The organism is Bradyrhizobium sp. S69 (assembly GCF_009766005.1).
Taxonomy (GTDB): Bacteria; Pseudomonadota; Alphaproteobacteria; order Rhizobiales; family Xanthobacteraceae; genus Bradyrhizobium.
Genome location: NZ_LMUK01000046.1, coordinates 1 through 57,033 on the forward strand (window position 1 = coordinate 1; position 57,033 = coordinate 57,033).

The 57,033-nt window shown below is 61.6% G+C and carries 52 protein-coding genes and 1 tRNA gene (1 of these 53 only partly in view); 19 read left to right on the forward strand and 34 right to left on the reverse strand.

The genetic code is table 11. The features are described 5' to 3' along the window. Positions 1 to 426: 426 nt before the first annotated feature. The 5 genes from GSQ88_RS24785 to ctrA all read right to left on the reverse strand — a co-directional run bounded on the left by GSQ88_RS24785 (position 427) and on the right by ctrA (position 3,673). On the reverse strand, positions 427 to 1,584 hold the full coding sequence (locus GSQ88_RS24785; RefSeq protein WP_159010410.1) for a glutathionylspermidine synthase family protein: 1,158 nt from the start codon (positions 1,582 to 1,584) through the stop codon (positions 427 to 429). Between the two features lie 9 nt (positions 1,585 to 1,593). Further along, positions 1,594 to 1,824 carry a hypothetical protein gene (locus GSQ88_RS24790; RefSeq protein WP_159010411.1) on the reverse strand — a complete coding sequence of 77 codons (231 nt, stop codon included), beginning with the start codon at positions 1,822 to 1,824 and terminating at the stop codon, positions 1,594 to 1,596. Positions 1,825 to 1,968: 144 nt separating this feature from the next. Beyond that, positions 1,969 to 2,370 carry a hypothetical protein gene (locus tag GSQ88_RS24795; RefSeq protein ID WP_159010412.1) on the reverse strand — a complete coding sequence of 134 codons (402 nt, stop codon included), beginning with the start codon at positions 2,368 to 2,370 and terminating at the stop codon, positions 1,969 to 1,971. Between the two features lie 16 nt (positions 2,371 to 2,386). After that, positions 2,387 to 2,791, reverse strand: a complete 405-nt coding sequence (locus tag GSQ88_RS24800; protein ID WP_159010413.1) for a DUF350 domain-containing protein — start codon at positions 2,789 to 2,791, stop codon at positions 2,387 to 2,389. 180 nt (positions 2,792 to 2,971) lie between these two features. Continuing rightward, the gene (gene ctrA / locus GSQ88_RS24805; protein ID WP_007600544.1) at positions 2,972 to 3,673 is read right to left on the reverse strand and encodes a response regulator transcription factor CtrA; all 702 of its coding nucleotides are present in this window, start codon (positions 3,671 to 3,673) and stop codon (positions 2,972 to 2,974) included. A 366-nt stretch (positions 3,674 to 4,039) separates the two neighbouring features. On the opposite strand from ctrA, the gene fliI reads away from it, so the two are divergent. The 5 genes from fliI to GSQ88_RS24830 all read left to right on the forward strand — a co-directional run bounded on the left by fliI (position 4,040) and on the right by GSQ88_RS24830 (position 8,985). Beyond that, complete coding sequence (fliI, locus tag GSQ88_RS24810; protein ID WP_159010414.1) at positions 4,040 to 5,365, forward strand: flagellar protein export ATPase FliI; 1,326 nt, start codon at positions 4,040 to 4,042, stop codon at positions 5,363 to 5,365. Between the two features lie 112 nt (positions 5,366 to 5,477). Further along, positions 5,478 to 5,897: a flagellar export protein FliJ gene (gene fliJ, locus GSQ88_RS24815; protein ID WP_159010415.1), complete on the forward strand. Its 420-nt coding sequence runs from the start codon at positions 5,478 to 5,480 to the stop codon at positions 5,895 to 5,897. Between the two features lie 137 nt (positions 5,898 to 6,034). Next, entirely contained in the window at positions 6,035 to 7,363 is a 1,329-nt protein-coding gene (locus GSQ88_RS24820) for an aspartate aminotransferase type Ic (RefSeq protein WP_159010416.1), read from the forward strand. A 139-nt stretch (positions 7,364 to 7,502) separates the two neighbouring features. Continuing rightward, a complete protein-coding gene (locus GSQ88_RS24825; protein WP_159010417.1) occupies positions 7,503 to 8,048 on the forward strand; it encodes a sigma-70 family RNA polymerase sigma factor in 546 nt (181 codons plus the stop codon). A gap of 49 nt (positions 8,049 to 8,097) precedes the next feature. Next, positions 8,098 to 8,985, forward strand: coding sequence for an anti-sigma factor (locus GSQ88_RS24830; RefSeq protein ID WP_159010418.1), 888 nt, complete (start codon positions 8,098 to 8,100; stop codon positions 8,983 to 8,985). Positions 8,986 to 9,145: 160 nt separating this feature from the next. Here the strand turns inward: GSQ88_RS24830 and GSQ88_RS24835 are convergent, their stop codons facing one another. Continuing rightward, on the reverse strand, positions 9,146 to 9,343 hold the full coding sequence (locus tag GSQ88_RS24835) for a hypothetical protein (protein WP_159010419.1): 198 nt from the start codon (positions 9,341 to 9,343) through the stop codon (positions 9,146 to 9,148). 448 nt (positions 9,344 to 9,791) lie between these two features. Between GSQ88_RS24835 and GSQ88_RS24840 the strand changes: the two genes are divergently transcribed. Next, a complete protein-coding gene (locus tag GSQ88_RS24840) occupies positions 9,792 to 11,546 on the forward strand; it encodes a hypothetical protein (RefSeq protein ID WP_159010420.1) in 1,755 nt (584 codons plus the stop codon). Here GSQ88_RS24840 and flhA read toward each other — a convergent pair whose 3' ends face one another. The 7 genes from flhA to GSQ88_RS24875 form a co-directional block, all read right to left on the reverse strand. Beyond that, complete coding sequence (gene flhA, locus GSQ88_RS24845; RefSeq protein WP_174248104.1) at positions 11,547 to 13,682, reverse strand: flagellar biosynthesis protein FlhA; 2,136 nt, start codon at positions 13,680 to 13,682, stop codon at positions 11,547 to 11,549. A 768-nt stretch (positions 13,683 to 14,450) separates the two neighbouring features. Beyond that, positions 14,451 to 15,572 (reverse strand): transporter substrate-binding domain-containing protein, encoded by a 1,122-nt coding sequence (locus GSQ88_RS24850; protein WP_246784997.1) that lies wholly within the window; start codon positions 15,570 to 15,572, stop codon positions 14,451 to 14,453. 27 nt (positions 15,573 to 15,599) lie between these two features. Further along, a complete protein-coding gene (locus tag GSQ88_RS24855) occupies positions 15,600 to 16,541 on the reverse strand; it encodes an HlyD family secretion protein (protein WP_159010422.1) in 942 nt (313 codons plus the stop codon). Next, complete coding sequence (locus GSQ88_RS24860; RefSeq protein ID WP_159010423.1) at positions 16,538 to 16,783, reverse strand: DUF3302 domain-containing protein; 246 nt, start codon at positions 16,781 to 16,783, stop codon at positions 16,538 to 16,540. Before GSQ88_RS24860 ends, GSQ88_RS24855 begins: the two co-directional genes overlap by 4 nt. 7 nt (positions 16,784 to 16,790) lie before the next feature. Continuing rightward, positions 16,791 to 17,813: an HAD family hydrolase gene (locus GSQ88_RS24865; RefSeq protein WP_159010424.1), complete on the reverse strand. Its 1,023-nt coding sequence runs from the start codon at positions 17,811 to 17,813 to the stop codon at positions 16,791 to 16,793. A 79-nt stretch (positions 17,814 to 17,892) separates the two neighbouring features. Then, positions 17,893 to 19,716 (reverse strand): arylsulfatase, encoded by a 1,824-nt coding sequence (locus tag GSQ88_RS24870; RefSeq protein ID WP_210253887.1) that lies wholly within the window; start codon positions 19,714 to 19,716, stop codon positions 17,893 to 17,895. A gap of 33 nt (positions 19,717 to 19,749) precedes the next feature. Next, a complete protein-coding gene (locus GSQ88_RS24875; protein WP_159010425.1) occupies positions 19,750 to 20,739 on the reverse strand; it encodes a formylglycine-generating enzyme family protein in 990 nt (329 codons plus the stop codon). A 106-nt stretch (positions 20,740 to 20,845) separates the two neighbouring features. Here GSQ88_RS24875 and GSQ88_RS24880 point away from each other — a divergent pair, with 106 nt between their 5' ends. The 3 genes from GSQ88_RS24880 (at position 20,846) to GSQ88_RS24890 (ending at position 23,346) form a co-directional block, all read left to right on the forward strand. After that, complete coding sequence (locus tag GSQ88_RS24880; RefSeq protein WP_159010426.1) at positions 20,846 to 21,187, forward strand: hypothetical protein; 342 nt, start codon at positions 20,846 to 20,848, stop codon at positions 21,185 to 21,187. A gap of 95 nt (positions 21,188 to 21,282) precedes the next feature. Then, entirely contained in the window at positions 21,283 to 22,293 is a 1,011-nt protein-coding gene (locus tag GSQ88_RS24885; RefSeq protein WP_159010427.1) for a SphA family protein, read from the forward strand. A 171-nt stretch (positions 22,294 to 22,464) separates the two neighbouring features. Further along, positions 22,465 to 23,346, forward strand: coding sequence for an aldo/keto reductase family oxidoreductase (locus GSQ88_RS24890; RefSeq protein ID WP_159010428.1), 882 nt, complete (start codon positions 22,465 to 22,467; stop codon positions 23,344 to 23,346). 264 nt (positions 23,347 to 23,610) lie between these two features. On the opposite strand, the gene GSQ88_RS24895 is transcribed toward GSQ88_RS24890, so the two are convergent. Further along, complete coding sequence (locus tag GSQ88_RS24895; protein ID WP_159010429.1) at positions 23,611 to 24,225, reverse strand: glutathione binding-like protein; 615 nt, start codon at positions 24,223 to 24,225, stop codon at positions 23,611 to 23,613. Between the two features lie 244 nt (positions 24,226 to 24,469). On the opposite strand from GSQ88_RS24895, the gene GSQ88_RS24900 reads away from it, so the two are divergent. Next, positions 24,470 to 25,639: an MFS transporter gene (locus GSQ88_RS24900; RefSeq protein ID WP_246785046.1), complete on the forward strand. Its 1,170-nt coding sequence runs from the start codon at positions 24,470 to 24,472 to the stop codon at positions 25,637 to 25,639. A gap of 184 nt (positions 25,640 to 25,823) precedes the next feature. On the opposite strand, the gene GSQ88_RS24905 is transcribed toward GSQ88_RS24900, so the two are convergent. The 4 genes from GSQ88_RS24905 to GSQ88_RS24920 form a co-directional block, all read right to left on the reverse strand. Further along, complete coding sequence (locus GSQ88_RS24905) at positions 25,824 to 26,231, reverse strand: DUF4864 domain-containing protein (RefSeq protein WP_159010431.1); 408 nt, start codon at positions 26,229 to 26,231, stop codon at positions 25,824 to 25,826. Between the two features lie 141 nt (positions 26,232 to 26,372). Then, entirely contained in the window at positions 26,373 to 27,980 is a 1,608-nt protein-coding gene (locus GSQ88_RS24910; protein ID WP_159010432.1) for a caspase family protein, read from the reverse strand. Positions 27,981 to 28,135: 155 nt separating this feature from the next. Then, positions 28,136 to 28,534, reverse strand: coding sequence for a putative quinol monooxygenase (locus tag GSQ88_RS24915; RefSeq protein ID WP_159010433.1), 399 nt, complete (start codon positions 28,532 to 28,534; stop codon positions 28,136 to 28,138). Between the two features lie 91 nt (positions 28,535 to 28,625). Continuing rightward, positions 28,626 to 29,174: a cupin domain-containing protein gene (locus GSQ88_RS24920; protein WP_159010434.1), complete on the reverse strand. Its 549-nt coding sequence runs from the start codon at positions 29,172 to 29,174 to the stop codon at positions 28,626 to 28,628. A 159-nt stretch (positions 29,175 to 29,333) separates the two neighbouring features. Between GSQ88_RS24920 and aptA the strand changes: the two genes are divergently transcribed. The 3 genes from aptA (at position 29,334) to GSQ88_RS24935 (ending at position 32,570) form a co-directional block, all read left to right on the forward strand. After that, positions 29,334 to 30,662, forward strand: a complete 1,329-nt coding sequence (gene aptA, locus GSQ88_RS24925; protein ID WP_246784998.1) for an omega-aminotransferase AptA — start codon at positions 29,334 to 29,336, stop codon at positions 30,660 to 30,662. A gap of 163 nt (positions 30,663 to 30,825) precedes the next feature. Next, the gene (locus GSQ88_RS24930) at positions 30,826 to 32,091 is read left to right on the forward strand and encodes a D-amino acid dehydrogenase (protein ID WP_159010435.1); all 1,266 of its coding nucleotides are present in this window, start codon (positions 30,826 to 30,828) and stop codon (positions 32,089 to 32,091) included. A 26-nt stretch (positions 32,092 to 32,117) separates the two neighbouring features. Then, positions 32,118 to 32,570 (forward strand): GNAT family N-acetyltransferase, encoded by a 453-nt coding sequence (locus GSQ88_RS24935; RefSeq protein ID WP_159010436.1) that lies wholly within the window; start codon positions 32,118 to 32,120, stop codon positions 32,568 to 32,570. Here the strand turns inward: GSQ88_RS24935 and GSQ88_RS24940 are convergent. Then, positions 32,567 to 34,162, reverse strand: a complete 1,596-nt coding sequence (locus GSQ88_RS24940) for a gamma-glutamyltransferase family protein (RefSeq protein WP_159010437.1) — start codon at positions 34,160 to 34,162, stop codon at positions 32,567 to 32,569. The two genes, GSQ88_RS24935 and GSQ88_RS24940, sit on opposite strands and share 4 nt — an antisense overlap. 177 nt (positions 34,163 to 34,339) lie before the next feature. Here GSQ88_RS24940 and GSQ88_RS24945 point away from each other — a divergent pair, with 177 nt between their 5' ends. Then, positions 34,340 to 34,828, forward strand: coding sequence for a deoxycytidylate deaminase (locus GSQ88_RS24945; RefSeq protein ID WP_283810704.1), 489 nt, complete (start codon positions 34,340 to 34,342; stop codon positions 34,826 to 34,828). Between the two features lie 110 nt (positions 34,829 to 34,938). On the opposite strand, the gene GSQ88_RS24950 is transcribed toward GSQ88_RS24945, so the two are convergent. Continuing rightward, positions 34,939 to 35,175: a response regulator gene (locus GSQ88_RS24950; protein ID WP_246785000.1), complete on the reverse strand. Its 237-nt coding sequence runs from the start codon at positions 35,173 to 35,175 to the stop codon at positions 34,939 to 34,941. A 123-nt stretch (positions 35,176 to 35,298) separates the two neighbouring features. Between GSQ88_RS24950 and GSQ88_RS24955 the strand changes: the two genes are divergently transcribed. Continuing rightward, complete coding sequence (locus GSQ88_RS24955; RefSeq protein ID WP_246785001.1) at positions 35,299 to 35,997, forward strand: YkgB family protein; 699 nt, start codon at positions 35,299 to 35,301, stop codon at positions 35,995 to 35,997. Between the two features lie 67 nt (positions 35,998 to 36,064). Here GSQ88_RS24955 and GSQ88_RS24960 read toward each other — a convergent pair whose 3' ends face one another. Next, complete coding sequence (locus GSQ88_RS24960; protein ID WP_159010439.1) at positions 36,065 to 36,628, reverse strand: TetR/AcrR family transcriptional regulator; 564 nt, start codon at positions 36,626 to 36,628, stop codon at positions 36,065 to 36,067. 158 nt (positions 36,629 to 36,786) lie between these two features. On the opposite strand from GSQ88_RS24960, the gene GSQ88_RS24965 reads away from it, so the two are divergent. Beyond that, the gene (locus tag GSQ88_RS24965) at positions 36,787 to 37,446 is read left to right on the forward strand and encodes a glutathione S-transferase (protein ID WP_159010950.1); all 660 of its coding nucleotides are present in this window, start codon (positions 36,787 to 36,789) and stop codon (positions 37,444 to 37,446) included. Positions 37,447 to 37,559: 113 nt separating this feature from the next. On the opposite strand, the gene cysN is transcribed toward GSQ88_RS24965, so the two are convergent. The 8 genes from cysN to GSQ88_RS25005 all read right to left on the reverse strand — a co-directional run bounded on the left by cysN (position 37,560) and on the right by GSQ88_RS25005 (position 46,990). Next, entirely contained in the window at positions 37,560 to 39,434 is a 1,875-nt protein-coding gene (gene cysN, locus GSQ88_RS24970) for a sulfate adenylyltransferase subunit CysN (RefSeq protein ID WP_159010440.1), read from the reverse strand. Beyond that, positions 39,434 to 40,372, reverse strand: a complete 939-nt coding sequence (gene cysD, locus GSQ88_RS24975; RefSeq protein ID WP_159010441.1) for a sulfate adenylyltransferase subunit CysD — start codon at positions 40,370 to 40,372, stop codon at positions 39,434 to 39,436. Before cysD ends, cysN begins: the two co-directional genes overlap by 1 nt. Before the next feature lie 270 nt (positions 40,373 to 40,642). Next, complete coding sequence (locus GSQ88_RS24980; RefSeq protein ID WP_159010442.1) at positions 40,643 to 41,110, reverse strand: MarR family winged helix-turn-helix transcriptional regulator; 468 nt, start codon at positions 41,108 to 41,110, stop codon at positions 40,643 to 40,645. Further along, on the reverse strand, positions 41,091 to 41,855 hold the full coding sequence (locus GSQ88_RS24985) for a nitroreductase family protein (protein WP_210253888.1): 765 nt from the start codon (positions 41,853 to 41,855) through the stop codon (positions 41,091 to 41,093). Before GSQ88_RS24985 ends, GSQ88_RS24980 begins: the two co-directional genes overlap by 20 nt. Positions 41,856 to 42,150: 295 nt before the next feature. After that, positions 42,151 to 44,142, reverse strand: coding sequence for a hypothetical protein (locus GSQ88_RS24990; protein ID WP_159010444.1), 1,992 nt, complete (start codon positions 44,140 to 44,142; stop codon positions 42,151 to 42,153). Between the two features lie 729 nt (positions 44,143 to 44,871). Further along, positions 44,872 to 44,947, reverse strand: a tRNA-Ile gene (locus tag GSQ88_RS24995). An 80-nt stretch (positions 44,948 to 45,027) separates the two neighbouring features. After that, on the reverse strand, positions 45,028 to 46,008 hold the full coding sequence (locus GSQ88_RS25000; RefSeq protein WP_159010445.1) for a Bug family tripartite tricarboxylate transporter substrate binding protein: 981 nt from the start codon (positions 46,006 to 46,008) through the stop codon (positions 45,028 to 45,030). A gap of 4 nt (positions 46,009 to 46,012) precedes the next feature. Then, a complete protein-coding gene (locus tag GSQ88_RS25005; RefSeq protein WP_159010446.1) occupies positions 46,013 to 46,990 on the reverse strand; it encodes a tripartite tricarboxylate transporter substrate binding protein in 978 nt (325 codons plus the stop codon). Between the two features lie 124 nt (positions 46,991 to 47,114). Here GSQ88_RS25005 and GSQ88_RS25010 point away from each other — a divergent pair, with 124 nt between their 5' ends. After that, complete coding sequence (locus tag GSQ88_RS25010) at positions 47,115 to 48,113, forward strand: TAXI family TRAP transporter solute-binding subunit (protein ID WP_159010447.1); 999 nt, start codon at positions 47,115 to 47,117, stop codon at positions 48,111 to 48,113. Positions 48,114 to 49,210: 1,097 nt separating this feature from the next. On the opposite strand, the gene GSQ88_RS25015 is transcribed toward GSQ88_RS25010, so the two are convergent. Together GSQ88_RS25015 and GSQ88_RS25020 are read right to left on the reverse strand one after the other, a co-directional pair. Then, the gene (locus GSQ88_RS25015; RefSeq protein WP_159010448.1) at positions 49,211 to 49,534 is read right to left on the reverse strand and encodes an RDD family protein; all 324 of its coding nucleotides are present in this window, start codon (positions 49,532 to 49,534) and stop codon (positions 49,211 to 49,213) included. Beyond that, positions 49,534 to 49,869, reverse strand: a complete 336-nt coding sequence (locus GSQ88_RS25020; protein WP_159010449.1) for a hypothetical protein — start codon at positions 49,867 to 49,869, stop codon at positions 49,534 to 49,536. Before GSQ88_RS25020 ends, GSQ88_RS25015 begins: the two co-directional genes overlap by 1 nt. Before the next feature lie 237 nt (positions 49,870 to 50,106). Between GSQ88_RS25020 and GSQ88_RS25025 the strand changes: the two genes are divergently transcribed. Then, positions 50,107 to 50,301 (forward strand): hypothetical protein, encoded by a 195-nt coding sequence (locus GSQ88_RS25025; protein ID WP_159010450.1) that lies wholly within the window; start codon positions 50,107 to 50,109, stop codon positions 50,299 to 50,301. Between the two features lie 235 nt (positions 50,302 to 50,536). Further along, on the forward strand, positions 50,537 to 50,965 hold the full coding sequence (locus tag GSQ88_RS25030) for a DoxX family protein (RefSeq protein ID WP_159010451.1): 429 nt from the start codon (positions 50,537 to 50,539) through the stop codon (positions 50,963 to 50,965). 437 nt (positions 50,966 to 51,402) lie between these two features. Here the strand turns inward: GSQ88_RS25030 and GSQ88_RS25035 are convergent, their stop codons facing one another. The 3 genes from GSQ88_RS25035 to GSQ88_RS25045 form a co-directional block, all read right to left on the reverse strand. Further along, positions 51,403 to 52,782: a carbohydrate porin gene (locus tag GSQ88_RS25035; RefSeq protein ID WP_210253889.1), complete on the reverse strand. Its 1,380-nt coding sequence runs from the start codon at positions 52,780 to 52,782 to the stop codon at positions 51,403 to 51,405. Between the two features lie 45 nt (positions 52,783 to 52,827). Continuing rightward, positions 52,828 to 55,203 carry a glucose/quinate/shikimate family membrane-bound PQQ-dependent dehydrogenase gene (locus GSQ88_RS25040; protein WP_159010452.1) on the reverse strand — a complete coding sequence of 792 codons (2,376 nt, stop codon included), beginning with the start codon at positions 55,201 to 55,203 and terminating at the stop codon, positions 52,828 to 52,830. A 1,361-nt stretch (positions 55,204 to 56,564) separates the two neighbouring features. Continuing rightward, positions 56,565 to 57,033, reverse strand: partial view of an NAD-dependent epimerase/dehydratase family protein gene (locus GSQ88_RS25045; protein WP_159010453.1) — the 3' portion only. The gene runs 431 nt beyond the window's last position; only the last 469 of its 900 coding nucleotides appear in the window; the start codon falls outside the window, past its right edge; it ends in the stop codon at positions 56,565 to 56,567.

The following is a 57,033-nucleotide window of genomic DNA, read 5'->3' on the forward strand; positions in this document are numbered from 1 at the left end:
CGCTGAACCTGTATGCTCGTGTGCGCTTTTTGCTACGTGCATCTTGGCACATGAGACCGCGGGTGCAGCGCGCACCCGGTCTTCCCTGCGCCCTCTTTATTCGGGGGGCGAATGATTTTTGCAAAACTCGGGCAGATGCCGTCGCGAGATCGCGGAGTTGTGTCTCGAACCATCAACGTCATTGCGAGGAGCGCTTGCGACGAAGCAATCCAGCTCTTCCTTGTTGCCTGGATTGCTTCGCTTCGCTCGCAATGACGATGCTCGCGTTCCGGCTGTTTGAAATGTGAATACGAGTCGTTCGTTGAGGATGAAGCGCCTCCCTACAACGTTGTCGTCCCTGCGGACGCAGAACACGGATATGGACACCATCCGGAACGTTGACGGTACGGCGTATGGGTCCCTGCGCGCGCAGGGACGACAGGCGTTTCACAAAATCGCGTGCGGCAAAAACCGCGAGGTATTACCGGTGATCGGATTTTCGTCCTCGCGGATCGACAGGCCGCAAGGCGCGTGGTCGACCAGCCAGCTTCCGATCACGGGATATTGGCCGGAAAACTCCGGCAGCGGCGCCAGCGCCTGGCGGATAAATCCTTCCGCGCCATACGGCCCCTCTTGCTCCACCAGGGTTACGCCGGCGCTGACCAGCGCGACGTTGGCGCCCTCGCGCGAATACAGCGGCTTGCGCACAAAGGATGTGCCGAGCCCTGCGGCGTTCGGGTCGTCCTCGAAATAGGCCGGCAGCAGATTGGGGTGACCGGGAAACATCTCCCACAACAGCGGCAGCATGCCCTTGTTGGACAAAAGGCTCTTCCACGGCGGCTCGATCCAACGGGTCGGCGTCTTGGCAAGCTCTGCGCCGAACGCATCGTGAAACATCCATTCCCAGGGATAGAGCTTGAACGACAGCTCGATCGGACGGTTGTCGAGATCGACGAAGTGGCCGTCATCGGTGAGCCCGATATCCTCGATATCGATCAATGTCGTCGGCAGGCCGGCTTGCCGGGCGGTGTCTTCGAGATAGGCCAGCGTGCCGGCATCCTCGAGATTTCCCGTCATGCCTGCGAGATGGAGGTGGCGGCCGCCGCCGAGTTTCTTCCACGCCTCGATCAGGCGCTCATGGATCGAATTGAACTGGTCGGCGCGGCCCGGAATGATGTGCCGCTCGATCGCCTGCTCGAGCCAGGTCCATTGGAATACCGCGGCCTCGAAGATCGATGTCGGCGTATCGGCGTTGTATTCCAGAAGCTTTGCCGGACCGCGTCCGCTGAAACTGAAGTCGAGCCGGCCATACAGGCTTGGATCGTCGCGGTGCCAGCTTGCCGAGATCAGCGGCCAGAAGGCTTCCGGTATCTTCAACCGCCGCAGATATTTTTCGTCGTCGATGGCGCGGCCGACGAGTTCGAGGCACATCGCGTCGATGTCGCCGGTGGGCGTTTCGATCTGTTGTTCGATCTCATCCAGCGTGAACGCATAATACGCGCGTTCGTCCCAATAGCGCTCGCCGTCGAATGTATGAAAATCAAATCCGCAGGCGTCGGCGGTGACGCGCCAATCGTCTCGCTCAGGGCAAACGATGCGCCGCATCGGCAGCTTCTAGCCGCCGCCATGGGCGTGGCCGCCACCGCCGCCATGGCCATGGCCGTGCAGGCGATACGGCGTGCCTCCGAAGCCGCGGGATATCGGCCGGCAATACGGTCTGCCGTCCGGTCCAGGCTCTACAGTCAAGCCGGGACCGCAGCCGGTTCGCGGCACAAACCCCGCCGATACCGCGCCGACCACCGCGGACCCCATCATCGTCAGAACAACACGGCGCGAGCGTTTCATGGTGCGGCCCAAAGCTGTAAGGGAGAAATTGGCGGGCGCCATTCACGCATGCGCGCCGCGATCAGGCAAGTCCTCGAATTAAAGTCTCGGAGCCACGTTCTGAAACATATGCGGGACCACGTAGCTTCAGACCGAGGACTGTCACTAGCCGCCGCGGGAAAAATGCGCCGACATCGCGTGGGCGAACGAACCGAAGCCACCGCGCGTCACGCCGCCCGAACCGGCATCGGAAGAAGCGCCCGACGATGAATGGCTCGAGGTGGAATCGCTGCCGAAGAAGTAGCTGTGTGACGAATATCCGTGGGTGCTACCCGATGAAGTTACGTGCTGCGAGCAGTCGGTGCCGGGTTGCGACACCGCCGGCGCCGCCAGTCCCGGCGAGGAAGGCTGGCAGTTCTGGCGCGGCATCAGCGCATAGGCGCTGCCGCCGACCGCGAAGGTGCCCATCAGCAGCAACGCCACATGGCTGGAGCGCTTCGGCGGCACCGCCGGTTGCGGCGCGATCGGGCCACGCTTGCCAAATTCCTTGTTTGGCGGACGTTCCATGATCAGCGTTCCATGGTCAGGTGATCATCGCGGCCGCGTTGAGCGCGCCGGCCGCCAGCGACGACAGCCCGAGCCAGATCGCCGACGCCATTTCGCCGGCCGCGATCCGCGCCGACAGGTTCGGCACCGGGATCTTGACGATGAAATAGACCGCGATCTGGACGATCAGCGCGATCGCGCTCCAGATCAGGCAATCCAGCACATTGGCGGAATGGGCGATGGCGCTGACCACCGGCAGCACGAAGCCGACAAGGCTCAGGCCCAACGCAATGGCGGCTGCCGGATCGTTGTCGCGGATCAGCTGGAACTCGTTGTGCGGCGTGACGCGGGTATAGATGAACAAATAGGCCAGCACGGCAACGATGCCGGTGCAGAAATAAACCAGAAACGCCGGCAGTCCGGCCAGGGATTGCAGGATCATCTGAAGGCGCCCCACTCCATTTTCAGCCGCACGGTGGCACATTCCATCTGTCGGTGCACCGGTCCCGGCCGTTCAATCCCCAAAACAAAACAAAAACGCTGCCCCAAAACAAAAACCCCGCCATTCACGGCGGGGTTCAGTCGGGAGGAGCGAGCGTTTCGGCTCGCTGGTGATTTGCGATCAGGCGGGAATGCGCTCTTCGACCTCGTGCGGCTCGCGCAGCACATAGCCGCGGCCCCAGACGGTTTCGATGAAATTGCGGCCTTCGGAGGCGTTGGCGAGCTTCTTGCGCAGCTTGCAGATGAAGACGTCGATGATCTTCAGCTCGGGCTCGTCCATGCCGCCATAGAGATGGTTGAGGAACATTTCCTTGGTCAGCGTGGTGCCCTTGCGCAGCGAGAGCAGCTCCAGCATCTGGTATTCCTTGCCCGTCAGATGCACGCGCTGGCCGCCGACCTCGACCGTCTTGGTGTCGAGATTGACCACGAGGTCGCCGGTCTGGATCACCGACTGGGCGTGTCCCTTGGAGCGGCGCACGATCGCATGGATGCGGGCGACCAGTTCGTCCTTGTGGAACGGCTTGGTCATGTAGTCGTCGGCGCCGACGCCGAGACCCTTGACCTTGTCCTCGATGCCGGCGAGGCCGGAGAGGATCAGAATAGGTGTTTTGATCTTCGACACCCGAAGCTGCTTGAGCACGTCGTACCCCGACATGTCAGGCAAATTGAGGTCGAGCAGAATAATGTCGTAGTCGTAAAGTTTACCGAGATCGACGCCTTCTTCCCCGAGGTCCGTCGTATAGACGTTAAAACTCTCGGATTTGAGCATCAGCTCGATCGACTGCGCGACGGCGCTATCATCTTCTATCAGCAATACGCGCATGCCAGTCCCCTATAGTCGCCGCCCCGGGCGTCAGGTCGGCCGCACTTGCGGCACTCAAAACGCCTTTGAACAACTGATTCGGATCCTGACGACATATGGTTAACAAAATCTGATTCGTATGTGCAAGCTCTTACCGTGCAATTTTTTTCGAATCGCCCTAAGATATTGCTTCGAAGCAGTTTTTTGTATCCGTTCTCGTTCAAGTTCCACATTAAGAGACGGGCCTAACCGACTCCCGCGACTCAACCTTCGTTCTGACGGTCGAGCGCTCTCAGTCACCAAAGACAGTGACGCAATGATTAACGATGCGGGTAAACACGAGGTTAAGGGCCGGGCTTCAAAGCGTGGAAACTTAAGGTTTTCGCAATGAAGGCGCTCGCCCAGCAGATCGACGAGATCGACGGCGTCAATATTTATGGCCGCGTGGTCGGCGTTCGCGGCTTGATGGTCGAGATCGCCGGGCCGATCCACGCCATGTCGGTGGGCGCCCGTATCGTGATCGAGACCGGGGGCAACCGGTTTATCCCGTGCGAGGTGATCGGCTTCACCGGCGACAACGCCGTGGTGATGCCGTTCGCAGGCCTCGACGGCGTCCGGCGCGGTTGCCGTGCCGTCATCGCCAATGCCGCAAGCCAGGTGCGGCCGTCGCCGTCGTGGCTCGGCCGCGTCATCAACGCGATGGGCGAACCGATCGACGGCAAAGGGCCGTTGCCGCAGGGCGCCTCGCCTATGCCGTTCCGGAATTCGCCGCCGCCGGCGCATTCGCGCAAGCGCGTCGGCGAGCCGCTCGATCTCGGCGTGCGGGCGCTCAATACGTTTCTGACCTGCTGCCGCGGCCAGCGCATGGGTATCTTCGCCGGCTCCGGCGTCGGCAAGTCGGTGTTGCTGTCGATGTTGGCGCGCAACGTCGATGCGGACATCACGGTCATTGGCCTGGTCGGCGAACGCGGCCGCGAGGTGCAGGAATTCCTGCAGGACGACCTCGGCGACGCCGGGCTGGCGCGCTCCGTGGTGGTGGTGGCGACTTCGGACGAGCCCGCTTTGATGCGGCGGCAGGCGGCCTATCTGACCCTCGCGATTGCCGAATATTTTCGCGACGAAGGCAAATCCGTGCTGTGCCTGATGGATTCGGTCACGCGTTTTGCGATGGCGCAGCGCGAAATCGGGCTCTCGGCGGGCGAGCCGCCGACCGCCAAGGGCTATACGCCGACCGTGTTCACCGAATTGCCGAAGCTGCTTGAGCGCGCCGGTCCCGGCATTGACGCCGGGAGCATCACCGCGATCTTCACGGTGCTGGTGGACGGCGATGACCACAACGAGCCGATCGCGGACGCGGTCCGCGGCATCCTGGACGGCCACATTGTGATGGAGCGGGCGATCGCCGAGCGCGGACGTTTTCCGGCGATCAACATTCTCAGATCGGTGTCCCGCACCATGCCGAAAGCGGCCGATCCGGCCTATCTCCCGACCATCATGCGCGGGCGCCAGGTGATGGCGACCTATGCGGATATGGAGGAACTGATCCGGCTCGGGGCCTACCGGGCGGGTTCCAGTCCCGAGGTGGACGAGGCGATCCGGCTGCATGACCCGCTCGAAGGGTTCCTGCGCCAGGGCAAGGACGAGGTGGCGAACCTTAACGATGGTTACCGGAAACTAGAGAAAATCCTCGGAAGTTTGGAAACGGAACGCTAACTTTGTCAGGCCATCATCATCTCCACTGCACAATCGAGATGCCGGTGGGGCCCCTTGAGGGATGCCGGTTCTGTCCCGCGTTCAAATTGGGACTTCTGGGGAGTATGAGTCGATGAAGTCACGTGAAACGCTAATCCGCCTGAAGAAATTTCAGGTCGATGAGAAGCGTCGAAGGGTCGCCCAGATTGAGGGCATGATCGCCGATTTCCAGCGGATGTCGGTCGACCTGGAACGCGAAATCCAGACCGAGCAGGAACGCGCCGGAATCAACGATCCTACGCATTTCGCCTATCCGACCTATGCCAAGGCGGCGATCCAGCGCCGGGAAAATCTGACCCGGTCCGCCGACGAGCTGCGTATCCAGCTCGAGGACGCCAAGAGCCTTTTGGGGGAAGCTTTCGAGGAACTCAAGAAAGTCGAACTGCTGGACGAGCGCGACCAGGCGCGCGAGCGCGCTGAGGAGAACGCCCGCGAGCAGGCCGATCTCGACTCGATCGGGCTGATGCGCTCGCGCATCGGGGCGGTCGCCTGAGGTTTTTCCTTATCGTCAGCTGACTGCAACACCATCAAAACCCGGGCCGCAAGGTCCGGGTTTTTATTTTGCTGTCCACAGGCCGGCCGTCATGGGGTATGACACCTCGCTTTGAGCGATGTGAACAGGACGTCGAAATGACCATATCTGATGGCGCGGCAAGCGCCGGCTCCCGCGAATTGGCGGGCTTGTCGACCGGGGCGCTGCGCGAATTTCGGGACCGCGAACGGGCCCGTTACGAAGCGATCAAGGCGCGCGCGACGCCGTACAATCTGGCGCGCGGCAAGCCCGCGACCGATCAGGTGGCGCTCGCCGACCAATTACTGACAGCGGTCAGCACGCCCGAACAATGCTGGGCCGAGGACGGCAATGATTGCCGGAACTATTACGGCAGCCCGCAAGGCCTGATCGAAGCGCGCCGGCTGTTTGCGCCGATGCTCGGTGCGCCGCCCGAGCAGGTGCTGGTCGCCAATAATTCGAGTCTCGCGCTGATGCACGACGTGATCGTCTATGCGCTGCTCACCGGCGCGCGCGACGGCGCCGTGCCCTGGCGCGACCAGCGTCCGATCCGGTTTCTGTGTCCGTCGCCGGGCTACGACCGCCATTTTCAACTCTGCGAGCAATACGGCATCGAGATGATTCCGGTGTCGTTGACCGGTGCCGGGCCTGACATGGAGGAGGTCGAGCGGCTGGCTGCCGATCCCCAGGTCAAGGGCATGTGGTGCGTTCCCAAATACAGCAATCCGACCGCGGAGACCTATTCATCCGAGACCGTCGCCCGGCTGGCGCGGATGGGCGCGGCCGACGACTTCCGGCTGTTCTGGGATAACGCCTATGCGGTTCATCACCTGACCGACACGCCCGACCAACTCGACAACGTGCTTGAAGCCTGCGCCGCCGCCGGCAATCCGGACCGGGCCATCGTGTTCGGCTCGACCTCGAAGATCACTTTCGCGCAAGCCGGTCTCGGCATGCTGGCGACGTCGCCCGCCAATATGCGCTGGTTCGTCTCGCGCCAGTCGACCCGCACGATCGGGCCTGACAAGCTCAATCAGATGCGTCATGTCCAGGTGCTGCGCAATGACGCCGGCATCGCCACGCATATGGAGCGGCATCGTCGTCTGCTCGAGCCGAAATTCGCCGCCGTGCAGGAGGTGTTCGAGGCCCGGCTCGGCGGCACCGGGGTCGCCGTCTGGACCCAGCCGCGCGGCGGCTATTTCGTCAGCCTTGATGTGCTCGACCACTGCGCTGAGCGCGTCGTGGCGCTGGCCAAGGCAGCCGGCATCGAAGTTGTGGCGGCGGGGCGGACCTTTCCGCTCGGCCGTGACCCGCGGGACCGCAACATCCGCATCGCTCCGTCGTTCCCGCCGGCGGACGAGGTTCGCGCGGCGGTCGACGCGTTTGCCACCTGCGTCCTGGTCGCCGCCACGGAACATCTGCTCGCCGATCGCGGCGTCAATGCATAATACGTTTTGCTGTCCACAGGCCGGCGAATCGACGTGGTGGACCTAATCGACGCAAGCTATGTTAGACAGGCACGTGGGCAGGATTCCGCCGCGATCGACCGAAGCGATGGGGGCATCGCGAATTGCTAGAGGACGCTGAATGCTGACGCCGGCTGAACTGGTCTGGCTGATTGCCGCGGTGGCGAAGGGGGATGAGGCCGCTTTTGAGCGGCTTTATGCCGCCACGCGCGCGAAACTCTTCGGCGTGGTGCTCCGTATCTTGCGCAGACAGGATCTCGCCGAGGAGGTTATCCAGGAGGCCTACGTCAAGATCTGGAACAGCGCCGGGCAGTTCAATCCCGGCCTGTCGTCGCCGATCACGTGGATGGCGTCTATTGCCCGAAACCGTGCCATCGACGTCGTGCGCAAGCGAGGCGAAGTCTCGATCGAAGAGGAGCCAGCGGCCATGGAAGTGGCGGCCGACACTCCAGATCCGCTGGCGCGCCGGGAAATGAGTGAAGAACTGAAGCGTTTGCTGGAGTGCGTCGGGCGGTTGGAGCCGGATCGGCAGAAGCTCGTGCTGCTGGCCTACTATAACGGCTGGAGCCGAGAGCAGCTGGCGACCAAGTTCGAGACGCCGGTGAATACGGTGAAGACCTGGCTGCGCCGCAGCATGATGGACATCAGGGAGTGTCTCGGACTCTAGGGGGTCTTAGACTTTACTTGGACTTTAGAGGAGGTTTGGACTTTAGATAATGGCTTACAGCGAAGACCATATCGCGCTCGCCGCGGAATACGCTCTCGGTACGCTTGATGCCGAGGAGCGCGCGCAGGTCGAGGCCATGATGTCCGTCGACAAGGACTTCACGGCAATGGTCGATGCGTGGGAGCAGAAGCTTGGCGTCCTGAACCAGATGGTCGGACTGGTCGAGCCGCGACCGATTGTTTGGGAGAACATCAAGGCCGCTATCGGCCATTCCGGCGCGCAGGCGCCGCTGGTGTTGCCGGAGGCGGCGCCGGTGGCCGTTCCGGAAACCGCTCAGCCGGATGTCTCGGCGGCTCAAATCGCCGTCGACCATGCCAACGTGGTCCTGCTGTCGGGCAGGGTGCGGCGCTGGCGTACGGTCGCGACCGCGATGAGTGCGATCGCGGCGGCGTTGGTCGCGCTGTTCACGATCGGGCTCTATCAACCGGATCTCTTGCCCGACGGCCTGCGTCCGAAGCCGCGAACGCAAGTGGTCGAGGTCAAGACGCCCGCGGCAGCGGTCGCAGCATCGGCGCAATATGTTGCCGTGCTGCAGAAGCAGGGCGGTGGGCCGGCCTTCATTCTGACCGTTGACGGAGCGACCAGGAATTTCACCATTCGCAAGGTCGATGCGGTGCCCGAAGCCGGCAAGAGTTTCGAGCTTTGGCTGATCTCCGACAAATTGCCCAACCCGCGATCGCTGGGCGTGATCGGCAACGGCGACTTCACCGCGCGCCCGGTGCTGTCGTCCTATGACGCCGACACCATCAACGCGGCGACCTATGCGATAACGGTCGAGCAGGCGGGCGGATCGCCCGACGGCAGTCCGCATTCGACGCCGGTTTTCACCGGCAAGCTGGTCGAGACCGTACCGCCGCCGGCTGCGCCCGCGCACTGAGGCTCAATAGATCGCGTGAACCCCAAAAAAAGAAAACGCCCGTGGGGAGCGGGCGTTTTCGGTAGTCAACTTGGGGGGTAGTTTGGGGTCTTCTACATACTCACGTGGCGACTTTGGGGGGGCTGGTAAAGAGCCGCGTGAATTCACGAATTCCTTTTGATTAGCGGACCACCACCGCATCCGAACTGGTCAGCGTCACAGCCTTGCCGGCCTTTACGACGCGCGCGGTCTGGGTGTAGCCATCATCCGTATTACGGGCCGAAATACCGAAGCCCGCCACTGCGATACCTGCGACAAGCGCCACGACCACGATCTTGAGGTGGGTCGAGCGGTCGGCGCTGTAGATCGAATGGTTCATCGAAGCCTCCTGACGCCTTGCTGCCTCTTTGCGGATTGGTGTTGTTCTTCCGCAGGCAGGTTCAACATCTCATGTCAACAAACGTGGGTATTCGCTCTCAGGTCCATCAAGGTGTGATCACAAGGGCGTGATAATACGTGAACGGCCGCGATCGTCGCTAGGGCAATAACTAGCAGAAGCCGATGATCCTGTAACTATTACAATGCGTTAATGGTTTATCGGAGGTAAGGCCGTCGCAATGGGCGCGAAAGCGCACCAACAACAAATCATTTGCGTGTGGCCAAAAAACACAGTCCGCGCAGGTGCTTCGGCGGAGCCTGGATAGCCGTGTTCGAATGAGAGCCGCCCCGCGCTTAGCGCAGGCTGGGTCCGATCAAGCATACGTGACCACACCCGGGCCAAATTGCGTGACACCGACCCACGGCGCTGAGTGGGTTGAGAGGTCGCAATGAGAGGTTGGGGGCAGTTGCTGATCGTCGCGTTGGGCGGCGTTCTGGCGTTGATGAATTTGGAACCGGTGGCGGCGGCCAACGATGATGCGGACCCGGACGGTTGCTCGCTGGCCGCGTCGGGCGAGGTGCAGCCGCTGATCACGATGGCGGATGTCGAAATCCGGGCGCACAGCGGCAATCCGGCGCCGGGGGAATCGACGTGTACCTGGTCGGCCTATCAGCGGGGCCTGACGGCCGACGCGCCGCCGGACGCAAGCCTGTCGCTGGTGTTCTATCATTTTGCGAGCCCGGCCAGAGCGGAAGCGCAGATCCAGCGCATCGCCAGGGACGCGCCGCCGCCGCCCAGCCTGGTGCGCACCGCCGATCCGCAGGACCGGATCGCCAGGACCGATCGGACCACCGTGGTCGCGCGCCACGGCGTCGACATCGCCGTGATCGACGCGGGTCAGGTCCAGGACATGGCCCATGAAAAAGCCGATTGGGATTACAGGATCGAAGCATTAGCCTTGCAGGCGGTGGGAGCCAAGGTGCTCGGCCCGGTCGACGACCGCGCGACCGCCGACACCTGCCATCTGGTCGCCGCCGAACACATACTGGCGCTGCTGACGCTGTCGCCATCGACGATAAAGCCATCGCTCGACGGCAAGCGGTGCTTTTTCAGCGTCAAGGACGGCTCGGGCAACATTGGCGCCTGGGTCAACAATCGCGGCAGCGCCCACCTCGAACGCGAGAATCTCGGCTTCAACGCCGCCGCGCTCAAGTTCCAGCACGACCAAACCCCGTTTGATCCCGCGAGCAACCTGGTCGCGACCGCCGATCCGACCGACAGGGTCGTGCTCAATTCGGAGCATCCGGACGAAGTGTGGGCGGTCCACGGCCCCTATTATGTGACGCTGTCGCTGACCGACATGACACCGGCGGCACGTGCCCATCCGAGCTGGGCGTATCGCGTGCAGCGCGCGGCGCTCGAAGCCGCCGGAGCAACCATCGTCCCGAAGCCCGACATCGCGCCGGATCCCGTCGTGCCCGGCCCCGTGGTGGCAAGGCAACCCGACGCGCCCGCCGCCTGGACGCCGCCGCCGCATGCGGCTCCGCCCAACGCCGGCTTGATCGAACCGCTCCTGCACATCCTCGCGATCCTGGCGCGGATCCGGTTCTTCGTGATGCCGGTCTTCATCGGGCTGCCCATTCTGCTTTCCGTCTGGAGCAGCAGGGCGAAGTCGGGCGGCGCGAAGTCGAGTATTGTCTGGTGGGCCGTCCCCGCCGGGGTCGGCCTGGGTCTGATCAACATGCTGTTCGGCACCGTCATCACGACGAAGCTGATCTATCATTACGGCGTGGCCGGCAGCGGGATCGTGACAGCGACCTCCGATAGCGGATCGCGATCCAACGGCCGCCCCATTCTCAATCACAGCGTACTGATCCGGACACCCGACCGGCAGGTGATCAGCACCAATTTCGCCAGTGACGATTTTAATGTCTATCCTCCGCACAACAGGACCACCTATCCGGGGAAGGGGGAGGCGTTCACCGTCCGCTATCTGAGCCATTTCCCGCGCGACTTCGTGATCGTTTCGGATGACGGCAGCCCCTGGGCGAGCTGGATGCAATGCAGAAATCTGCGCTCAGCCGTCGAGGACGCCCGTCAGAAGCTCGACTTCGCGCCGGACCAAGCGGAATACCGCAAGGCCTACGAAGACGCGGCCCGCGCCGAACACGATGGCGGTTGCGACAATGACGATCCAGGATAGTTACACACTCCCCACCGTCTTGAGCCGGGCGCGCGGGTGGATTTCGGCCTGCGACAGCACGGTGGTCTGCGACCTGAAGCGTTCCACCAGCGAGCGCACAAAGGGACGGATCGAGGCCGACGTCACCAGCACCGGCGCCTCGCCTTCGCGCGCGGCGCGCTCAAAGGCATCGCGCGTCGCGGTCATGAACTCCGACAGTTTGGACGGCTGCATCGCCAGGCTGCGTTCCTCGCCCTGTCCGATCAGCGACTCGGCGAAGATCTGTTCCCATTTCGCCGACAGCGCGATCAGCGGCAGATAGCCGTTATGCGAGGTGTTCTGCGCGCAGATCTGCCGCGCCAGCCGGGCGCGAACGTGTTCGACCATGGTCGCCGGGTTGCGCGAGAACGCCAGCGCGTCGGCGATGCCTTCGAGGATGGTCGAGAGGTCGCGGATCGAGATGCGCTCGGACAACAGCAATTGAAGCACGCGTTGAATACCGGAGATCGTGACCAGGCTCGGCACGATGTCCTTGATCAGTTCGCCTTGCTCCTTCGGCAGATCCTTCAGCAGTTTTTGCACCTCGCCATAGGACAACAGGTCCGACATGTTGTTCTTGAGGAGTTCGGTCAGATGGGTCGACAGCACGGTCGCGGCGTCGACCACCGTATAGCCCTTCAGCGATGCTTCCTCCTTCAGGCTGGCATCGACCCAGGTCGCGGGCAGCCCGAAGGTCGGCTCGGTGGTGTTGATGCCGGGCAGCCCGACCTGGCTTCCGCCGGGGTCCATCACCATGAACGAGTTCGGCCAGATCCGCCCCGTGCCGGCATCCACTTCCTTGATCTTGATGACGTAGCTGTTGGCTTCGAGCTGGACGTTGTCGAGGATGCGCACCGCCGGCATCACGAAGCCCATTTCGATCGCCAGCGAGCGGCGTAGCGCCTTGATCTGCTCGGTCAGCCGGTCGGTGCCGTCGGGGCCGTTGACCAGCGGCAGCAGCGCGTAGCCGAGTTCGATCTTGAGGTCGTCGATCTTCAGCGCGGTCGCGATCGGCTCTTCGGCGGCGGCCGCCGCCTTGGCGGCGGCATCGGCCGGGGCTGATGCCGCGGTGGCCGCCGCCGTCTTGGCGGTGCGATTATTCTTGCGCGCCGAGATCGCCAGCCACGCCGCGCCGCTGCCCAAGGCCAGGAACGGCAGCATCGGAATGCCCGGCAGCATCGCCAGCACCAGCATCACGCCGGCCGACATGCCCGCGGCCTGCGGATAGCCGGAGAGCTGTTTCATCAGCGCTTTGTCGGCAGCGCCGCTGACGCCGGCTTTCGAGACCAGAAGGCCGGCCGCGGTGGAGACGATCAGCGCGGGGATCTGGGTGACGAGGCCATCGCCGACCGTCAGCAGCGTGTAGGTCTGGGCGGCTTCGGAGAAGCCGAGGCCCTGCTGGGCGACGCCGATGATGATGCCGCCGATGATGTTGATGAACACCACCAGGAGGCCGGCGACCGCGTCGCCGCGGACGAATTTCGACGCACCGTCCATCGCGCCGAAGAAGCCGCTTTCGTCTTCCAGCGCCTTGCGGCGCTCCTTGGCGGCTTTCTCGTCGATCAGGCCGGCGCCCAAATCAGCGTCGATCGCCATCTGCTTGCCCGGCATGGCGTCCAGGTGAAAGCGCGCCGCGACTTCGGCGATACGTCCCGAACCCTTGGTGATGACGACGAAGTTCACGATCACCAGGATCGCGAACACGATAATTCCGATCACGAAATTACCGCCCATCACGAAATTGCCGAATGCCTGGATGACGTGGCCGGCGGCGTCGGTGCCCTCGTGGCCGCGCGACAGGATCAGCCGCGTCGAGGCGAGGTTGAGCGACAGCCGCAGCATGGTCGAAATCAGCAGCACGGTCGGGAACGACGAGAATTCCAGCGGCGCCTGGATGAACAGCGACGTCATCAGGATCAGGATCGACAGCGTGATCGAGATCGCCAGGAAGAGGTCGAGCACGACCGAGGGCAGCGGCATGATCAGCACCACCAGGATGGTGAGGATGCCGAACGCCAGCGCGAGATCGCCGCGCTTCAGGATTTTGCCGATCTCACTCAGGCTGGGAAACCCGGTCCCGGGCGCGCCTGCGCCCGAACCTGCCGTGACGTCAGCCATGGTCGCAGCCTCCCCCCGCGTCTGACGGCCGCGGCCGCCGAACGTCTGCGCAGCGGCCGAAGGGCCGCCGTTTCGAAAGTGAGGCACCGCATTGGCGTCCACGGGAACTCCCGTTTTACGCGGCTGACGACACTCAACTTCACTGGGCAATTCTTGCCGGGTGTATGGTTAGCAAAGGGTTAACGGAGGGGGGTTCGGACCGTCATTGCGAAGCGATTGCCAATTCGAGGCCGGCTCCTCGCTATATTCCGCAAATGACGACACGCCTCCGCGTTCTCGCGGCGCGCTTCGCCCGAGGTTTGAAAATTCGTTTGCCCCCGAAAGAAAGAGGGCGCAGGGAAGACCGGGTGCGCGCTGCACCCGCGGTCTCATGTGCAAAGCAGATAGCGAAAACGCACATGAGCATACAGGTTCAGCGGAAGCAGTCCGGCCTTCCCTGCGCAATGGTTTTAACGGCCTGTTTCGTGCTCTCCCCGGCGAGACCATGCTTTGTTGTCACCGTCGCCCCCAAGAAGCGTGAGCTTCTCAAGAACTTGATGCCGGCATCGGGGCATCAGGACCACACGACTTAACCGTCCGCCTCACGCGCTGTTCGTCAAAAGCGCATCCGCGTCCACCGCTCCCCGCCCCAACGTCAGTGACGATGGCCAACGCCCCCTCTCTCGGGACGGGATGGCAAGGAATAAGCAGCTGATTTGGGTCTGGAGTCAAGGACAATTTCTGAAAATCAGAAATACTGCTGGTCCTTCTAATTCGCCCGGTCCTAATTCACGGTTGGCCCAGATACCGAAACAGCACGTCCTTCCACCAGTCCGATTCCTGGACTTCCAGGAGCGCGACGTTGATCTGTTTCCTTTGGGAGCTGTCGTTGCGCAGCGCAATCGCATAGCTCTGCGGCTCAAAAACTACGTCGGTGAGTTCGACCGACGCAGACCCGTCCTGACGGATCATCCATGCCAGGATCGGCCTGTCGTAGGCCAAAGCGTCGATCGTTCCGTTCTGGAGCGCTTCAAGGCCGTCCTTTGGTGACACGACGGTCCGGTATTTGATATGCATCCGCGACAGCGCGTCCTCGGTCGAGGTTCCCCTGATAACGCCGACCCGCACCGCCGACAGGTCGGCGAGCGAGTTGACCGCGCCATGCAGGCGCTTGGTCGTCAGCGCTGAGGTAATTCCTGCGGTGAACACCGCGATGGCGATGACCGATACCACCATCCAGACGATCGCAACGATCCGGCCGGGGAGCGTCGCCGGAACAGCACCGCCGCTGGCGCGCTGGGTCATGGTGTTGGTCGACCACCACACGCCTGAACTGATGCCACGCGCCGTTCCACCGCCGAAGCTCTCGTTGGCGCCGTGTTCGAAAAACCAGATCAGCGCGCCCGCCACGAATGCCAGGCCGAGCAACGCCATCGCGGCCCGCAAGAAACTCAACGACACGATCGAGCGGATCACCGGTCCCCAGCTCGTGATCCGCTCGGTCTGCACCGCGACCCCGGTTCCAGTGTTGAAATACGGCGTGGTGAAATCCACCGATTGCTGACGCGCGGGTGTCACCGTGATGGCGGCCACCGCGACATCGAAATCACCGGCTTGCAGGTTCTCCAGCAGCGAATTGACCGAGACCGCATCGACGAAGCGATATGGCAGCTTCAGCCGGTCTGCGACGTGCCGCCACAGATCGATACTGATGCCGCTCCAATGGCCCTGGTCGTCCTTGATCGCGAAAGGGGGTGCTTCCTTGGTGCCGACCACAAGCTCCCGGGTTTCAGGCTCGGTTTCATTCTCCGATGCACCCGCCTGCGGCCCGGCCGTCAGCACGGACGCGATCACGAGCAGCGCCAGGGCCAGCGCAATCGCCGCCAATGCCGATTGAAACCAGCGTTTCACGTGTACAATCCAACTCCAGGCATGCTTTCAAAACGGGTTGACGTAGTTGGTGATCGCGATCTGGCGCAGCAAAACCTTGCGGATGACATGCGCGGCCTTCACGCGATCGGTGAAAATCGCGGCCGTGCCGGTGCTGCCGGCCGGCAGGCTGTCCGCAAGCGAGGTATCGTCGAGCCTGATGCGCGCGACAAAGGGTGCTGCCTCGATGCTCTTCGATTGAACGGCGAGACCGGACGTCTGTACCTGACCGGTCGCGATCGCCTGCAGCACGCTCTCCACCTTGCCGCTGAACACCTGACCGGGAAGATATTTGAAGGTGACCTCGACATCCTGCCCCGGCGCGACATAGCGCGCATCGATCTGGGCAAGTTCGACGCCAATCAGGGTGTTCGACGTATCGATGAACGCCATCACCGGCGCCAGCGGCAGGTTGGAGACCCGCGCGCCCTTGCGCAGCGCGACATTGGTGACATAGCCTTCGCCTGGCGCGCGCACCGTGGTCTTGTCCAGATTCCATTTGGCGCTTTCGAGCTGCGCCTTGAGCTGGTCGACTTCGGATTGCCGTTGCTCGACGTCGAAGCCGCGGCCGGAATCGCGTTCGAGCAACTGTGTCATCTGCGCCAGTCGCGTTGTCGAGAGTTTTAGCTGCGCCTCGATCGCCTTGACCTGCGCGTCATAGGGAATCGGATCGATACGAAACAGGACGTCGCCGCTCTTCAACGGCACATTGGCCGTGACGGGCACGTCGATTGCCTCGCCCGCGACGTCGGGAACGATTGCCACCGAATTGCGCACCACCACCGCGGATCCCTGCGGCGCACCCCAGCCCATCGGGATGAACAGGCCGATCAGCAGAAGCAAGAACACGATAGCCGGCGAAACTTTCCAGAACAGGTCGAAGCGAACGATGTTCAACTTTACCAGCACGAAAAGAATGACGAGATAGACATTGAGTAGGACGACGATCATGGCGCCGGCCCCCGCTGTCGCGGTGCAGGAACGTCGATATAGGCCCAGATCAGCGCGATCGGCCACAGTGCAAAGCCGCAGATCAAGGTGACCCAGCCGGCCACGGTCACCGCAGCGGCCCATGGATGCCCGCGGGTCGTGGCGATATGCCCAGGCAGCCAGCCGGCGATGCAGAACACCCCGATCGCGCTGGCGACGAGGATGAGGAGGACGATCCAGGCGAAGATGTCGTAGCCGGACATGTGAGCTCTATCGTTTGATGGGAAAAACCGTCTTCCAGTCTCGCTTCATGTCGATGACCGTCCACTCCTTTGCGGCCGCCTGGTCCAGCGCCTTGTCGAGTTTTCCGATTTTTGATTGCCGGTCGTAGGCGTATTCGCGTTCCGCATCGGTGTGGTGGACGAGACCGGCAAAGCGCGCGCCCGCGCCTGCAGCCGTCCATTGCAGCATCTGCAGATCGCCGTCGGAGTTGCCGAACGCGAAGATCGGACGACGCCCGATGAAGCGGTTGATGCCGACCGGCTTGCCCGGGCCGTCGTCGACGAATTCGATCTTTGCCGTCTTGAGCAGTGACGGCTTGCCGCTCGCATCGATCTGAAATGTGACAACGCCGGACGAGCCGACCACCTGCTCGGGCGGAATGCCGTAGATTTTTTCCATCCATGGCCGCATGAATTCGACGCCGCCGCCGGAGACCACAAAAGTCTTGAAGCCATTGGCGCGCAAATAAGCCAGCAGTTCCAGCATCGGCTGGTACACGAGATCGGTGTAGGGACGGTTGAAGCGTGGATGGCGCGCGTCGACGGTCCAGTCCAGCACGGCCTTGCTAAACTCGTCCGTCGTCATGCCGGCGTGGGTCGCCGCCATGATCTGCAGCATCCCCTTCTCACCGGTCGCGGCGAGCGCCTCCATGTCCTTGTTGAGGAGCGCCTTGAACGGCTGCGTCGAATTCCATTCCGGGTGCTGCGGCGCCATTGCCTTGATGCGATCGAATGCGAAGGCGACCTGGAAATAGACCGGTTGCTCGCACCACAACGTGCCGTCATTATCGAAGGTCGCAATGCGCTGCTCGACCGGAACAAAGTCGACGCCGCCCGGCGTCGTGACGCGGGAGACAAAATCGATGATGGATTTCTTGACCGCGCCGCCGTTCCAGGAAGGAAGCGGATCGCTTTGGGCCGACACGCCGGCGCAGGCGATCACGACAAAACTGACAGCGAGCAGCGTCACGACAAATGATCGTCGAACAATGAACGCTGCAAAAACAAACATGTCAAACCTCTAATTGAGGTTGCGAGGATACAAGTCATACCGGCCCGTCCTCGGGCGAGCCAGCATGTGCGCGCCGAACTCAGCGCTGCTGGAGGCGCTGATCGATCATCCTGTTCAGATTGCCGCGAATCCGGTCGAGATCCAGCCCCTCCGTCAACGCCTTTTTCTGCTTCATGCTGTCCAGCGTGCTTTCCATGATGTTCGCCGGGTTGAAGCTTGGCGGGAACGAACGTGGCGGAAACTCCTTGAATGTCGCTATGAACTTGAAGACCTCCTCGTTCATTCCGTAGACGTTTCCGACGTGATTTATGATCCAGTCCCAGTAGGTGTTGGAGGTGAAGTCGGCCCGCTCAAACGGGTCCTGCATCAGGTTGAACATTTTTTGCAGGCGAAGCGTCGTGAACGGCTCGGCCCAGAGCCCCATCGTGCCTTGCATGCGCTGTTCGGAAAACACGTACTTGTAGTCTCCCCACCGCATGCCGACGAGGAGGCCGTCATCATCGGCATAGAAGAACTTGTCGCGGGCGCTCTTGGTGCCGTTGTTGTTGGCCGCGGTGCCGCTGACGTTGCGCAGGAATTGGGACTGGTCGTACCCGTCGAGGTGGACCTTGTAACTGACGCCGTTCGCGGCGTAGCCCGCCATGAGCTTGTTGACGATGTCGGGCTCGCCCGCAACGGCGCAGAACGTGGGAATCCAGTCGTTGTGGCTCATGATTTCATTGCTAACCGTGCCGGGCTTGATGGCGGCCGGCCAGCGCACCAGGCACGGCACCCGAAAGGCGCCTTCCCAGTTGGTGTTCTTCTCGCTGCGGAACCAGGTCATGGCGCCGTCCGGCCAGGTGTTCATGTGTGGTCCATTGTCGCTGGAGTAGACCACGATGGTGTCGTTGGTGACGCCCATGTCATCGAGCGCCTTGAGCAAGGCGCCGACGGTATCGTCGTGCTCTTCCATGCCGTCGATATATTCGCTATCCCCGTGGGTGTAGCGACCGCGATGATCGGTGCGGACGTGGGTGCGCAGGTGCATACGTGTCGCGTTGAACCAGACAAAGAACGGCTTGCCCGCCGTCTGTTGGCGCTTCATGAAGTCGATCGCCGCGGCCGAAGTCTCGTCGTCGACCGTCTCCATGCGCTTCTTGGTCAGCGCTCCGGTGTCCTCGATGGTTTGCTTGCCGACCTTGCCAAAGCGCGGATCGACCGTGGGATCATCGCTGTCGGTGGCCTTGCATTTGAGAACACCGCGTGGACCGTATTTCGCGAGATAGGCGGGGTCCTTCGGATAATCGGGCAGTTCCGGCTCCTCCTCCGCATTGAGATGATAGAGATTGCCGTAGAACTCATCGAAGCCGTTCACGGTTGGCAGCGATTCGTTGCGGTCACCGAGATGGTTTTTCCCGAATTGCCCGGTACCGTAACCAAGGTTTTTGAGCAGACCGCCGATCGAGGGATCAAGCTGGCTCATGCCCATCGGCGCTCCGGGGAAGCCAACCTTGGTGAGGCCGGTACGAATGCCGTGCTGCCCGGTGAGGAAGGCCGCGCGTCCGGCGGTGCACGACTGCTCGCCATAGTAATGCTGCAGCTTGAGGCCCTCGCGGGCGATGCGATCGATGCTCGGGGTCTCGTAGCCCATCAGGCCACCCGAATAGGCGCTGATGTTGGCAATGCCGATATCGTCACCCCAGATCACGAGGATATTGGGTTTGCGGCCGGATGGTGGAGGTGGAGTCGCTGCGGGGGAAGCCGGCGCGGCCTTTTGCGCCTGCGCCAGCGCGCCGGAGGTTATCGTCGCCGCCGCCATCAGCGCCGACGAGCCAAGCAGGATCTTGCGGCGGCTGAGTGCGCGGTCTTCCGTCTCGTTCAATGAAGCTTCGTGCCGGTCTTGCTCCTTGGTGTCGTCGGGCATGCTGCGCTCCTTCTTCACTGTGAGGACTGACAATTATTCCGTGGCTGGAGTCCTCTTCACGCAACGGAATCCGACGTGACTGGTTGAGGTATCGACGGCCTCGGCGTGCCGCGCCGCAGGCCGGTAGCGGCGGCAATAGTTCGGCGCGCAGAGATGCGAGCCGCCCTTGATGACCTTGCGCGGAATTTTGATATTGGGCTGGCGCGGATCGAAGCTCGTCTCTTCGCGGCCGCCGCGCGGGTTTTCGGGAATGCAGCAGGCCTTCGGCGCATCGGCCGCGTGCTTCGGCGCATACCAGTCCGAGGTCCATTCCCAGACATTGCCGATCATGTCGTGCAGGCCGTAGCCGTTCGGTGGAAACGCCGTTACCGGCGAGGTGCGTTCGTAGCCATCGGCGTTCAGGTTCTGCGCGGGAAATTCGCCCTGCCAGGTGTTGGCCATGTGCATGCCACCGGGCGTTAATTCATCGCCCCAGCCGAATTCGGCACCGTCGAGGCCGCCGCGTGCGGCGAATTCCCATTCGGCCTCGGTCGGCAGGTCTTTTCCTGCCCATTGCGCATAGGCGAGCGCGTCGGCAAACGACACGTGCACGACCGGATGGTTGTCGTGCGTATTGATATTGCTTTTCGGTCCATAGGGGTGGCGCCAGTCCGCCCCCTTCATGAAATCCCACCACTGGCTCCAGTCGCGCAGATTCGCCACGCGCGGCGGCGGCGAGAATACCAGCGAGCCGGCATAGAGCATGTGTGGCAGCGCGCCGGGGTAATATTTCGGGTCGGGCGGAATCTCGGCGGATGTCCGGTGGCCGGTCGCCTTGATGAAAGCCTTGAATTGACGGTTCGTCACCGGCGTGCGGTCGATCGAGAAATCATCGACCGTCACCCGATGCACCGGCGCCTCTTCGGGATAATGATCGCCCGACCCCATGCGGAACGTGCCGCCGGAAATTTGGACCATATCGCCGATCCGGTTATCCCCGGATGGCTGCTCGTTCCTGCCGATATCGTCCCTCAGCAACGTCATGGCATGTGCGCCAATTCAATTTGAGAAGTCCTGTTGCGGTATACGTCCCAAAAACCCTGCGTTCGATTCAGACCGGCGTGGAACCAGCAGTCATCGGGTGCCGACAGTGCGCCAACCCATCATGCTGGGCGAATGGCTGTTGCTAGAGCCAGAGTCATTGTCAAATCGTATTTTCGAAAACCGTTCCATATTTCATCCTTGGGTTGCACTGCGCGATCGATCGGTCAGAAATCCTTCCCTATTTTCGCTGCCCGAAGCTTCGAAGCGAGATCAGAACATCGCGCTGACACGGCGCACGTTTTCGGAAATTGTCTCGAAACACTCAATTCCTGCACGAAAACAGTGCACGGCAATCATTGATCAATCGATTTCACCGCGTGCAAAGTTTTTCGATAATTCGAATGAAAGCGGCGCGATAGCCACAGTATGCAATTTCTTGATCGCCTAAAAGTAGAACTGCTGTTGTCGGGTCGAAATGTCGCATGAGTAATCGGACTGAAATTTGCGATCGTGTATCTTGCTTTCGGAAATGGAGGTGAGCAAATGCGACAATATCGCATCGCCGCACTCGCTGCCGCAGCGGCGCTTTGCTTCAGCCAAAATCCCGCGAAGGCCGCCGAAGGCGGCATCGGCGCCTATCTGATGGGATCGCGCTCAAATGGCGCGGGGATCACGCCGCCTCCCGGCGTCTACTTCGAGGACGACACGTACTTCTACGACGCCAAGATCGGCGGCGGAAAATCGCTGCCGTTCGGCGGACTGCTGGTCGCCAATGTCTCGACGCAGTCGTGGCTCAACCTTCCGACCACGCTGTGGGTCACACCCGCCAAGATACTTGGCGGGGATCTGGCGTTCTCGCTGACGTCGTCGGTTGGCGAACCGCGCGTCGGCGCCAGCCTGCTGGTCAATTCGCCGCGCTTCGGTCCAATCGGTCTCAACGTTACCGACGACCACACCAACCTGAGCGATTTCTTCATCCAGTCTTATCTCGGATGGCAGGCCGGTAACTTTCACTGGCAATTTGGGATCGGGGGCGTTGCGCCCTCGGGCACCTATGTCGCGGGGCAACTCTCAAACGCGTCGCTCAATCGTCCGGCGGTCGATCTGTTCGGCACGCTGACCTGGCTTGATCCCGCGATCGGTTGGGATCTATCTACCGCCGCTGGGTTTACGTTCAATCAGCCGAACACCGCCACCAACTATACCACCGGTGACGAATTCCATCTGGAGTGGGCGGCAACCAAATACATCACAAAGCAATTTACGCTGGGCCTGGTCGGCTATTATTACCAGCAATTCACGCCCGACTCCGGCCTCGGCGCGGTCCTCGGAGGATTTGAAGGACGTGTCGTGGCGCTCGGCGGATCAATCGGCTACACGTTCGAACTCGGCAAACTGCCGGTCTCGACGCGCCTGAAAGTCTATCGCGAGTTCGACGCCGTCAATCATCTGGAGGGAACATCGGGTTTCTTCTCGGTGTCAGTGCCGCTGGGCATCGATAGCTCCGTCGCGACCGTCGATGCGGGCAGATCCGTCAAAGCCAAATTACAGTGATTGCACCCGCTGCCTTGCGAAAACTGCCAGCCCGCGGGACCGCGACAAACGTCGTAGATCGCCAAGGTCCGCCGTCATTGTTCGACCTCCCGCACAGCCTGTTCCGATTGCGCCCTATTATCGCGCGGGCTGATGCGCCGTACATAGCCGGTGGAACAGAGGAGAGTGACCATGATCGACATCAGCAAAGCCGGAACGTTCGCGCTTGGCGGCCGCGTGGTGAAGCGGCTCGGCTATGGCGCGATGCAACTGGCCGGACCGGGCGTGTTCGGGCCGCCGAAAGACCGCAAGAGTGCCATCGCGGTGCTGCGCGAGGCGGTGGCGAGCGGTGTCAATCACATCGACACCAGCGACTTCTACGGTCCGCACGTCACCAATCAGCTGATCCGCGAGGCATTGCATCCTTATCCCACCGATCTCGTCATCGTCACCAAGATCGGCGCCCGGCGCGGCAATGACGCCTCATGGATCCCGGCGTTCTCGCGCGGGGAATTGATTGCGGCTGTCCACGACAATTTGCGCAATCTCGGCCTCGATGCGCTCGATGTGGTCAATTTGCGCTGCATGTTCGGCATCCATGGACCCGCCGAGGGATCGATCGAGGCGCCGCTGACGGTGTTGGCCGATCTGCAGCGACAGGGCCTGGTGCGTCACATCGGGCTCAGCAACGTCACGGCTGCGCAGATCGCGGAAGGGCGTCGGATCTGCGAAATCGTATGTGTGCAGAATCTCTATAATCTGGCGCATCGCGACGACGACGCACTGATCGACGAACTGGCGGACGCCGGCACGGCCTATGTGCCGTTCTTCCCGCTCGGCGGCTTCACGCCGCTGCAATCGACCACCTTGTCGGATGTCGCCACGAGATTAGGCGCCACGCCGATGCAGGTGGCGCTCGCCTGGCTACTCCAGCGCGCGCCCAACATCCTGCTGATCCCCGGCACCTCATCGCCGCAACATTTGCGTGAAAATCTCGCCGCGGCCGATTTGAAACTGACGCGCGACACGGTGGCCCTGCTGGATCAGATCGCGGCCGACACGGTGCCAGCTTGAGGCGTCCGAGAGCGCGAGGATTATTGATCGAATCGGCCGCGATTTCCCTTCACCTCTCCCGTTGGGAGAGGTCGGCGCGTAGCGCCGGGTGAGGGGTTATCGCCTCTCGTTTGAAATAAGAGCCCTCACCCGATTTGCACCGGACGATGCTTCGCATCGCCGGGAGCAAATCGACCTCTCCCCACCGGGGAGAGGTGAAGGGAGCGCACGGATAGCCCCGACTCATCCAATGTCATCCCGCTCTAGCTATCCGATAGCGAGGAGTCATGCCGGGAGCGGCCCCTCGATCCCTTGAACTTCACGCACCGCGTCGCGAGTGGCGATCCGCGCGTGATGCGCGACCAGGTTCGGGTAGGCGCGGATGTCAAAACCAACACGGGGTGCCCAGCCTGTGATCGCATACAAGCCCACGTCGGCGATGGAGTAGTCCTCGCCCAGGAGATAATCGTGCGTCGACAAATGCTGGTCGACAAAGGCGAAGCGCGCCTTCAGCCGCTCGCGGAAAACATCCTTCGCTCGCTCGTCCAGTGCCGTGTAGAACAGCGGGCCAAGAGCTCCCTTGTGCAGCTCGCTGGAGAGGAAATTCAGCCAGGCCTGCAGCCTCGCCCGCGCGACGGTTCCGTGCGCCGGCGCGAGCTTTCCGGCTCCATCGCGGTCCGCGATGTACTGGGCGATCGCGGCGGCCTCAAGAAGCACGCCGCCATCATCGAGCACCAAGGCCGGTACGTAGCCCAGCGGGTTTATCGCGTGGTAGTCCTCGCCATCCGCCGTCTTCTTGCTGGCTTCATCAATCCTTACGGCGACAAACGAAAGACCACTCTCGATCAAGGCGACATGGGGCATCAGCGATATGGTGCCCGGCGCGTAGTATAGCTTCATGTAGGCATCTTCCTGCGCCTCCCGGTCAACCGACGTTCAGGTGGCCTGTTTGCCGGGCGGACGTTAATGCGCGCAGGTCGAGATGCCAATCCGACCTCCTGTTGCGCTGCTTCCGCATGCCCAATATCGCGCCATAACGCTTGACCTGAAGGCGCTGGCCGCCGTAATTGCGGCTGCCGTGGAAATTTCTTCTCGATTGTCCCCTGATTCGAAGTCATTCATTCCCGACTCGCGCCGGGCGTGGATGCGGCTTGCCGTGGCTGTGCTGATCGGCGCGTTGGGCAGCGTCGGGATGTGGTCGGTGGTGGTCGCGCTGCCGACGGTGCAGGTGGAGTTCGCGGCGAGCCGTGGCACCGCGTCGCTGGCCTATACGCTGGCGATGCTCGGCTTCGGGTCCGGCGCGGTGCTGACCGGAAAGATCGCCGACCGCTACGGCATCGTCACCGCGATCGGGCTCGGCATCGGCATCCTCGGCCTCGGTTATATCGGCGCCGCAACCTCGTCGTCGATCTGGCAGTTCATCCTGGTGCATTTCGCCATCGGTCTCGGTTCGTCCGCGACCTTCGGTCCGCTGATGGCGGAAGCCTCGCACTGGTTCGACCGTCACCGGGGCCTCGCGGTCGGCATCGCCGCCAGCGGCAATTACATCGGCGGCTCGATCTGGCCGCCGCTGTTGAACTGGGCCATGCAGTCGTTCGGCTGGCGCACCACCCACATCGCGGTCGGCATCTTCACCGCAATTGCGATGACGCTGGCGCTGGCGATGTTGCGCCTGCTGATGGGGGCGGGGGTGCGGCGCAGCCACGTCAATGCGGCGCAGCCGCGGGTCGATTTGCGGTTGTCGACCAACGCGCTGACGGCGATCCTGTCGATCGCGGGCGTCGGCTGCTGCGTCGCGATGTCGATGCCGCAGGTCCACATCGTCGCCTATTGCGGCGATCTCGGTTACGGCGTGACGCGGGGCGCCGAAATGCTGTCGCTGATGCTAGGCTTCGGGATCGTCAGCCGCATCGGTTCCGGATTTCTCGCCGACCGGATCGGCGGCATCGCCACCTTGCTGATCGGCTCGCTGGCGCAGGGCTTTGCGCTGTTGTTCTATCTGTTCTTCGACAGCCTGACCTCGCTCTACCTGATCTCGGCGATGTTCGGCCTGTTCCAGGGCGGCATCGTGCCGAGCTACGCCATCATCGTGCGCGAGGCGATGCCGGCGCAGGAAGCCGCGACCCGCGTCGGTATCGTGATCTTCGCGACCGTAATCGGGATGTCGTTCGGCGGCTGGGTGTCCGGCGTAATCTTCGACGCCACCGGCTCCTACGCCGCGGCGTTCTTGAACGGGCTGGGCTGGAATGCGCTGAATATCACCATCGTGACGGCGCTGCTGCTTCGCGCGCGGCAGCGGTTGGTGCTGGCGTAAGACGGGGACACGTCGTCTCGGCATTCCGCCGGGACACACCGGAACCGTCATCCTGAGGAGCGGCCATTTGGCCGCGTCTCGAAGGATGGTGTTCGCGGCCATCCTTCGAGACGCGCGCAAGAGCGCGCTCCTCAGGATGACGTCGGTGATTGCTTCGTAGGCTCGTTCATCGGGACGACGGTTGTTACACCGCTTGCCCGGCCTTGATCAGCACGCAGCCGATGATCTTCAGGCTGCCGTCGGGCTGCTGCTCCAGCGTGTACAGCGCTTCCCAGGCTTCGCCGTCGGCATCGAGGATGTGAACGCGCTGCGCGATCTTGCCGTCCGCGACCTGGGCCTCGCCGAATTCAAAACTCTTGTGGCGATACACCGGGGCGTAGTTTCGCTGCACCATCGACAGGAAAATATCGGGCTGGTGGAACATGCCCTGGATCGCGGGCGCGGCGTAGGAATAGGCGGTCGCCGCATCGTCGCGGCCGAACGCTTCGACCTGCGAGGTGATGATGCCTTGCGCCGTGGCGAGGTCATTTCCGGCGCGGGCAGGGGCGGCAAGGCCGATCAGCAAGGCGGCGAGCAAAACGAAGGCGCGCATGACATGGCTCCCGGTTGGTTGGCTGTCCCAGCCCATCTTTCCAGTGCGTCTTCGGCAAAAGCTATACCCGCGCCGCGATATCCGCAAACAGCTAGCCAGGTCCAGCTTGATCCCGGGTCTGCGATGGAACGCCGCGCAGGTTCACCGTCGCGTCCCCCGCAGGTTTTCCTTGGCTTCGGCATTGCCGAGCGCCGCCGCCTTCTCGAACAATTGCAGCGCCTTCCTGTTATCGCGGGCGACGCCGTAGCCGTTGGAGTAGAGCACGCCAAGTCCGTTGATGGCGGCGTCATTGCCGAGGGCCGCACCCTGCTCGTAGAAGCGGCGTGCCGCGTCGTAGTCGCGCGGAACGCCGTCGCCGTGCATATACATTAGCCCGAGATTGTTCATCGCCGAAGGCTCGCCGGCCTTGGCCGCGGTCTCGTAAAGCTGGCGCGCTTGCGCGCCATCCTTTTTCACCCCGTGTCCGGTTTCATATTGCCAGCCGAGATCGACCATGCCGATCGGCTCGCCCGCATCCGTCGCCTTCTGGTACCAGCGCGCCGCCTCGACATTGTTCACCGGCGTGCCGGATCCGCCTTCGTAGAGCGCGCCGATATTGTTCATCGCCATCGCGTAACCCGCCGCGGCAGCCTGCTCGTAGAGACGCCGCGCTTCGGCATAATCCTTTTGCCCGGTCGCCACGCGGCCGGCTTCGAACACGAAGCGCATTACGTCGGGATAACGCTGCATCGCGTCTTTGCAGGCGGGGCCGGCCGCCGTGACATTGATCTTGTCGACCTCGAGGCCCGGCAGCTTCCAGCCATGCCCAGTATCGTAGGGCATCGCCGCCAACCGGTCGCAGTCGACGACGAGACCCTGCCGCAGCGGATCGTCCGGTGGCGAGAACCGCAGCTCTTGCGTGGATGCGGGCGTGGTCGCGACCGGCGCACCGCCCGGCGTCAGCGACGCTTGCTTGGGTTCGGCGGGCGGCAGCTCCGGCTTGCCGGCGAAATAGAAACTGCCGGTGATGGGCGAAGAGGACAGCCACGGCAATTGCTGGCCGCCGGTTGCCTTGTCCACCGCGAGGCCGACCTCGTTGAAGGTCTTGAACAGCCCGTAGCCGGGCTTCTGCATCGCCTCGGCCAGCGCCTTGGTGTAGGGACTGTGACCATCGGTGCCATCGAGCGAAACGCTGCGCGGCTGGGTCGCGAACGAGATCAAGGTCCCGACCGGGGCCGGCATCTGCGCCAGTCCGCCGGTTCTCGAGCGGACGCCGTGGCCGCCGAACGGATTGTCGCGGCAGGCGTCGAGCAAGACCAGATTGATCCTGGTGCCGGATTTTTCCAGCCCGTCGAGAATGTCCGATGTCGAGACCATCTGCATGAAGACATCGGCTTCGTCCTGCGGATGGGCATCGACCGGCACCAGATAGTTCAGCCCGTGGGTCTCCACGCCATGGCCGGCGTAGTAAAACAGCGCGACATCGGCGCCGACCAATTGTGCCCTGAATTCCTGCAGACTGGCGTCGAATCCGGCCTTGTCGAGATCGAGCCGGGCGCCGCCGCCGACCACGAAAAAGCCGAGCGACAGCAGCGTATCCGACATCAGTTTGGCATCGCTGTCGGGATTAAGCAGTTTGGGCACGGCCTGATAGGCCGAATTGCCGATCACCAGCGCCACGCGTTTTTCGGCTTGGGCTGTGGACACCCCGGCGCACAGCAAAAGTGCCGCGACGATCCATCGCGACATGATGCCGATCCGACCAGCCATGACACATCTCTCCCCAGCGGGCAAAAATCCAGGCGCTTCAAATCAAGTGCTGGAAATTCAAGTCCTTGAAATCAAGCGCCTGAAATCGAAGCGCTTAAATTCCAGCTGACCATTGGTCTCGGCTCGCGGCCGATTGGTTCGATGGCCGTCGGCCGCTAATGCGGCTTGGCGTTGGTGCCGATCGCCGCCATCGTCCGGGTCACGCGCTTGGCGACCATGCTGGCCGTCAACGCCGCGTACTTCTTGAAATGTTCGGAAGCCCGGTGCGTCTTGAAGGCGGCTTCGTTGTCATAGACCTCATAGAGAAACAGATGGTTCGGATCATCCGCGAGAGCCAGGATATCGAATTGCCGGCAGCCGGGCTCCTGAATCGCGGCCAGGCTGTTTTCCTTGATCGCGGCCAAATAGTTGTCCCGCTCGGCCGGCACGATGTCGAGATCGACCGCGTTGACGTAGAGACCGCCGGATTGGGCGACCGCGCGCTGGCCCGACAGCGGAAGCAGCATCGCCACCGCGGCGCAGGCGGCGATCGAGATCCAGAGTGATTTTTTCATTGAAGCGCTCCCGGTTACTGGCTTGTTTTTGTTGACGGGCCAGCCTGCCGCGCGCGCCCGATTTTGTCGAGCGCCGGATCGCAGGTCGTGCTCAGAACGTCGGCGGAGTGCAGGCGCTGATGACTTCGCATGCTTTGGCGCCGACGCAGCGAAATCGATGCGGGCGGCGGCTTTCGAAATAATAGGCGTCGCCGGGGTCGAGGATGCGGCGCTCGTCGTCGACGGTGACCTCGAGCCGGCCCGAGACCACGATGCCGCCTTCCTCGCCGGCGTGAACCAGCGGCACCCGGCCGGTGTCGCTGCCCGGCTCGTAGCGCTCTTTCAGAATCTGCAAGCTGCGGCCGAACAGATTGTCGCCGATCTGGCGGTAGGAGATCGGCTTCTTGCCGATCTCGGTCAATTCGTCGGATCGATAGAACGCCTTGCGCGGCCGCTCCGGCTCGATCGCGAAGAATTCCGCGAGCCCCATCGGAATGCCGTCGAGGATGCGCTTGAGCGCGCCGACCGACGGGTTCATCTGGTTGGATTCGATCAGCGAGATCGTCGAATTGGTCACGCCGGAGCGCTTCGCAAGCTCGCGTTGCGACAGCTTGTGCCGACTGCGAACGAACCGCAGCCGTCCGCCGATATCGACGCTCATTGGAAATCCCTGTTGCAGGTGTTTCGGATCGAACAAATATGGACCGATCGTATCAATAAAATCAATGGGTTGCAGGAGCGCAGAAAAGGACTTGTTGTGTCTTCGCAAGCGTGATCCGGCTAGCCTGAGAGCTTTGGCTGCCAACCCAGGAGTGTCACCGTGACCGTTCATCAGAAGCCGAACACCCTGCAGCTCGATTCGTTCTGGATGCCGTTCACGGCCAACCGGCAGTTCAAGGCGGCGCCCCGGATGTTCGCGTCCGCCGAGGGCATGCATTACACCACCGTCGACGGCCGCAAGGTGATCGACGGCTCGGCCGGACTGTGGTGCGTCAATGCCGGCCATGGCCGCCGCCAGATCGCCGCCGCCGTCGAACGTCAGTTGATGTCGCTCGACTTCGCGCCCTCGTTCCAGATGGGCCATCCGATCGCGTTCGATTTCGCCGAAAGGCTGGCCGCGATCGCGCCGCAAGGGCTTGATCGGGTGTTCTTCACCAATTCGGGTTCGGAATCAGCCGATACCGCGCTGAAGATCGCGCTGGCCTATCAGCGCGCCGCCGGCCAGCCGACCCGGACCCGCCTGATCGGCCGCGAGCGTGGCTATCACGGGGTCGGTTTCGGCGGCATGTCGGTCGGCGGCATCGTCAACAACCGCCGTGCCTTCGCGACCCATCTGCCCGGCGTCGATCATATCGTCCATACCCATGATCTCGCGCGCAACGCCTTCTCCAAGCAATTGCCGCCCCATGGCGCCGAGCTCGCCGACGATCTCGAACGGCTGGTGGCGCTGCATGGTGCCGAGACCATCGCCGCCGTTATCGTCGAGCCGGTTGCCGGCTCGACCGGCGTGCTGGCACCGCCGCAGGGTTATCTGCAACGGCTGCGCCAGTTGTGCGACAAGCACGGCATCCTCTTGATCTTCGACGAAGTCATCACCGGCTTCGGCCGGCTCGGTACGCCGTTCGCCGCCAATTATTTCGGCGTGACCCCCGATCTGATGACGACGGCCAAGGGCATCACCAACGGCACCGTGCCGATGGGCGCGGTGTTCGCCAGCCGCAAGATTCACGATGGCCTGATGACCGGGCCCGAGAGCCAGATCGAGCTGTTCCACGGCTATACTTATTCGGCGCATCCGGTGGCCTGCGCCGCCGGCCTTGCGACCCTCGATATCTACGAGGACGAGGGATTGTTGACGCGCGGCGCCTCGCTCGCCGGGTATTGGAGCGATACATTCCATCAGCTCAAGGGCCTGCCGAACGTGATCGATATCCGCACCGTCGGCCTGATGGGCGCGGTCGAGCTCTCGCCGCGCAAGGATGCGCCGGGCGCGCGCGGCTATGATCTGATGGTCGATTGCTTCAACCGCGGTCTTTATTTCCGCCAGAGCGGCGATGCCGTCGCGCTGTCGCCGCCCTTGATCGTCGAGCGCAGCCATATCGACGAGATGGTCTCGATCCTCGGCGACGCCATCAAGCGCGTGGCCTGATCCTTGCTCGCTGGAGCATGATCCGGAAAAGTGGAAACCGGTTTTCCGGAAAGATTATGCTCAGACAACAAGCTAGAGCGGGATGACGATTCGAAGATAAGTCATCCCGCTCTAGGACTTGAAGCGGCCGCGCAACGATGCTGCGGCAGGAGTGCGGTAAATCGTGAAAGTCCTTGTTCTCGGCAGCGGCGTTATCGGCGTCACGTCCGCTTATTACCTCGCGCGCGCCGGCCACGAGGTGACGGTGGTCGACCGTCAGCCAAAGCCTGCGCTCGAGACCAGTTTTGCGAATGCGGGCGAAGTATCGCCCGGCTATTCCTCGCCCTGGGCCGGTCCCGGCGTGCCGGTCAAGGCGATCAAATGGCTGTTGATGCGGCACGGCCCGCTGGTGATCTGGCCGAAGCTCGATCCGGTGATGTGGATCTGGCTGCTCAAGCTGCTGCGCAACTGCACCGAGGCGCGCTACGCCGTCAACAAGAGCCGGATGATCCCGATCGCCGAATACAGCCGCGACTGCCTGCGCGCGCTGCGCGCCGAGACCGGCATTCACTATGACGAGCGCAGCCGCGGCACGCTGCAACTGTTCCGCAAACAGGCGCAGCTCGACGGCACCGCCGGCGACATCGCGGTGCTCAAGCAATATGGCGTGCCCTACGAGGTTCTCGATCGCGACGGTTGTATCGCCGCCGAGCCCGCGCTTTCGGCGGTGAAGGACAAGTTCATCGGCGGCATGCGGCTGCCGCAGGATGAGACCGGCGACTGCCACATGTTTACCGAGGCATTGGCGGCGGAGGCAGCCAAGCTCGGCGTGCAGTTCAAGCTCAATACCACGATCGAGCGGCTGATCGCGGACGGCTCGAAGATTGCCGGCGTCGTCACCAGCGCCGGGCGGTTGCAGGCCGACGCCTATGTCGTTGCGCTCGGCAGCTGGTCGCCGCGGCTGCTCCGGCCGCTCGGCATTTCGCTGCCGGTCTATCCCATCAAGGGCTATTCGATCACGGTGCCGATCATCGACGCCGACGCAGCCCCGGTGTCCACCGTGATGGACGAGAGCTACAAGGTCGCGATCACGCGGCTCGGAGATCGGATCCGGGTCGGTGGCACCGCGGAAATCTCCGGCTATTCCAACCGGCTCGACGCGGCGCGGCGGGCGACGCTCGATCATTCGCTGACCGATATGTTTCCGCGCGGTGGCGACCTTGCCAAGGCCAGTTTCTGGAGCGGCTTGCGCCCGATGACGCCCGACGGCCCGCCGGTGATCGGTGCCACCCGTTACGGCAATCTGCATCTCAACACCGGCCATGGCACGCTGGGCTGGACCATGGCCTGCGGCTCGGCGCGCGCGCTGGCCGATCTGTTGTCGGGCAAGAAGCCCGACATCGACACCGCCGAGCTCGCGCTCAGCCGCTACGACCACCGGTTCGGTTAGGACGAGCAGCTCAAGGAGCCAGGTGAATGCAGACGGACCCGTTACTCGCCGACTACGAGATATCAACCGACGTTGATCGGCTGGACGTCGAGGTCATTCACACATTCCTGGCGGAGGACAGCTATTGGTCGCGCGGTGTCCCGCGATCGATCGTGGAACGCGCAATCGCGAACTCGCTTTGCTTTGGTGTGTACCATCGCGCCGGGCAGGTCGGATTTGCGCGCGTCGTGACCGACAGATCGACGTTCGCGCTGCTGGCTGACCTGTTCATCCTTAGGCAATATCGCGGCAAGGGTCTGTCGAAATGGCTGATGCGTTGCGTCGTCGGACACCAGGATCTGCAAGGTCTGCGGCGCCTGCTTCTGCTGACGTCCGACGCGCACGGTCTGTACAGCCAGTTCGGGTTTGAACCACTCGGAAACCCGTCCCGCTTCATGGAAGTGCTTCGGCCGGACGTCTACCGAACTGTGTCGAGCTAATCCGCCTCCGCGACCGCTTCGCTCCAGGGCTGGAACGGCTCGGTGGCGCCGCTGTTGGTGGAGCCATCGCGCAGCACGAGGCTCGGACAGGCGAACTTCATCGGCAGGGTTTGGATGCGGGCCGCTTCGTAGTCGAAGCGGTCACTCAAGGCTTGCCGCGTGGCCGCCGGCAGCCGCACGTCGCCGATCACGACCGCGCCTTCGCTGGCATCGATGCGCGGCTGATGGATCGCCGCATCGAGATCCATGCCGTAGTCCATCACAAAGGACAATAGCTGCATCACCGCCGGCAGGATGCGCCGGCCGCCGGAGGCGCCGACCGCGAACCGCCGGCCATCGGCGGCCTGCGCCAGCACCGGGGTGTAATTGGTCAGGCAGCGCTTGCCCGGCGCCAGCGCGTTGGTGCTGCCCGGCGTCGGGTCGAACCACATGATGCCGTTGTTCATGGTGATGCCGGTTTGCGGCGTCACGAATTTCGAACCGAAGGTCGACAGCAGCGTTTGCGTCACCGCCGCCATGTTGCCGTCGCGGTCGATCACGGAAAAATGCGTGGTGCAGGACGGCGCCAGATGTTCGGCACCGAGCGCGCGCCTGCCGTCGGCATCGCCCATATCCTGCAACCGCTCGCGATAGGCCGATTGCAGGGCCAGCGCGTAATTGGTGTAGGCCGATGCGTCTGGTCCACCCTTCGCGGGCTCGAAATCCTGTTGCAGCAGGCGCAGCGCGTGCGCCAGCGTCGGTCCGGCGGTGAGCTCCGGTGTCGCGAACACCTTGCCGCCGCGATACGGGATCGCCAGCGGCTCGCGCAGATGGGCTTGGAAAGCGCCGAGGTCTTCGACCGAGAGCGCGCCGCCGGCCGCCCTTATGTCGGAGGCGATGCTGCGCGCGAGATCGCCGGTGTAGAAATCGCGCGGGCCTTCCGCCGCCAGATGCGACATCGTCGCCTTGAGCCTGTCCTGCGGCAGACGCACGCTGGAGCGGATGCCCCATGGCGCATTCGGCGGCAGGCCATCGACGAGATAGGCCGCGGCACTTGCGGGGTAACGTCGCAGGTCGGCCGCGGAGCTTGCGATCATTAGGGTGGTCCACCAATCCACCGCGAGACCTTCACTGGCCAGCCTGACGCTGGGCCGCAGCAATTCCTGCCAGGGCATTTTGGCGTGGCGACGATGCGCTTCTTCCATGCCGGCGACCACGCCGGGCACCGCGACCGAGCCGGGACCGTGCAGGTTGCGATCGTCCTTGACCCGCGCCCATGGGAAGAGGTCGGAGACCGTGCCGTCGCCGGTCAGCGGATAGTCGTCGACGCGCAGGCTATCCGGTGCGCGCATGCCGTAATCGATCACCTCGAAGCGATTTTCGCGAGCGCGGTACAGCACCATCGCGCCGCCGCCGCCGAGGCCGCTCATCCACGGCTCGAGCACCCCGAGCGCGAACGTGGTCGCGACCACCGCATCGACGCAGTCGCCGCCGGCCGCGAGCACCTCAGCGCCGACCTCGGCGGCCTTGCGCGATTGCGCGGCAACGATGCCGCCCGTGGAGACCTTGGCCGGCTTGCGGATCTGCAGGGCGTTGGAGAACTGGTCGCGCATGATGGTCTTTGCTCCGCCTTTTTGGCTGTTGGCCGGCCTTGCTCCCTGCATAGAGCCGCCGCCGTCATCAGGCAAGATCGCGGAATTGGCGGGCAGGCCGGCGTTTGACGATGGGTGGTTTGGCGTTCTACCGTTGCGGTCGCCGGGCGATGACTTCGACCTCGATGGGAGACCGTATTGCGAGATCACAAATGGGATGAGCGATTTATGCTCCTGGCCCACCATTTGGCATCCTGGAGCATCGAGAAGGGAAGGCGCGTCGGCGCCGTCATCGTCGGGCCCGACAACGAAATTCGCTCTACCGGATTCAACGGCTTGCCGCGCGGCGTTCGCGACGATCTGGAAGAACGCCATTCGCGGGTGACCGGTGCGAAATATATCTGGAGCTGCCATGCCGAGCAGAACGCCATCTTCAACGCGGCGCGGGTCGGCGTGGCGCTGAAGGGCTGCTCGATCTACGTGCCCTGGTTCCCCTGCGTGGAATGTACCAAGGCCATCATCCAATCGGGCATCTCCGAACTGATTGCCTATGCGCCCGATCGGCCCAATTCAAACTGGGCGGAGGATTTCTCCATCGCGGGCGCGATGCTGAAGGAAGCCGATATTACCGTTCGGCTGATTCCGAGGCTCGCCGAACTGCCGGACGCCTCCGAGGACGATAGCTGATCGCGCGGGGGCCGTGGGCCTGGACAAACGCAGAGCGTTTGGCCTCGGCATAAGCGCAAAGTCGTTTGGCCTCGGCACAAACGTAAAGTCGTTTGGCCGGAGGTAAGCGACTACTGCGGCGGCTTCAACTCACTCTGCAGCCAGCCTGCCTTTGCCGATTTCATCGGATCGTCGGCAATGACGGTTTCGGTATGATTGCACTTCACGCATTCGAACGTGCGGTAATCGAGACCGGCCGGCCCGGGCTGGATGCCCGCCAGCGCCATGCGGGTTTCGCAACAGGGGCAGCGCGGGTGCTCGACGGGCGAGAGCGCAAACATCGTCGGCGTAACATGCGAGGTCGTCATGGCCGCACCTTATAGACGGTGGAGCAGGATTGAAGTCTAGGCCGTCACCGGAGCCTTGTCTTTCCATTTTGCGACTTAATCCGACAAATCTTTGACGGTGATGTTCAGACCGCATCGCGGCGCTTGGCGCGAGACATTGCCGCGTTGCGAAATATTGCTCGCGCGCCGCGTGCATATGGCCGCCTGCACATGATTGTGAACCCGGGACTTCCGGCGGCGCGTAACGAAACTGCCCGCGCCCGCGAACAGGATCTTGAAGGACGCGACTTCCAGGCGGCCTCTCGCAAGCCATCTTTCAAGCCAAGCAATCTTTCAAGGGACCAAGTGATCCACATGAAAATATCTTTCAACATCGCTGAAAATGGAGCGGGATCTTACCGGTTCCTGGCCATTCTGCGCTGGGTCATGGTGGTGATCTTCGTGTCGTTTGGCATGCAGAAATTCACCCTGCAGTCGGCGCAGGGCATCGTGCAATTCATCAGCAACAGTCCATTCATTTCGTGGCTATCGGCCTTCGGCCTCAGGGGAGAAGCTTATTTCCTCGGGGTTGCCGAGCTGGGTATCGCGGTACTTCTGGTGGCGGGCGCGTTCAGCCCGGTCCTGTCAGCGATCGGCTCGTTGATGGGGATGGTCACTTTCGCCATCACCTGGTCGTTCTTCTTCACGACGCCGGGTGTCGTGGTCTGGAGTTGGTCGACCGACCCGATGGCCTGGAATCTCGCCGGCGAGTTCATCTTCAAGGATATCGTGCTGCTGTGCGTCTGCACCGTGTTGTTCCTGGCGTCGCTGCCGCAATCCGTCGTCCGGTCGCGCTCCAGCTAAGAACGTTTTTGTCAGTCGCCGATGGCCGACTTATTCTTGAGAACGGTGGTTTAGAACATGACGCCGTCTACGCCGGCAAAAGGCCCGCCGCGCGATAGCTGTCGATCAACGAATCATAGAGCGAGATGTCCGAGCGGCTTCTCGCCATCAATTGAGCGCCGGCGATGGCGGCAAAGATGGCGCGCGCCCGCAATTGGCTCTCCTCGACACCGACCACGGCCGCGGCGCACAGCACCCTGCTCAGCCACGCGACGTTGACATCGGCAAAGGCCTGAACCTCTTTCTTCACCGGCTCCGGCAGGTCGTCATATTCGGCAGCCATGAAGCTGCACAGGCACATGCGATTATTGTTCTCGAGCGCCTTGCGAAACGTATCGGGATATCGGCGCAGGCTGTGCAGCGGATCCGGGGATTCGGCCAGCACCGCCTCCAGCGCGGCCGCTGAGTCTTCCCAATAACGCCTCGCGACCGCGGCACCGAGATCGGCTTTGCTCGGGAAGTGATGGTAGATGCTCGCGGCCTTGATACCCACTTCGGCTGCGAGATCGCGGAAATTCAAGCCGCCATAGCCATGCGCCTGCGCGGTCCGCTTGGCCGCCCCCAGGATGGCTTCCTTGGAGTTCGTGCTCATTTTTAGACCTCACAGCCATCGAATCGATTGCCTACCAAGTGACAGATAGACGTTGACAGCAAAGATTTAAAGCCACATACATTATCTACCAACTGACAGGTAGGATAAAGTTCATGAGCATTCACACCAGCAATTCAGAGATCGTCAAATCGGCGGCGATGAAGATTCACGATTGGCCGACCGGCCCTTATCCGGCTCGCGTTCGTATCGCCCTGGCGGAGAAGGAGCTGCAATCGCGCGTCCAGTTCGTGACGGTCCATCTGCGGAAAGGCGAGCACAAGCGGCCTGAATTCCTCGCCAAGAATTACTCGGGCACGCTGCCGGTGCTCGAACTCGACGACGGGACCTTTATTGCCGAATGTACGGCCATTACCGAATATCTCGACGCGCTCGACGGCTCTCCCACGCTCACCGGCCGCACGCCGCGCGAAAAGGGCTTGATCCACATGATGAACAAGCGCGCCGAGTTGGAGCTGCTCGACGCCATCAGTGTTTATTTCCACCACGCCACGCCGGGGCTTGGACCCGACGTCGAGATCTATCAGAACGCCGAGTGGGGTTCGCGTCAACGCGACAAAGCCCTGAGGGGCATGAACTACTTCGACGGCGTGCTGAAGCAGCAGCCGTTCGTCGCCGGTGAACTGTTCTCGATGGCCGACATCACGGTGATCGGAGGTCTGATCTTTGCGGGGCTGGTCGAGCTGCCGGTGCCGGCGCAATGCGAGGCGCTTCAAGCCTGGTACGCAAGGATGCAGCAGCGCCCCAGCGTCAAGAACCGGGTGACGATGTCGGAAGCGTTGACGCTGCCGGCTGGATGATCCGAACAGTCAGGAACCGGAGTGAACGACCGCAACATCGGGTCGGCATCGTCGATCCTCGCCGAAATCCCGGTGAAATAGGGGTGCGAAGCTGTTACGGCCGGTCGCGCCGTCTATCTTATGATGCCAAGCTCGGCGAGCTTTGCTGTGAGGCGTTCGGCCAGTTGTTCTGCCTGCTGGCCTGTCGTGTGCAAATGTATTTCGGGGTTCGCGGGAGCTTCATAGGGGGCATCGAAGCCGGTGAAATTCTTGATCTTGCCGGCTTTGGCTTTCGCGTAGAGGCCCTTGGGATCGCGTCTGGCGCATTCATCAATCGGTGTATCGACGAATACTTCGATGAATTCCCCATCCGGCACCAATCGCCGCAACATCTCGCGATCGGCCGCGTAGGGGGAGATGAAGCAGCACAGCACGATCAGACCGGAATCCGCCAGCAGTTTTGCCACTTCGCCGGCGCGGCGAATATTCTCGACCCTGTCTGCTTCGGTGAACCCGAGGTCGCGGTTGAGGCCGAGGCGCACATTGTCGCCGTCCAGCAGCATGGTGTGATGGCCCGCAGCATGAAGCTGCCGCTCGGCGATGTTGGCAATGGTCGATTTGCCCGCGCCCGACAAGCCGGTCAGCCAGACGATTGCGGGCTTCTGGTGCTTTTGGGCGGCGCGTTCCGCCTTTCCGATCAGCGTCGCCTGCCGATGAAGGTTGGTGCCGCGCCGTAGCCCGAAGGCAATCATCCCTGCACCGACGGTGTGGTTGCTCAAGCGGTCGATCAGGATAAATGAGCCGGTTTTGCGATTCTGCTCGTACGGATCGAACGCGACGGGTGCAGCTGTCGCCAAATTGCAGAAGGCAATGTCATTGAGGCCGAGCGTATGGGTTGCGAGATGCTCGCGGGTATTGACATCGATTTTGTATTTGATCCCGGTCACCGTGATCGGCGTCGTCTTGGTGCCAATGCGGGCCAGATACGAGCGGCCCGGTATCAGCGCCTGGTTGCTCATCCAAATGATGTGTGCGGCAAACTGGTCCGACACCTCGGGACCCAAAATCGGGCCGACGAGCAGATCGCCGCGTGCAATGTCTATCTCGTCCGCGAGCGTGATGGTGATGGCGTCGCCAGTTTCTGCCGATGGTTGCGGGCCCTCATAGGTTAGCAGCTCCTTCACCCTTGAACTCTGCCCGGAAGCAGCCACCGTAACCGGGTCGCCGGCTTTGATGTGTCCGGACACCACCGTTCCGGCATAGCCACGGAAGTCAGGGGTGGATCGATTGACCCACTGCACCGGAAAACGGAATGGCTCTTCGTTCGTTTCGCTGTCGCTATCAACCGTCTCAAGATAGTCGAGCAGGGTGGGTCCACGATACCAAGGCGTATGATCTGACCGCCGTGTGACGTTGTCGCCGTCACGGGCCGAGACCGGAATCGCCATGATGGACGAGAAGCCAAGCTCGGATGCGAAGGCGCGATATTCAACGACAATTCGCTCGAAAACGTTCGCTTGATACGAGACCAGATCGATCTTGTTCACGGCTATGACGACGTGGCGCAAGCCGAGCAACGAGCAGATCAGTGAATGTCGCTGCGTTTGCAGCAAAACGCCCTTTCGCGCGTCGATCAGCAGGATAGCTAAATCGGCCTTTGATGCCCCGGTCGCCATATTCCTGGTATACTGCTCGTGACCGGGCGTGTCCGCGACGATGAAGGACCGCTTCGGCGTGCTGAAAAAACGATACGCGACATCGATCGTGATGCCCTGCTCACGCTCGGCCTCGAGCCCGTCCACGAGAAGGGAGAGATCGACTTCATCTCCTGTCGCGCCGCGGCGTGTCGATTCCCTGGTCAGTTCGGATAGTTGATCGTCGAAGATTTGCTTCGAATCGTGCAGCAGGCGGCCGATCAGAGTGGATTTACCATCGTCGACCGATCCACAGGTAAGGAACCTGAGAAGATCCTTGTTGGCCTGCTGGACAGTCGGGGCGACGCCATCCATCAGAAGTAGCCTTCTCTTTTCTTCTTCTCCATGGATGCGGCCTCGTCGCTGTCGATCAGGCGTCCCTGCCGCTCCGAAACGCGCGTCGATCGCATCTCCGATACGATGTCTTCGAGCGTAACGGCGTCGGATTCAACAGCCGCGGTCAAGGGATAGCAACCGAGCGTGCGAAAACGCACAAGCCGCGATTCCGGCCGCTCGTCCGCCTCGAGGGGAAATCGATCGTCGTCCACCATGATCCAGGCACCATTGCGCCGCACGACCGGCCGCTGCTTGGCGAAGTAAAGCGGCACCACGGGAATATTTTCCAGCATGATGTAGAGCCAGATGTCGAGCTCGGTCCAGTTCGACAGTGGGAACACGCGGATCGTCTCGCCCGGCCGAATCCGGGTGTTGAACAGGTTCCATAACTCGGGGCGCTGGTTTCGCGGATCCCAGACGTGACCTTGCGAGCGAAAGGAGAAAATGCGCTCCTTGGCCCGGCTTTTTTCTTCGTCTCTTCGGGCGCCGCCAAATGCGGCATCGAAGCCATGCAAGTCCAGCGCCTGCTTGAGCGCTTCGGTTTTCATCACCTGGGTATGCACCGAAGAGCCCGAGGCGACCGGTCCAATGCCGCGCGCCACGCCGTCCTGATTGGTATGCACCAACAAATCAATTCCGAGACGACGGGCGGTTTCATCGCGAAACGCAATCATTTCGCGAAATTTCCAGGTCGTATCGACGTGCAGAAGCGGAAGAGGGAGTTTGGCCGGGTGGAACGCCTTGATCGCCAGGTGCAGCATCACGCTGGAGTCTTTGCCGATCGAATACAACATCACGGGCTTTTTGAATTCAGCAATAACCTCGCGCATAATCTCGATGGACTCGGCCTCCAGCCCCCTGAGATGCTTTGGGAGACCGCGTTGCGTCCCCTGGGTTTGCAAGACCGAGATGTCCATTGCGTATTTTCACCGACCAGGGAGTTGTGAAGCCACGAAAACCGGTTGTGAACCTGTCACTGGAGCTCTTGCGGCTGTTTGCGAGGCCATTCCTTTGCGGCGTCGAGGGCATAATCGCCGAATGCTACATGTATGCAACCTGTTTTCGCCTTTGCCGCCAGAGCCTGACGCGATCGTTGGAAATTTGTCCAATGTGATCCCGCCATTCACCCCGTGCGAGGTGTCGGAGCATGGGATCGTGCCCGATTTGCTGCCAATTCGATCTGCTTTTCAGCTGTCTGCCAGCCGGCCCAGTAATTCGTAGAGAAGTCTCTTCTCATTCGCATTCAGCCCGGCCAGCGTCTTGGCCGTGCATTCGATCTCGATGGGTAGCAACTCGCTGACAAGCGAGGTTCCGGATGGTGTCAGGCTGACGAGGATCAGCCTTCCGTCGTCCGGGTCGCGCTGCGTCATCACGAGACGACGCTTCTTCAGCCGAAGCACGACGTCTCTGATGTTGGCGGGCTCCATGGCAACGAGCCGGCCCAGAAGGTTCTGTGAGAGCGTTCCGCGTTCATGGATCCGGGCCAGTGTTGCAAATTGCGGGGCCGTCAGATCGTATTGACCGATCCGCTCGACGAGATTTGAGGACGCGCGCTGATACGCGCGGCGCAACAGGAAGCCGACCTGGTCTTCCAGCCTGTATGCCGGTTCGACGCGCGCGGCTGCCGCTGCGCCCTTAGTCGACGTTCTGGGCATCTCGATACATCACCTTGTGGCGTGTGGTGGCCACCCATTCCTCGATCTGTGTTTCCGTCATGAAGTGGGAGGCGTCAAACTTGTTCCAGTTGCTGATATCCGCCAAGCTCTTCTTCCATCGTTTGTACGGAGCCTTGGCCGGCGGACCGAAGCACATGATGTCAAGGACGGAGAGCTCCGCGGGAATGCCGAGCAGCGGCTTCATCGCCTGTTGCGCCTTCTCCTGCCCAATCGCCGTTACCCACCAGACATTATATCCGAGAGCGGCGGCGGCGAGATGCGCCGACATGGTCGCGGCTGCCACGCTCTGGAGTAAAATCCTCTCCGCGTTCTCCTTGTACATCTTGTCGAGTTCGGAGCCGTCGTTCAGGACCGGAAATGCCTTGACCCAGCGAAAGTCGCTGACAACGACGATGAAGCCGGGAGCCGATGCAAGACCGCGGTAATCCGGGGTCGGGAATTTCATTTTGAGCTTGGCCCTGAGGATCTGCTCTTCGCGAAAATATTCCGTGATCTTGTTCTTCAAGTCCTGATCGGTGACGGCAATGAAGTGCCAGGGCTGGGCGTTAGCTCCGGACGGCCCATGCCGCGCGGCCTCCAGGATCATTTCATAATGCTCTGACGGCATCACATAGCTGGAATCGAAAGCGCGTGTCGTCAGGCGATTTCTCACCACATCCATCAACGCGTCATATCTGGTGCGATCGGTGAAATCATGGGCGAGCCTGCCCGATAACTCGGTCATGTGAACCTCCCTGTTTTGATTGTTATGATCATAACGATTGGCAGAGGGAGAAGTCAATGTGGGGAGGCCGCGTTGCGACCTCGTGGCGCGAGGCACGGAAAACGTCCGACTGGATGGCGGCGCTGCACGGGTTATCAATCGGGACAAGTCATTGATGGAGTTTCCGCTCGACCTCCTCGATTTGAACGCTCAGCCGTCGTTATTCTTCCCGGGTAGAGAAAGACGATTGTAGACGCTGCAACGGTACACGGAGATATCTTGTGAGACGAGGAACACGCGAAATGTTCGGCAGAAATTACTCTACCGTGCATGCGTCTATCGCTGGCTTCAAGCTCGAAACGTCCCGCGCGAGAATGAATTTTTCCGACGGCGGCCAGGAAACATTTCGTGTCAAGACCTCGTTGATATTGAGGGGGCCCAGATCGAATGCGGCGGCGACGTAAAGCCGCCCGACGCGAACCACATTATAATTACGGTATGCATATAAGAGTTGCGGAGTCGCGCGCGCGTCCGCTTGCCACCAGGCCTTTCGAGCCACCGTACGGGCACCCTTGAAATTGCGGCCCACTACCTGAGCCGGGGTGCCCCAGGTTCGAGGGAATTGCTCCAGGCCATCATCAGGCTCTTGCGGATTGCGTCTTTTCAAAATGAAAACCCGGGTGACAGGACTCTCGTCTATGATGGCCCAAACACCGTAATCGGGAGCCCTGCCGGGGGTGTTCAGCGCGGCGGCAATTTCCTTCCGATACGCCACGACTGGTGAAGGCCATATCCCTGTCAGGGCATCCAACTGCTCGGGAATGACAATCAACTTCGACTTCGCGAAAACATAATCCAGATATTCGCGAAAGGCATCTTCTGTCGCCACAAGCTTCGGATCAAATGTAGAAAACCAAAAGCGGGCGTCGGCGTCCGAGCGCATCGGAAGCTCGCTGAACGGCGTTACATTGTTTTGGGCGGCGTAATAGCGTGCGATCGGCCCATTGAATACGCCGAACCAAAAAAAATAAGCCGACGCATTGGCCGTCTCTTGGCCGAACAGCAGGGAAATTCGGCTGACATCTTCACTCGACAAATATGCCTGATCAAGTTCGTTAAGCCGACGACAACGCGAGGCATCCGCAGAAGGCGATCGCTTGAATCTGTTAACACCCCAGCCATTCGCATCGATAATTGACTGAAAGGAAGACTTCGTAATTTGCACGGAGCTTAAAGTAAAAATAACTGCGGCCCCAACGTACAGAAACACCGAGTCCATTTGCGGCATGCCGCGTCTCGAAAATAGTCCAAACAAAACAGAGAGTGCGCAGCAGATGAGCCCCACCAGAGCAGGTTCGAACTGGTGCAGAGGACGAATTTCCGCTGCGGAATAAAATCCGCTGAAGGTTAAAAGAGCGAAGATGAGATAAAGATAAAACGAAATGGCTCCGATCACCCCAAGGGCCCCAACGATAACCTGACCTCTATCATCAGAGAGTATTTTTCTGGTGCCACAAATTGCGGAATAGATTGCAATGAGATGACCAAAGACGGTCAAGGCGACGGCATAATAAGGCGTCCCGTCCGAGACAAGCGGGAACCATCGTCCTGAAATGGCAAGCCCCGGCATGTTGAGAAGTATCCACGCCGAGCCTGCCAGCTTTCTTTGATATTCAAACTGCAGGGACGTCGCGGCATTCGAATAGTAGCTGTAGATCGCATGGTACGTAAAATAGAAATAGATCGCTGCCATCGCCGAGCATATCACCGCCATCAGAGCAAGATTGGCGACGACCTGAACGCTCAAACGAGATTTTGGCCATACGAAGCGGATCAAGGTTACTAGCGCAAAACCGGCCAAAGGCATCACGAGAGACATGAATGCGTTCCCGCGTGACCAGACGGTTGCTCCGAGCGCAACTCCGACGGCTATTGCCGTTATTTTTGAATGTGGATTGGAGATGAACCAACAGAACAATGCTGTTGAGCACAGCAACGCATCGACGAATATAGGCTCGGGCATCAGCGAGGTGAGATTGAATTGCATGAGCGCGTGAAAATTCCACGGCATTGCAGCAACAAGAAGCGCGGCGACGAACGCCCAGAAGCGTGATACTTTGGACAGCAAGGCGGTTCTGTAAACGATACTTATGCTTACAAAAAAGCAGAAATAGTTGATGAATATGAGGGAGCCGCGCTGATTGTACAAAAAGGGCGAGAACGCCAAAACCAGAAAATGTTGAAGCCAGTTAAAGTCCCCGGGCTCAACGATATAACGGAAAGCCGAACCGAAGCTCTGGCGGCTCATGTTCAGAATTTCGTAGAGCAAGGTCGAATATGAAAATGCATCTCCCCTGGGTACGACCGTCTGATCAACGGTATTGATCTCTCTTTCTGCAACGAGATAAATGAAAAGCGTGCAAACGCCTATTATCACGTAGCAAAGTCAATCCCTTGGCGACTGGTTCCATCGTCTTTCACGACACATCGCCTCGATTTGCCCGGCCAAGCATAGCTGTTCGGCTGTTCTCGAACATTCCAGCTTCACGCTCTTGTCTTGAACCCATAGCCAAAAGCTAGCCATAGGATTCGATCACCGACAAGGTGGCGGCTGAGGGGTATTAATCTCGGGAGCGTAAAATTCCCCGGGCAAACCCGATGCGCGACCTTCGCCTTCAGCACCACGAGCAGCCACGCAAGTAACGACCAAGCGCGAGCTAATCTCGCCAGGGCGGCATCGATCCCCGGCAAGAACGTCGTCATGCTTGCGCTCTCAAGTGCGCTTCGGGCATGGGAATATCCAAATCTATCTCCGACAGCGGCCCTTACGGCTATAATCGGAAGCCATCAGCGACTATCTGAGAGTTTGCCACGCCTGATGAAAAATTTAGGCCAAATAATCTCGCAATCGCAGCCACTTACGAGGTCGAGTCGTTCTTAAAGTCAAAACCGAGTCGTTTTCAAAATGCGAGGTCGCGGAAAAATCAACGGGTTAACCGAGGCGTTTTCAAAGTGGCCCTACACACATTGATTTGCTTGGTGGGCCCGGCAGGACTCGAACCTGCAACCAGACCGTTATGAGCGGCCGGCTCTAACCATTGAGCTACAGGCCCCGCCGCAGGCGGGCCGCTTGGCGGCCGGCAACGGTGCTGTCATCGTTTACAGGGATGATCGCCGCCCCGCAATGCTGCCCTCACTCCACCGAAATCCCGGCGAATTCGACCACTTTGCGCCATTTGGCGGTCTCCTCGACGATCAGCCTGCCGTATTCGGCCGATGTCATCGGCTGCGGGCTGCCGCCCAATCCGGCGAGCTGCTCCCTCAGCTTTGGGTCCTCCAAGCCGTCATTGACCGCCTTGTTGAGGATGGCGACGATCTCGTTCGGCGTGCCCTTGGGCGCGGACATCCCGTAGAACACGGTCGATTCGTATCCGGCGACGGTCTCGGCGATGGCCGGGATATCGGGCAGGCCGGGCCATCGCTGGGCTGAGGAAACGCCGAGCGCGCGCACGCTGCCGCCGCGGGCTTGCGCCAGCGCCGTCGGCAGATTGTCGAACATCAACTGAACCTTGTTGGACATGATGTCGGGATACGCCAGCGCCGACCCGCGATACGGCACGTGCACCATGTCGCATTTGGTCATGGCCTTGAACAGTTCCGCCGCCATGTGCACCGTGGTGCCGTTGCCGGAGGAGGCAAAGGAAATCCTGCCCGGGTTTTGCCTGCAATAGTCGATCAGCTCCGAAACCGTCCTGACCGGCATCGCATTCGACACCACGAGCAAATTCGGCACCTGCATGAAGCCTGCGACCGGCACCGTGTCGCGGATGAAATCGAACGGCAGTTTCTTGTAGAGCGAGGCGGAGACTGCGTTGTTGGCCCCGGAGAACAATAGCGTATAGCCGTCCGGCGTAGCCCCGATCGCGGCTTCGGTGGCGATATTGCCGCCGGACCCGGCGCGGTTTTCCACGATGAACTGCTGGCCGAGACGCTCCGACAGCCACTTCGACATGATGCGCGCGACGGTATCGACCGGGCCGCCGGCGGTGAAGCCGATCAGCCAGCGCACCGGTCGATCAGGATAGTCGGCGGCGGCGGACGGCGCGATGCCGGCCACGAACCAGGCGAGTGCAAACGCAACTACGCGCCAAGACACGATCCTGGAGGCGGTCATGATGTCAGTCCACCGAAACGCCGGCGAATTCGACCACCTTGCGCCATTTCTCGGTCTCGCTGGCGATCAGTGTGCCGAATTCGGCCGGCGTCATCGGTTTGGGGATGCCGCCGAATTCCGCCAGTTTGGCCACCAGCTTGGGATCCCGCAGCGCTTCGTTGACCGCTTTGTTGAGCGTCTCCACGATCTCCGGCGGCGTGCCCTTGGGGGCGGAGATGCCGTAGAAGCCGATGGATTCGAAGCCCGGCACGGTTTCCGCAATGGCGGGAACATCCGGCACCCCGGGCCAGCGCTGCGGCGAGGTGACGCCGAGCGCGCGCACGTTGCCGGCGCGCGACTGCTCCAGCGCCGACGGCAGATTGTCGAAGATCAATTGCACCTTGTTGGACATGATGTCGGGAAACGCGATCGCCGAACCGCGATACGGCACATGCACCATCTCGCAATGGGTCATCGCCTTGAACAGTTCTGCCGACATGTGCACCGAGGTGCCGAGACCGGATGACGCATAGGAGATCTTGCCCGGATTGGCCTTGCAGTAGTCGATGAACTCCTGAATATTTTTGGCCGGCAGCGCATTGGTCACCACCATCATGTTGGTCAGTTGCATGATGCTCGCAACCGGCACGGTGTCGCGGATGAAATCATAGGTGAGATGCTTGTAGAGCGAGGTGGAGATGGCGTTGTTGGGGGCGTCGAACAGGATCGTGTAGCCGTCCGGCGTCGAATTGACGGCGGTGGCGGCCGCGATATTGCCGCCGGAGCCGGCGCGGTTCTCGACCACGAATTGCTGGCCGAAATGGTCGGACAGCCACTGGCTCATGATCCGCGCCACGATATCGACCGGGCCGCCGGCCGCAAAGCCGATCAGCCAGCGCACCGGTCGATCAGGATAACCGGCGGCGGCCGACGGGGAGATGCCGGTGGCGAGGCTCGCAAGGCACATCAAACCGAAGAGGGCTGCGCGTAAAAATCCAGACATTTTCGCTCCCGTTATTTTGTTCTTGTTGTCTAAAACCCATGCTTTCATAAAACCCCGCACTTGCCTACAACATCCCCCGCGCGGCAGGCCGTCATGCTCCGCGGAACGAGTTCCGAGGCCAGACATGAAGATCGCACGTATGATTTGCGTCGCAACGGCTTTCGCCGCCGCCGGCGCCACAGCACAAGAGGGAGGCAAGACCATTTCAACCCCCGCCATTTCAAACCCCGCTATGCCAAAGACCACGATCAATTTCGCAACCGCGACGCCGGGCGGCGGCTTCCCGCTGTACGGCAATGCCCTTGCCGAAATCATCAACGCAGCCGATCCGACCTTTTCGATCGAGCCGCGCAACACCAAGGGCAGCAACGAGAACATTCCGCTGCTGGAGGCGGGCCAAGCCGATATCGCCACCGTCGCCGGCGAGCCTTCCTATGAGGCCTTCATGGGCATCGGGCGGCCGCGCGCGACCCATCTGAAAATCCTGACCGCGATGTATTCCAGTCCCGGCATGTTCGTGGTGCGCGCCGACAGCCCCTATAAGACCATTCGCGATCTGGTCGGGCAGCCGATCGCGTTCGGCGCCAAAGGCTCCGGCCTGCCGATCCTGTCGCGCTATATTTTGGACGGCATCGGGCTGAAGCAGGACGAGGATTTCAAATCGGTCTATCTCGACCACGCGGGTGACGGCCCGGCGATGGTGCTCGATGGCCGGGTCGCGGCACTCTGGGGCGCCGGCGTCGGCTGGCCCGGTTTTACAGCGATCGCAACCAGCCCCGGCGGCGCGCGCTTCGTCGCGCCCGACGCCGATGAGATCGGGCGCATCCGCGCCAAGCACAGCTTCCTCAAGCCGCTGACGGTGGCGGCCGGCACCTATCCAAACCAGAACGCCACGATCAACTCGGTCGGCTCCTGGAGTTTTATCCTGGTGCGCGACAGTCTGCCGGATGATGTCGCCTATCGACTCGCGAAAACGCTGCATGGCGCGGAAGCCACCTTCTGCAAGAAACTGGCGCAGGCCTGCGAGACGACCGCGGCGAATACGGTCGCGGCAGCGCCGGAGCCGAATCTGATTCATCCCGGCGTCGCAAAATACTTCCGCGAGATCGGCGTGATGAAGTAGCTGTGTGAGATCCCGGTGATGAAATAGCTGCGTCGTCCCGGCGAAGGAGCCCGCGAAGCAAGTTCGACGTCATCCTGAGGAGCGCGCCCTTCGCGCGCGTCTCGAAGGATGGCCACGAACACCATCCTTCGAGACGCGGCCAAATGGCCGCTCCTCAGGATGACGGTTCTGGTGTGTTCCGGCGCCTTAAGCGCAATTGCACACGAGGCGGGGACGACGAAAATATCTCCCTCATTCGATTTCCAGCGCGTAGCCCGCATGAGCGAAGCGAGATGCGGGACCGCGGAGACCCGCATGTCGTGGAGCCTGTCATCGGGCGCGCATTCGCGCGACCCGTTGGCTCATGCGGGCTACGATCACCAAACACAACTCCGCATTCTCGCGACATGATGTGCCCGAGGTTTGCCAAAACTTCCGCCCTCGCTAAGCAAAGAGGGCGCAGGGAAGACCGGGTGCACGCTGCACCCGCGGTCTCGCGTGCAAGGGTATATAAAAAAACGCACACGAGCATACAGGTTCAGCGGAGGCAGTCCGGCCTTCCCTGCGCAATGGTTTTACAGCTTATATCGTGCTCTCCCCGGCGAGACCTGGCTTGTTTGCCACCGTCGTTCCCAAGAAGCGTGAACTCCTCGCAAACTTGACACCAGCCATTGGGGCGTCAGGACCACACGACTTTGCCGTCCGCGAACGCTTGCGATCGTCTTTCGCAAACTCCGCGTCCATCGCATCCCACCGCGCGTTTCGTGACGTGCGCAACGCCCCTCTTGTTGGGTGGGACGCACGCAATACGCAGCTGATTTGGGTCAAAAACAAAGCGGAATATTTTTTACGAAGGGGCTGGACAGGATTCCGCGCGCGAAGGTGATTTGCCCGTCGGGTTGTTATGTCGCACTCGAAAACGGAAATTTGTCCTTGCCAGCGAGTCGGACGAATGTCGCTCGCTCGTTCATTGCGCCTCCGCATCGTAAGAAATCCCGCAACCCTGCCGATGGCACCAGTTCATGTGACAATGCGGGTCGAGCGCGCAGTTGATATGGGTCCAGGCGATATACCCGCAAACCGAAACGGCAACGAGTGCAACGGCGAATTTGTCGAACCTACTCATGCAGAGTCGGCTGCCAGAACGGGACGCGCTTCATTCCGAACAGCCTTTGAAAGACCGTGCCTCCGGTCTGACCAAGAACAACGAAATAGGCGATGATCAATGCAAACGCCAACAGCACGGGCCATCCACCCAGTTCGTAGGTCGCATCGCCAAAGTTGAAGGATGCGATTGGTTTGCCAAAAGTGGCAGGCGCATCGGATTGATAGGCGAATATTTTTGACACTCCGTACACACAAGCAAAAAAGGCCAGAAAGAAGTCGAGGATACCAGCCAGGTTGCGCTTCCACATCGGCTGGGGCGGGGTGTAGGTCGCCATCACACTCTCCTGTTTGACAGCCACGAACATACCGCGGCGGGAATGGCGCCGACCAGGCTGAAGACCGGAACGTCTATGGTGCCTGCCCATGCCGCGGCGAGAACTGAACCCCCACCGGCGAAAAGCGTGGGTGCAATGACGCTGGGAATGCGCGTTCTGGAGACGAACCAATCGACCAAAACAACCACCAGCGCCGGCCCAATAAACATCAGGTAGACAAACGCCGGCCCGGACAGGCTGTCCACAACCGCGCCCGTCAGGATGTAGAGCACGGCATATAACGAGGTCGCGGCAATGGCGGGAAAGAGGAAAAGATAAATTAGAAACCGCTTCATGCGACGATCTCCCAAATCTCTTGGTCGGTCTCGCCGATGTTTTAGTTCAACCGGGCTCAGTGCTTGAATTCCTCAAAACGGCGCCGTCTGGGGCGCTGCGGCAAAGCATCGATCAGGCTTCCGTTCCCAAAGGGGGCGCTGCGGCGCGCACGTCGAGCCAAGACATGGGCCGGCTGGCGTTGGCCGTAGGCGTTGACATCTCACGTAAGTTGGCGCGGGGTTCCTTGTGGAGATGACATGGCCAACAAGTCGCAATTTTCGATTGTCACGTACGAGCGGCGTCCGGGCTATTGGCGCGCGGCGATAACGCCACTTGCGCAGCCCGGCTCGTCGATTCGGGGCAAGACGACGACCAGCCTCGTGACGGGCGAGGATTCCAGGTCGGAATCCGACGCCATGCGGGCTGCCGAACAACTCATCAAGACGCTGTAGCAAGGGTGACTGATCCAGGGTGTCGTTGAGGGGCACGGGCCCGCGATGCTACTAGATTAACTGAGTGCATTGTTACCGTAACTCCAGGATCATCGTCGACCAAGGGCCGCTGCACGAAAAACCAGCTGCGGGAATTTCCGAATCAACTGATGTTGATGTAGGCGGGGTGGGCAGCGAACTAGCAATCTCCAGTGAACTCATGCACTGAAAGGCGAACAAGGTCGGGGTGGTCGTCATGGCGTTGCGGGTTATTGATTCCCTGGTTCTGCGGTGCGAGCCGATGATCCTGTTGCTGGGCCGCCTCTGCATCGGATCGCTTTATCTGATGTCGGGGGTCAATCACTGGCTGGATTTGACGCTGCTCACGCATTTCATGGCGGGCCTGCCCGGTTCGGTGGATGTGTGGGCGATGTTGGCTGCGACCATCGAGGTCGCGAGCGGTCTCGCGCTGATTCTCGGCTTCCGCACCCGCGAATTCGCCCTGCTGCTGGTGCTGTTCAATCTCGGCGCCGCGGTGATCGGCCACCCTTATTGGTCGATCGCCAATGATGCCACCGCACGCTGGGCCCAATTCATCCATTTCTGGAAAGACATCGGGCTCGCCGGCGGCACCCTCTTCGTCCTCGCGCGCGGCGCGGGACCCCTCAGCATCGATCGGGCGTGAGAGGGCGGCGTCACGAGCATGGCGCGGCGTAACTTCGATAAAATAATTCACTGAATTTGAAAAGACATGGTCGGCGCTCAGGGGGTTGGGCGCCACCATCCGTGTATTGCAACAACGAGGCATCCGGCCAACGCGAACATCTGGAGGCCCATTGTTGTCCAGTAACTCACGGGCGCGGTATCTCGGTAAATGAACCGGTTTGACCAGCTGAAAAATAGCCAGTCGACAACATCGGTATTGAAATACGCGATTTTTCGCTCGGCGAGGCCATTCCTTATTGTGCGCCAGCAATCGACGCACAAATAGATCGCGACGATACGGGCGACGACTTCATAGAGGAACATCTGCATACGCGCTTGGTCGGCGTTGGCGCTTCGAAGGTTCAATGGCGAATAGCGAGTGGCGAATAGAGAGGGTATCCATTCGCTACTCGCCGCTCAGAAATTCGCCACCGTCTTGAGCCCGAACACCAGGGCGTTTGGATTGGCGCTGGTGCCGCCGGGGTCGATTATATACTGGATGTTCGGCCGCACCTGCAGGCCGGCGAGCGGCCGGTAGGTGTAATAGAGCTCCATGCTGTATTCGTTGCCCTGCACGGCCACCGGGCTGAAGCCGACCAGGTTTTGGCCGGCCAGGTTCTGCAACTCTTCCGACCAGGCGACGCTGCTGTTGACGTGGGTGGTGCCGACCGCAAATGCGATGTCGTCCTGGGGCCGCCAGCGAAGCGGGCCGGTATAGGTCAGACCGCCTGCGACCTGATAATCGGTGGTCGCGGTGCGTCGGTCGGCCATCGTCGCGTTCAGGAACAGGCTTAGCGCACCCGCGGCACTGGCTTGCGACGGGCGCATCACCTGCTGAACGAAGCTGACATAGCCGCCGTAACGCCCGCGGCTCTGCGCCAGCGGCAATCCGCTCAGCACGGCCGGGTTGCCGTTGATATCGGTGGCCACATTGGGAGCCATCGAGGTGTCGTACCAGCCGCCGAACTTGTAGCTGCCTTGCAAGTCACCGAACTTCGGCAGCCATCCGAGTTCGACCGGGATCAAAAGCCCGGTGGATCCCGGATAGATCACCGGAAGTGCTGATTGCGCCACGTCCAGATAGCCGGGATTGGAATCGAACACACCGAACTGAAAATAACCAAAGCCCGGCAGGTTGAACTTCAGCCGCGTGGCCCAATAGCTGATCGGCCAATTGTAGATGTAGTTGCCGACGAGGTTGCCGGGTTGCGCGCCGCAGAAGGTTAGGTTCTGGAAGTCGCATGCGAACGATGCGAAATCCTCGCCAAACGGAATCCGCCCGATCTTCCAGTCGACCGCGCCGCCGACGAACTTCTGGTCGTACCAGAAATCCGTCAGCCGCAGCGTCCGGCCGCGTCCGAACACTTCCTGCACCTGCTGCAAGGTGCCGAGGCGCGCGTCATCGCTCAGATTGCTGCCGTTGCGGTCGGTATACGTCACCTGGACCGTGCCGCCGGGCAGCACGCCGAGCTTTGTGAGATCGAACGTGGTGCCGACGACCCATTGATCGGTGTAGGCGACCTGCTGCCGCTGACCGCCCGTGGCATTGCCGGCGACCTCGCTGGTGTAGCCGAACTGGAAATCGATGCCGGCATTCACCAGCCGGGTTCTCGCGCCGTTCCAGTCGCCGAGCAGCCAGGGAACTGGAGCCGGCGCCGGGCCGCTGCCACCGCTGGGAATCGTCAGGTCGGCGGCATCGGCGGCGCCGCTGCCGGCACAGGCCGACATCACTGCGAGACCCAGCCAAAGATAGAGCGCCGTTCGATGCTTCGTTCGGTTGCCGGATGACGCACTCATCACGACGCTCCAGGGTTCAATCTTTCGGGTTCGATCCCTTTGGGTTCAATCCTTCAACGTGTAGGCGATGACGTAGTCGCCGCGCTTGGTGCCGAACGAGCCATGGCCGCCGGCCGCGGTGACGACATATTGCTTGCCGTCGACCGCGTAGCTCATCGGCGTCGATTGCGCGCCGGCCGGCAGGCGATCTTCCCAGACCACCTTGCCGTTACGCACGTCGTAAGCCCGGATCGTGTACTCATAGGTTCCGGTGTAGAAGGCGACCCCGCCCGCGGTCGTCATCGGCCCGCCCAGCATCGGCACGCCCATCTTGAACGGAAGCGGCAGCGGCGTGGTATCCCGGATGGTGCCGTTGGGATGCTGCCAGACGATCTTCATGGTTTTCAGATCGATCGCGGCCATCGAGCCCCAGGGCGGGCGGTAGCACGGCACGGAGAAGGGCGAGAGAAAGCTCGAAATATCCACCCCGAACGGCGTGCCATACATCGGCTGCGCCCCGACCTCGCTGCCGACCGGCTTATCGGCCGTCGGCGCGGCAGGGTTGAGCGGGCCGCGCGGAATGAGCTTCGACCTGAACGGCAGCGACATCGGGTTGGCGATGGCGATCTGTCTCACAGGGTCGACCGCGATGCCGCCCCATTCGAACATGCCGAGATTACCCGGGAATACCAGCGTGCCCTGCAACGACGGCGGCGTGAACGTGCCCTCGTAACGCAACCGATGGAACATGATCCGGCACAGCAGTTGGTCGAAGATCGTGCCGCCCCACATGTCGGCGCCGGTCAGCTTCGCCTCGGGGCGGAACGTCAGCTCGGAAAACGGCTGCGTCGGCGCGGTGCGGTCGCCGGGCGCGGGTCCCTGCGGCACCGGACGTTCCGGCGCCGGCACGATCAGCTCGCCGGTCCTGCGGTCGAGCACGAACAAATTGCCGACCTTGGTCGGCTGGATGATCGCGGGGACGACGCCTTTGGCCGTCGTGACATCAACCAGGCTCGGTTGCGAGGGAACGTCCATGTCCCAGAGGTCATGATGCACGGTCTGGTACGACCAGACGCGCTTGCCGGTATTGATATCCAGCGCGACGATCGAGCTGGAATAGCGTTCGACCAGCGCATCGCGATTGCCGCCCCAGATGTCAGGCCCGTTATTGCCGGTGGGGATGTAGACCAGATTCAATTTCGGATCGAACGAGGATGCGATCCACGAGTTCGGCGAACCGTTGGTGTAATGCCGCGTCGGCGACGGCAGCGCATTCTCGTCGGCGGCACCGGAGTCCCAGGCCCAAACCAGTTTGCCGGTGGTGACATCGAAGCCGCGGATCACGCCGGACGGCACCTCGACCGCATAATTGTCGATCACCGCGGCGGCGACGACCATGATCTTGTCGCTGACGACCGGCGGCGAGGTCGGCTCGAAGAAGCCCGCCGTCTTGTTTCCCATCCCTTGCTGCAGGTCGAGGGTGCCGTGATCGGCAAAGCCATCGCAGAGCTTGCCGCTGTCGGCATCGAGCGCGATCATGCGCCCATCATTGACCGGCAGGAAGATCCGCCGGCGGCATTCGGCGGGCGCCGGACTGCCGCTGCTATCGACCGCGCCCGCCGAGGCCTCGTGGTAGGAGACCCCGCGGCAGGTCATGTGCTGGAACGTGTTGTTGAAATTCAGCTTCGGATCGTACCGCCAGCGCTCGGTGCCGGTCTTGGCGTCGAGCGCGAACAGCACCTGGTGCTGCGAGCAGAGATAGAGCGTATCGCGCACCTTGATCGGGGTGACCTCGAAGGTGGTCTCGCCGGAATCGTTTGGCGTCGCGACATCGCCGGTGCGGAAGGTCCATGCCACCTTGAGGTTGCCGGCATTGTCCGGCGTGATCTGCTTCAGCGGCGAATAACGCTGTCCGAATTGCGTGCGGCCATAGGCGCGCCAGTCGCCATCCGGTTGCGGGTCGGCTTCGCTTTGCGGTACCGCGGACGCAGTCTCGACGATCGTGCCGTTGATGTCGTGAGTGCTGGACAGAAGCGCGACGCCGAGGACGGCCGCGGCCGCCACGACGCCGATCCAGAGCGGCGCGGTCGCGCGTGCGTAAGAGGCCGGCTGGTTTTGCCCCAGGGCGCGAACGATCATTGGCGCCAGCAGCCAGAGTGCCATCGGGAAGATGATGTCGCCGCGCGCGGCGAGCGGCCACCAATCGAATTGCACCTCATAGACCGCCCACGCCAGCGTGCCGATCAGCACGATCGCAAACAGCCACAGCGCCGAGCGCCGTTGCGCCAGCAACAACGCGGCCGTGGCGAGAATGCCGACACCGAGGATGATATAGAAGACGGAGCCGCCCAGCGCGGCGAGCCAAATGCCGCCGCCCGCAAGCAGCAGGCCGATCAAGCCATAGATGATACCCGTGATGAAGATGGCCCTGGATCGCTGCATGGCTGCTCCGATGCGAAAAGCGACCGGCCCGTCCCGCGCAAGCGCAACAGACCGCGTCCGCTTTCAGGTAGCTTCGTCCAATCAACCCTAACTGGCAACCGTCAACTGCTGCATTCATGCAACATTCGAGCGTTAAGTCGCGACCCCAAACCGCGCCGCAGCAGGCTTCTTCAAATACGCGCCAAATGTTCAACAACGAACACGGCAGGTGAGGGGGCTTATTCACGTCGATTGAGATCGAGTCGATGAAGTAATTTCCGTCGTCCCGGCCTAGCGCGCAATTGCGCGTAAGGCGCCGGGACCCATAACCCCTGGCGTGCATTGCTTCGGAAAGCGTCTGCCGCGTTGCCAATACGAGAAGACACGGCGTATGGGTCCCGGCGTTCGCCGGGACGACAAAATTAGCATTTTGTTCGTGCAAAGCCGTCATTGCGAGGAGCGAAGCGACGAAGCAATCCATGTCACAAGCAAGAGCTGGATTGCTTCGTCGCTTCGCTCCTCGCAATGACGTTGATAGGTTCACGACACGACTCCGTATTCTCGCGGCATGATGTGCCCGAGCTTTGCAAATTCGTTCGCCCCAAAAGAAGAGGGCGCAGGCGACCCTCAGAAGAAGAGGGCGCAGGGAAGACCGGGTGCACGCTGCACCCGCGGTCCCGTGTGCAAAGGGTGATAAAAAAACGCACACGAGCATACAGGTTCAGCGGAGGCAATCCGGCCTTCCCTGCGCGATGGCGTTACGGCTTATTCCGTGCTCTCCCCGGCGAGACCTGGCTTGTTTGCCACCGTCGCTCCCAGGAAGCGTGAGCTTCCGAGAACTTGACACCAGCCATCGGGGCGTCAGGACCACACGACTTTGCCGTCCGCGAACGCTTGCGCTCGTCTTTCGCAAACGCCACGGCCCACCGCATCCCACCGCGCGTGTCGTGACGTGCGCAACGCCCCTCTCATCGGGCGGGATGGAGTCGTTCTGAAGTGTGTCGGGTAGGAAGGTAAAGCGAAAAATTTTTCGCAAGAGGGCTGGACAGGATTTTGCGCGAGCGAGGTGAGTTGCCCGACGGGTTGATTTGTCGCACCCGAAAGCGGTAGTTCGTCCTTGCGACTCAACCGGGCGAGGCGAACGCCCGCCGCGATCACAGGCTCCGCGAAGCAATCCATCTTGAGCCGTATGCGGGCAAGGTAGTTAGCTCACCCGTGCTTGGCCTTCTCACTCATTTCGCTTCCGCATCGTAAGAAATCCCGCAACCGCGTCGATAGCCCCGTAGGGCGGATCAGCGAAGCGTGATCCGCCGTTTGCCAACGCGAACGCCTTTGGCTGATCCGCCCTACGAACTGACGATGTCGCCGTGGGCCCGCGGGCACTATCCACCCTTAACGTATTTCCGCCAGTTGTGCGCTTCCTTAAAGCCCAGCACCTCGCGCGCCTTCTTGTTCGACAGCGGCGCCTCGTACTCGCCGAGTTCGCGGGTGATCCGGACGTTGGGACAATAGCGGCCCAGCACGTCGCGGGTCGGAATGTTGGCGGTGATGGTGTCGTTGACGGCGTTGAAGACCTGAAAGCCGAGCCCGTCTTTCTGGATCGCCAGATGCACGATCTCGCCGAGGTCGCGGGCGTCGATATAGCTCCAGGCATTGCGCTTTCGCGACGGCAGATTGGCCAGGAAGCCGGGAAACATCTCGTATTCATCCGGCTCGATCACGTTTCCGATCCGCAGCGCATAGATGTCGATGCCGTAGCGCATCGCGAAGGCGCGCGCGGTCTTTTCATTGACGACCTTGGAAAGCCCGTACGAATCCATGGGATCGGTGTCGTAATCCTCCTCGAGCGGG

Coding starts and splice junctions, on each gene's coding strand:
- GSQ88_RS25025 (WP_159010450.1), top strand. CDS start 50,107: ATGGCCAACAAGTCGCAATTTTCGATTGTCACGTACGAGCGGCGTCCG.
- cysN (WP_159010440.1), bottom strand. CDS start 39,434: ATGGATGGCGTCGCCCCGACTGTCCAGCAGGCCAACAAGGATCTTCTC.
- GSQ88_RS24820 (WP_159010416.1), top strand. CDS start 6,035: ATGACCATATCTGATGGCGCGGCAAGCGCCGGCTCCCGCGAATTGGCG.
- GSQ88_RS25035 (WP_210253889.1), bottom strand. CDS start 52,782: ATGAGTGCGTCATCCGGCAACCGAACGAAGCATCGAACGGCGCTCTAT.
- GSQ88_RS25030 (WP_159010451.1), top strand. CDS start 50,537: ATGGCGTTGCGGGTTATTGATTCCCTGGTTCTGCGGTGCGAGCCGATG.
- GSQ88_RS24800 (WP_159010413.1), bottom strand. CDS start 2,791: ATGATCCTGCAATCCCTGGCCGGACTGCCGGCGTTTCTGGTTTATTTC.
- GSQ88_RS24865 (WP_159010424.1), bottom strand. CDS start 17,813: ATGTTTGTTTTTGCAGCGTTCATTGTTCGACGATCATTTGTCGTGACG.
- GSQ88_RS24870 (WP_210253887.1), bottom strand. CDS start 19,716: ATGCCCGACGACACCAAGGAGCAAGACCGGCACGAAGCTTCATTGAAC.
- GSQ88_RS24885 (WP_159010427.1), top strand. CDS start 21,283: ATGCGACAATATCGCATCGCCGCACTCGCTGCCGCAGCGGCGCTTTGC.
- GSQ88_RS24785 (WP_159010410.1), bottom strand. CDS start 1,584: ATGCGGCGCATCGTTTGCCCTGAGCGAGACGATTGGCGCGTCACCGCC.
- flhA (WP_174248104.1), bottom strand. CDS start 13,682: ATGGCTGACGTCACGGCAGGTTCGGGCGCAGGCGCGCCCGGGACCGGG.
- GSQ88_RS24860 (WP_159010423.1), bottom strand. CDS start 16,783: ATGTCCGGCTACGACATCTTCGCCTGGATCGTCCTCCTCATCCTCGTC.
- fliI (WP_159010414.1), top strand. CDS start 4,040: ATGAAGGCGCTCGCCCAGCAGATCGACGAGATCGACGGCGTCAATATT.
- GSQ88_RS24840 (WP_159010420.1), top strand. CDS start 9,792: ATGAGAGGTTGGGGGCAGTTGCTGATCGTCGCGTTGGGCGGCGTTCTG.
- GSQ88_RS24875 (WP_159010425.1), bottom strand. CDS start 20,739: ATGACGTTGCTGAGGGACGATATCGGCAGGAACGAGCAGCCATCCGGG.
- GSQ88_RS24855 (WP_159010422.1), bottom strand. CDS start 16,541: ATGATCGTCGTCCTACTCAATGTCTATCTCGTCATTCTTTTCGTGCTG.
- GSQ88_RS24835 (WP_159010419.1), bottom strand. CDS start 9,343: ATGAACCATTCGATCTACAGCGCCGACCGCTCGACCCACCTCAAGATC.
- GSQ88_RS24935 (WP_159010436.1), top strand. CDS start 32,118: ATGCAGACGGACCCGTTACTCGCCGACTACGAGATATCAACCGACGTT.
- GSQ88_RS24910 (WP_159010432.1), bottom strand. CDS start 27,980: ATGGCTGGTCGGATCGGCATCATGTCGCGATGGATCGTCGCGGCACTT.
- GSQ88_RS24900 (WP_246785046.1), top strand. CDS start 24,470: ATGCGGCTTGCCGTGGCTGTGCTGATCGGCGCGTTGGGCAGCGTCGGG.
- GSQ88_RS24790 (WP_159010411.1), bottom strand. CDS start 1,824: ATGAAACGCTCGCGCCGTGTTGTTCTGACGATGATGGGGTCCGCGGTG.
- fliJ (WP_159010415.1), top strand. CDS start 5,478: ATGAAGTCACGTGAAACGCTAATCCGCCTGAAGAAATTTCAGGTCGAT.
- GSQ88_RS24895 (WP_159010429.1), bottom strand. CDS start 24,225: ATGAAGCTATACTACGCGCCGGGCACCATATCGCTGATGCCCCATGTC.
- GSQ88_RS24960 (WP_159010439.1), bottom strand. CDS start 36,628: ATGAGCACGAACTCCAAGGAAGCCATCCTGGGGGCGGCCAAGCGGACC.
- GSQ88_RS24965 (WP_159010950.1), top strand. CDS start 36,787: ATGAAGATTCACGATTGGCCGACCGGCCCTTATCCGGCTCGCGTTCGT.
- GSQ88_RS25010 (WP_159010447.1), top strand. CDS start 47,115: ATGAAGATCGCACGTATGATTTGCGTCGCAACGGCTTTCGCCGCCGCC.
- GSQ88_RS25005 (WP_159010446.1), bottom strand. CDS start 46,990: ATGTCTGGATTTTTACGCGCAGCCCTCTTCGGTTTGATGTGCCTTGCG.
- GSQ88_RS25040 (WP_159010452.1), bottom strand. CDS start 55,203: ATGCAGCGATCCAGGGCCATCTTCATCACGGGTATCATCTATGGCTTG.
- GSQ88_RS24990 (WP_159010444.1), bottom strand. CDS start 44,142: ATGAGCCGCCAGAGCTTCGGTTCGGCTTTCCGTTATATCGTTGAGCCC.
- GSQ88_RS24905 (WP_159010431.1), bottom strand. CDS start 26,231: ATGCGCGCCTTCGTTTTGCTCGCCGCCTTGCTGATCGGCCTTGCCGCC.
- ctrA (WP_007600544.1), bottom strand. CDS start 3,673: ATGCGCGTATTGCTGATAGAAGATGATAGCGCCGTCGCGCAGTCGATC.
- GSQ88_RS25015 (WP_159010448.1), bottom strand. CDS start 49,534: ATGGCGACCTACACCCCGCCCCAGCCGATGTGGAAGCGCAACCTGGCT.
- GSQ88_RS24920 (WP_159010434.1), bottom strand. CDS start 29,174: ATGAGCGTCGATATCGGCGGACGGCTGCGGTTCGTTCGCAGTCGGCAC.
- GSQ88_RS24915 (WP_159010433.1), bottom strand. CDS start 28,534: ATGAAAAAATCACTCTGGATCTCGATCGCCGCCTGCGCCGCGGTGGCG.
- GSQ88_RS24980 (WP_159010442.1), bottom strand. CDS start 41,110: ATGCCCAGAACGTCGACTAAGGGCGCAGCGGCAGCCGCGCGCGTCGAA.
- GSQ88_RS25020 (WP_159010449.1), bottom strand. CDS start 49,869: ATGAAGCGGTTTCTAATTTATCTTTTCCTCTTTCCCGCCATTGCCGCG.
- GSQ88_RS24830 (WP_159010418.1), top strand. CDS start 8,098: ATGGCTTACAGCGAAGACCATATCGCGCTCGCCGCGGAATACGCTCTC.
- GSQ88_RS24825 (WP_159010417.1), top strand. CDS start 7,503: ATGCTGACGCCGGCTGAACTGGTCTGGCTGATTGCCGCGGTGGCGAAG.
- GSQ88_RS24940 (WP_159010437.1), bottom strand. CDS start 34,162: ATGCGCGACCAGTTCTCCAACGCCCTGCAGATCCGCAAGCCGGCCAAG.
- cysD (WP_159010441.1), bottom strand. CDS start 40,372: ATGGACATCTCGGTCTTGCAAACCCAGGGGACGCAACGCGGTCTCCCA.
- GSQ88_RS24985 (WP_210253888.1), bottom strand. CDS start 41,855: ATGACCGAGTTATCGGGCAGGCTCGCCCATGATTTCACCGATCGCACC.
- GSQ88_RS24795 (WP_159010412.1), bottom strand. CDS start 2,370: ATGGAACGTCCGCCAAACAAGGAATTTGGCAAGCGTGGCCCGATCGCG.
- GSQ88_RS25000 (WP_159010445.1), bottom strand. CDS start 46,008: ATGACCGCCTCCAGGATCGTGTCTTGGCGCGTAGTTGCGTTTGCACTC.
- GSQ88_RS24890 (WP_159010428.1), top strand. CDS start 22,465: ATGATCGACATCAGCAAAGCCGGAACGTTCGCGCTTGGCGGCCGCGTG.
- GSQ88_RS24950 (WP_246785000.1), bottom strand. CDS start 35,175: ATGACGACCTCGCATGTTACGCCGACGATGTTTGCGCTCTCGCCCGTC.